Source organism: Rhodococcus baikonurensis (genome assembly GCF_040489275.1).
Classification (GTDB): Bacteria; Actinomycetota; Actinomycetes; order Mycobacteriales; family Mycobacteriaceae; genus Rhodococcus_F; species Rhodococcus_F baikonurensis.
In genome coordinates this window covers 57672-115129 of the sequence record NZ_JBEUOQ010000011.1, presented here as the reverse complement: position 1 = coordinate 115129, position 57458 = coordinate 57672, and the positions used below count along the sequence as shown (strand labels likewise).

At 60.9% G+C, this 57458-nt stretch carries 55 protein-coding genes, 2 pseudogenes and 1 riboswitch (2 of these 58 cut by a window edge); of the genes and pseudogenes, 31 read left to right on the top strand and 26 right to left on the bottom strand.

The window, feature by feature from the left end:
* A protein-coding gene (locus ABWI03_RS23650; RefSeq protein ID WP_095971546.1) for a LysE family translocator crosses the window boundary here: on the bottom strand, positions 1-578 show its 5' portion. It extends 46 nt beyond the left edge of the window; only the first 578 of its 624 coding nucleotides appear in the window; the start codon lies at positions 576-578; its stop codon lies off the left edge, out of view.
* Between the two features lie 102 nt (positions 579-680).
* Between ABWI03_RS23650 and ABWI03_RS23645 the strand changes: the two genes are divergently transcribed.
* Genes ABWI03_RS23645 through ABWI03_RS23635 form a run of 3 tightly spaced genes read left to right on the top strand, consistent with a single transcriptional unit; the run spans position 681 to position 2875 of the window.
* A complete protein-coding gene (locus ABWI03_RS23645) occupies positions 681-1154 on the top strand; it encodes an Lrp/AsnC family transcriptional regulator (protein WP_003941284.1) in 474 nt (157 codons plus the stop codon).
* Between the two features lie 36 nt (positions 1155-1190).
* The gene (locus tag ABWI03_RS23640) at positions 1191-2429 is read left to right on the top strand and encodes a benzoate/H(+) symporter BenE family transporter (protein ID WP_298773071.1); all 1239 of its coding nucleotides are present in this window, start codon (positions 1191-1193) and stop codon (positions 2427-2429) included.
* Positions 2426-2875 carry an acyl-CoA thioesterase gene (locus tag ABWI03_RS23635; RefSeq protein ID WP_298773069.1) on the top strand — a complete coding sequence of 150 codons (450 nt, stop codon included), beginning with the start codon at positions 2426-2428 and terminating at the stop codon, positions 2873-2875. Before ABWI03_RS23640 ends, ABWI03_RS23635 begins: the two co-directional genes overlap by 4 nt.
* Here the strand turns inward: ABWI03_RS23635 and ABWI03_RS23630 are convergent.
* Entirely contained in the window at positions 2872-3900 is a 1029-nt protein-coding gene (locus ABWI03_RS23630; RefSeq protein WP_095971619.1) for a phosphotransferase family protein, read from the bottom strand. The two genes, ABWI03_RS23635 and ABWI03_RS23630, sit on opposite strands and share 4 nt — an antisense overlap.
* Before the next feature lie 221 nt (positions 3901-4121).
* Here ABWI03_RS23630 and pdhA point away from each other — a divergent pair, with 221 nt between their 5' ends.
* Genes pdhA through ABWI03_RS23605 form a run of 5 tightly spaced genes read left to right on the top strand, consistent with a single transcriptional unit; the run spans position 4122 to position 9279 of the window.
* Positions 4122-5210, top strand: coding sequence for a pyruvate dehydrogenase (acetyl-transferring) E1 component subunit alpha (gene pdhA, locus ABWI03_RS23625; RefSeq protein ID WP_298773066.1), 1089 nt, complete (start codon positions 4122-4124; stop codon positions 5208-5210).
* Positions 5207-6184, top strand: coding sequence for an alpha-ketoacid dehydrogenase subunit beta (locus ABWI03_RS23620; protein WP_235169788.1), 978 nt, complete (start codon positions 5207-5209; stop codon positions 6182-6184). The genes pdhA and ABWI03_RS23620 overlap by 4 nt, the downstream gene beginning before the upstream one ends.
* Positions 6181-7380, top strand: coding sequence for a dihydrolipoamide acetyltransferase family protein (locus ABWI03_RS23615; protein ID WP_298773063.1), 1200 nt, complete (start codon positions 6181-6183; stop codon positions 7378-7380). The genes ABWI03_RS23620 and ABWI03_RS23615 overlap by 4 nt, the downstream gene beginning before the upstream one ends.
* A gap of 10 nt (positions 7381-7390) precedes the next feature.
* Entirely contained in the window at positions 7391-8596 is a 1206-nt protein-coding gene (locus ABWI03_RS23610) for an MFS transporter (RefSeq protein WP_298773062.1), read from the top strand.
* A 29-nt stretch (positions 8597-8625) separates the two neighbouring features.
* Positions 8626-9279: a hypothetical protein gene (locus tag ABWI03_RS23605; protein WP_353798888.1), complete on the top strand. Its 654-nt coding sequence runs from the start codon at positions 8626-8628 to the stop codon at positions 9277-9279.
* A 372-nt stretch (positions 9280-9651) separates the two neighbouring features.
* Here ABWI03_RS23605 and ABWI03_RS23600 read toward each other — a convergent pair whose 3' ends face one another.
* The 3 genes from ABWI03_RS23600 to ABWI03_RS23590 are packed head-to-tail and all read right to left on the bottom strand — an operon-like array spanning position 9652 to position 12511.
* The gene (locus tag ABWI03_RS23600; protein WP_298773060.1) at positions 9652-11079 is read right to left on the bottom strand and encodes an NAD(P)(+) transhydrogenase (Re/Si-specific) subunit beta; all 1428 of its coding nucleotides are present in this window, start codon (positions 11077-11079) and stop codon (positions 9652-9654) included.
* Positions 11079-11402, bottom strand: a complete 324-nt coding sequence (locus ABWI03_RS23595) for an NAD(P) transhydrogenase subunit alpha part 2 (protein ID WP_003941319.1) — start codon at positions 11400-11402, stop codon at positions 11079-11081. Before ABWI03_RS23595 ends, ABWI03_RS23600 begins: the two co-directional genes overlap by 1 nt.
* Entirely contained in the window at positions 11402-12511 is a 1110-nt protein-coding gene (locus ABWI03_RS23590) for a Re/Si-specific NAD(P)(+) transhydrogenase subunit alpha (RefSeq protein WP_095971538.1), read from the bottom strand. The genes ABWI03_RS23595 and ABWI03_RS23590 overlap by 1 nt, the downstream gene beginning before the upstream one ends.
* 274 nt (positions 12512-12785) lie before the next feature.
* Here ABWI03_RS23590 and ABWI03_RS23585 point away from each other — a divergent pair, with 274 nt between their 5' ends.
* Positions 12786-12947 (top strand): DUF488 family protein, N3 subclade, encoded by a 162-nt coding sequence (locus ABWI03_RS23585; RefSeq protein ID WP_296555776.1) that lies wholly within the window; start codon positions 12786-12788, stop codon positions 12945-12947.
* A gap of 91 nt (positions 12948-13038) precedes the next feature.
* Here the strand turns inward: ABWI03_RS23585 and ABWI03_RS23580 are convergent, their stop codons facing one another.
* Positions 13039-14577 (bottom strand): AMP-binding protein, encoded by a 1539-nt coding sequence (locus ABWI03_RS23580; protein WP_124569506.1) that lies wholly within the window; start codon positions 14575-14577, stop codon positions 13039-13041.
* Positions 14578-14768: 191 nt separating this feature from the next.
* Here ABWI03_RS23580 and ABWI03_RS23575 point away from each other — a divergent pair, with 191 nt between their 5' ends.
* Complete coding sequence (locus ABWI03_RS23575) at positions 14769-15587, top strand: maleylpyruvate isomerase family mycothiol-dependent enzyme (protein ID WP_298773057.1); 819 nt, start codon at positions 14769-14771, stop codon at positions 15585-15587.
* A 52-nt stretch (positions 15588-15639) separates the two neighbouring features.
* On the top strand, positions 15640-16263 hold the full coding sequence (locus ABWI03_RS23570; RefSeq protein WP_235169795.1) for a Type 1 glutamine amidotransferase-like domain-containing protein: 624 nt from the start codon (positions 15640-15642) through the stop codon (positions 16261-16263).
* Between the two features lie 40 nt (positions 16264-16303).
* Here the strand turns inward: ABWI03_RS23570 and ABWI03_RS23565 are convergent, their stop codons facing one another.
* Positions 16304-16630 carry a hypothetical protein gene (locus ABWI03_RS23565; protein WP_003941297.1) on the bottom strand — a complete coding sequence of 109 codons (327 nt, stop codon included), beginning with the start codon at positions 16628-16630 and terminating at the stop codon, positions 16304-16306.
* A 575-nt stretch (positions 16631-17205) separates the two neighbouring features.
* Here ABWI03_RS23565 and ABWI03_RS23560 point away from each other — a divergent pair.
* Positions 17206-17475: a GNAT family N-acetyltransferase gene (locus ABWI03_RS23560; RefSeq protein ID WP_007726096.1), complete on the top strand. Its 270-nt coding sequence runs from the start codon at positions 17206-17208 to the stop codon at positions 17473-17475.
* Positions 17476-17660: 185 nt separating this feature from the next.
* Positions 17661-18863 (top strand): MFS transporter, encoded by a 1203-nt coding sequence (locus tag ABWI03_RS23555; RefSeq protein ID WP_296555793.1) that lies wholly within the window; start codon positions 17661-17663, stop codon positions 18861-18863.
* On the opposite strand, the gene ABWI03_RS23550 is transcribed toward ABWI03_RS23555, so the two are convergent.
* Positions 18856-20424: a carboxylesterase/lipase family protein gene (locus ABWI03_RS23550; RefSeq protein WP_095971533.1), complete on the bottom strand. Its 1569-nt coding sequence runs from the start codon at positions 20422-20424 to the stop codon at positions 18856-18858. The two genes, ABWI03_RS23555 and ABWI03_RS23550, sit on opposite strands and share 8 nt — an antisense overlap.
* Before the next feature lie 104 nt (positions 20425-20528).
* A riboswitch (TPP riboswitch) is annotated at positions 20529-20624 on the top strand.
* Here ABWI03_RS23550 and ABWI03_RS23545 point away from each other — a divergent pair.
* From ABWI03_RS23545 to ABWI03_RS23515, 7 genes are all read left to right on the top strand, one after another.
* Positions 20612-21355 carry a TenA family protein gene (locus ABWI03_RS23545; protein WP_298773054.1) on the top strand — a complete coding sequence of 248 codons (744 nt, stop codon included), beginning with the start codon at positions 20612-20614 and terminating at the stop codon, positions 21353-21355. (Overlaps the previous riboswitch by 13 nt.)
* Positions 21355-22383, top strand: a complete 1029-nt coding sequence (locus ABWI03_RS23540) for an ABC transporter substrate-binding protein (protein ID WP_095971618.1) — start codon at positions 21355-21357, stop codon at positions 22381-22383. The genes ABWI03_RS23545 and ABWI03_RS23540 overlap by 1 nt, the downstream gene beginning before the upstream one ends.
* Entirely contained in the window at positions 22361-23164 is an 804-nt protein-coding gene (locus ABWI03_RS23535) for an ABC transporter permease (RefSeq protein WP_298773052.1), read from the top strand. The genes ABWI03_RS23540 and ABWI03_RS23535 overlap by 23 nt, the downstream gene beginning before the upstream one ends.
* An 8-nt stretch (positions 23165-23172) precedes the next feature.
* Entirely contained in the window at positions 23173-23967 is a 795-nt protein-coding gene (locus ABWI03_RS23530; RefSeq protein ID WP_124569552.1) for an ABC transporter ATP-binding protein, read from the top strand.
* Positions 23968-24255: 288 nt separating this feature from the next.
* Complete coding sequence (locus tag ABWI03_RS23525; protein ID WP_298773050.1) at positions 24256-24813, top strand: LysM peptidoglycan-binding domain-containing protein; 558 nt, start codon at positions 24256-24258, stop codon at positions 24811-24813.
* 165 nt (positions 24814-24978) lie between these two features.
* A complete protein-coding gene (locus tag ABWI03_RS23520) occupies positions 24979-25461 on the top strand; it encodes a hypothetical protein (protein WP_298773048.1) in 483 nt (160 codons plus the stop codon).
* Positions 25462-25673: 212 nt separating this feature from the next.
* Positions 25674-27020 carry a T3SS (YopN, CesT) and YbjN peptide-binding chaperone 1 gene (locus ABWI03_RS23515; protein WP_042923120.1) on the top strand — a complete coding sequence of 449 codons (1347 nt, stop codon included), beginning with the start codon at positions 25674-25676 and terminating at the stop codon, positions 27018-27020.
* A 21-nt stretch (positions 27021-27041) separates the two neighbouring features.
* On the opposite strand, the gene ABWI03_RS23510 is transcribed toward ABWI03_RS23515, so the two are convergent.
* From ABWI03_RS23510 to ABWI03_RS23500, 3 genes are all read right to left on the bottom strand, one after another.
* Complete coding sequence (locus ABWI03_RS23510) at positions 27042-28409, bottom strand: acetamidase/formamidase family protein (RefSeq protein WP_298773043.1); 1368 nt, start codon at positions 28407-28409, stop codon at positions 27042-27044.
* Positions 28410-28522: 113 nt separating this feature from the next.
* Positions 28523-29641 carry a methyltransferase gene (locus tag ABWI03_RS23505; RefSeq protein WP_353798887.1) on the bottom strand — a complete coding sequence of 373 codons (1119 nt, stop codon included), beginning with the start codon at positions 29639-29641 and terminating at the stop codon, positions 28523-28525.
* Between the two features lie 129 nt (positions 29642-29770).
* Positions 29771-30886 (bottom strand): Glu/Leu/Phe/Val family dehydrogenase, encoded by a 1116-nt coding sequence (locus ABWI03_RS23500; protein WP_060938982.1) that lies wholly within the window; start codon positions 30884-30886, stop codon positions 29771-29773.
* 219 nt (positions 30887-31105) lie between these two features.
* Between ABWI03_RS23500 and ABWI03_RS23495 the strand changes: the two genes are divergently transcribed.
* Together ABWI03_RS23495 and ABWI03_RS23490 are read left to right on the top strand one after the other, a co-directional pair.
* The gene (locus ABWI03_RS23495; protein WP_003941343.1) at positions 31106-31618 is read left to right on the top strand and encodes an Lrp/AsnC family transcriptional regulator; all 513 of its coding nucleotides are present in this window, start codon (positions 31106-31108) and stop codon (positions 31616-31618) included.
* A 46-nt stretch (positions 31619-31664) separates the two neighbouring features.
* Positions 31665-32126: a 6,7-dimethyl-8-ribityllumazine synthase gene (locus tag ABWI03_RS23490; RefSeq protein ID WP_070797143.1), complete on the top strand. Its 462-nt coding sequence runs from the start codon at positions 31665-31667 to the stop codon at positions 32124-32126.
* A gap of 56 nt (positions 32127-32182) precedes the next feature.
* Here the strand turns inward: ABWI03_RS23490 and ABWI03_RS23485 are convergent, their stop codons facing one another.
* Entirely contained in the window at positions 32183-32542 is a 360-nt protein-coding gene (locus tag ABWI03_RS23485; RefSeq protein ID WP_298773033.1) for a hypothetical protein, read from the bottom strand.
* Positions 32543-32573: 31 nt separating this feature from the next.
* Positions 32574-33101: a DUF3558 domain-containing protein gene (locus ABWI03_RS23480; RefSeq protein WP_353798885.1), complete on the bottom strand. Its 528-nt coding sequence runs from the start codon at positions 33099-33101 to the stop codon at positions 32574-32576.
* Positions 33102-33282: 181 nt separating this feature from the next.
* Here ABWI03_RS23480 and ABWI03_RS23475 point away from each other — a divergent pair, with 181 nt between their 5' ends.
* The 3 genes from ABWI03_RS23475 (at position 33283) to ABWI03_RS23465 (ending at position 36829) form a co-directional block, all read left to right on the top strand.
* A complete protein-coding gene (locus ABWI03_RS23475) occupies positions 33283-34959 on the top strand; it encodes an NAD(P)/FAD-dependent oxidoreductase (RefSeq protein ID WP_298773032.1) in 1677 nt (558 codons plus the stop codon).
* Between the two features lie 9 nt (positions 34960-34968).
* Complete coding sequence (locus ABWI03_RS23470; RefSeq protein WP_124569519.1) at positions 34969-36405, top strand: ATP-binding protein; 1437 nt, start codon at positions 34969-34971, stop codon at positions 36403-36405.
* A 70-nt stretch (positions 36406-36475) separates the two neighbouring features.
* A complete protein-coding gene (locus ABWI03_RS23465; RefSeq protein ID WP_298773028.1) occupies positions 36476-36829 on the top strand; it encodes a UBP-type zinc finger domain-containing protein in 354 nt (117 codons plus the stop codon).
* Between the two features lies 1 nt (position 36830).
* Here ABWI03_RS23465 and ABWI03_RS23460 read toward each other — a convergent pair whose 3' ends face one another.
* Both ABWI03_RS23460 and ABWI03_RS23455 read right to left on the bottom strand, forming a co-directional pair.
* Positions 36831-37160, bottom strand: coding sequence for a hypothetical protein (locus ABWI03_RS23460; RefSeq protein WP_353802424.1), 330 nt, complete (start codon positions 37158-37160; stop codon positions 36831-36833).
* A 38-nt stretch (positions 37161-37198) separates the two neighbouring features.
* Positions 37199-37693: a DUF3558 family protein gene (locus tag ABWI03_RS23455; RefSeq protein WP_298773020.1), complete on the bottom strand. Its 495-nt coding sequence runs from the start codon at positions 37691-37693 to the stop codon at positions 37199-37201.
* A gap of 176 nt (positions 37694-37869) precedes the next feature.
* Here ABWI03_RS23455 and ABWI03_RS23450 point away from each other — a divergent pair, with 176 nt between their 5' ends.
* Positions 37870-38925 (top strand): 2,3-butanediol dehydrogenase, encoded by a 1056-nt coding sequence (locus tag ABWI03_RS23450; RefSeq protein ID WP_003941279.1) that lies wholly within the window; start codon positions 37870-37872, stop codon positions 38923-38925.
* Here ABWI03_RS23450 and ABWI03_RS23445 read toward each other — a convergent pair.
* The 3 genes from ABWI03_RS23445 to ABWI03_RS23435 form a co-directional block, all read right to left on the bottom strand.
* Complete coding sequence (locus tag ABWI03_RS23445; RefSeq protein WP_298773018.1) at positions 38915-39238, bottom strand: 4Fe-4S dicluster domain-containing protein; 324 nt, start codon at positions 39236-39238, stop codon at positions 38915-38917. The two genes, ABWI03_RS23450 and ABWI03_RS23445, sit on opposite strands and share 11 nt — an antisense overlap.
* The gene (locus ABWI03_RS23440) at positions 39235-40824 is read right to left on the bottom strand and encodes an FAD-dependent oxidoreductase (RefSeq protein WP_298773016.1); all 1590 of its coding nucleotides are present in this window, start codon (positions 40822-40824) and stop codon (positions 39235-39237) included. Before ABWI03_RS23440 ends, ABWI03_RS23445 begins: the two co-directional genes overlap by 4 nt.
* A 124-nt stretch (positions 40825-40948) precedes the next feature.
* A complete protein-coding gene (locus ABWI03_RS23435; protein WP_298773015.1) occupies positions 40949-41194 on the bottom strand; it encodes a hypothetical protein in 246 nt (81 codons plus the stop codon).
* 223 nt (positions 41195-41417) lie between these two features.
* Here ABWI03_RS23435 and ABWI03_RS23430 point away from each other — a divergent pair, with 223 nt between their 5' ends.
* Entirely contained in the window at positions 41418-41798 is a 381-nt protein-coding gene (locus tag ABWI03_RS23430) for a helix-turn-helix domain-containing protein (protein WP_298773012.1), read from the top strand.
* Here the strand turns inward: ABWI03_RS23430 and ABWI03_RS23425 are convergent.
* The 5 genes from ABWI03_RS23425 to ABWI03_RS23405 form a co-directional block, all read right to left on the bottom strand.
* Complete coding sequence (locus ABWI03_RS23425) at positions 41795-43588, bottom strand: AMP-dependent synthetase/ligase (protein WP_298773009.1); 1794 nt, start codon at positions 43586-43588, stop codon at positions 41795-41797. The genes ABWI03_RS23430 and ABWI03_RS23425 overlap by 4 nt on opposite strands.
* Complete coding sequence (locus ABWI03_RS23420; protein ID WP_298773007.1) at positions 43585-44028, bottom strand: MarR family winged helix-turn-helix transcriptional regulator; 444 nt, start codon at positions 44026-44028, stop codon at positions 43585-43587. The genes ABWI03_RS23425 and ABWI03_RS23420 overlap by 4 nt, the downstream gene beginning before the upstream one ends.
* Before the next feature lie 103 nt (positions 44029-44131).
* Entirely contained in the window at positions 44132-44263 is a 132-nt protein-coding gene (locus tag ABWI03_RS23415) for a putative transporter small subunit (protein WP_003941363.1), read from the bottom strand.
* Positions 44264-44290: 27 nt separating this feature from the next.
* Entirely contained in the window at positions 44291-45943 is a 1653-nt protein-coding gene (locus ABWI03_RS23410) for a sodium:solute symporter family protein (RefSeq protein ID WP_298773164.1), read from the bottom strand.
* Between the two features lie 388 nt (positions 45944-46331).
* Entirely contained in the window at positions 46332-47630 is a 1299-nt protein-coding gene (locus tag ABWI03_RS23405) for a plasmid pRiA4b ORF-3 family protein (RefSeq protein WP_298773162.1), read from the bottom strand.
* A gap of 339 nt (positions 47631-47969) precedes the next feature.
* Between ABWI03_RS23405 and ABWI03_RS23400 the strand changes: the two genes are divergently transcribed.
* Together ABWI03_RS23400 and ABWI03_RS23395 are read left to right on the top strand one after the other, a co-directional pair.
* A complete protein-coding gene (locus ABWI03_RS23400; RefSeq protein ID WP_298773004.1) occupies positions 47970-48566 on the top strand; it encodes a T3SS (YopN, CesT) and YbjN peptide-binding chaperone 1 in 597 nt (198 codons plus the stop codon).
* A gap of 126 nt (positions 48567-48692) precedes the next feature.
* A pseudogene (locus ABWI03_RS23395) lies at positions 48693-49592 on the top strand (3'-5' exonuclease); the annotation flags it as partial.
* 692 nt (positions 49593-50284) lie between these two features.
* Here ABWI03_RS23395 and ABWI03_RS23390 read toward each other — a convergent pair.
* Positions 50285-51217 carry a hypothetical protein gene (locus tag ABWI03_RS23390; protein WP_298773002.1) on the bottom strand — a complete coding sequence of 311 codons (933 nt, stop codon included), beginning with the start codon at positions 51215-51217 and terminating at the stop codon, positions 50285-50287.
* Positions 51218-51302: 85 nt separating this feature from the next.
* The gene (locus ABWI03_RS23385; RefSeq protein WP_298773000.1) at positions 51303-52238 is read right to left on the bottom strand and encodes an HNH endonuclease; all 936 of its coding nucleotides are present in this window, start codon (positions 52236-52238) and stop codon (positions 51303-51305) included.
* Between the two features lie 636 nt (positions 52239-52874).
* Here ABWI03_RS23385 and ABWI03_RS23380 point away from each other — a divergent pair.
* Together ABWI03_RS23380 and ABWI03_RS23375 are read left to right on the top strand one after the other, a co-directional pair.
* A complete protein-coding gene (locus ABWI03_RS23380; protein ID WP_298772998.1) occupies positions 52875-55646 on the top strand; it encodes a DEAD/DEAH box helicase in 2772 nt (923 codons plus the stop codon).
* A 48-nt stretch (positions 55647-55694) separates the two neighbouring features.
* Positions 55695-56459, top strand: a pseudogene (locus ABWI03_RS23375) (3'-5' exonuclease); the annotation flags it as partial.
* A 1-nt stretch (position 56460) separates the two neighbouring features.
* On the opposite strand, the gene ABWI03_RS23370 reads toward ABWI03_RS23375, so the two are convergent.
* Positions 56461-57458: the 3' portion of a TerD family protein gene (locus ABWI03_RS23370; RefSeq protein ID WP_298772996.1), read on the bottom strand. The gene runs 937 nt beyond the window's last position; 998 of the gene's 1935 nt are visible here — the last part of the coding sequence; the start codon falls outside the window, past its right edge; the stop codon is at positions 56461-56463.

Below are 57458 nucleotides of genomic sequence, written 5' to 3'. Positions count from 1 at the left end.
GTCACGACATCGATGCGCTTGCCGACGCCAGGACGACGCAGCTTCTTGCCGGCTCCGGCCGCCATCACCACCACGATCGCCCACCACAACGCCGCGGCGACCACCGTCGCTCCTGCCAACATCAGTGTGCGCAGCCCTGCTCCTTCACCGGGCTCGATGAATTGTGGGAGTAGCCCGAGAAAGAACAACAACGCCTTCGGGTTCAGCAAGTTCGAGAGGAAGCCGTAACGAAACGCCGTGGTGACCGCGATCGGTTCTTTCGCTGCCGGAAGTCCCTCGTCCGAGGCTCGCGCCTTGAATGCACTTCGGATCGCGGAGATGCCGAGCCAGGTCAGATATGCCGCCCCGGCGTAAGTGAGCGCGGAGAGCAACTGCGGACGCGTCGCGACGAGTGCGGAAAGGCCCAGTGACGCGGCCGCCGTGTGAACGAAGAGCCCCGAAATCACGCCGGCCGCCACCACCGCACCGGTCCGTCGATCTGCCAGAGAATGACGCAGGATCAGGACAAAATCCGGTCCCGGCGTGAACAGGACGATGGATAGCAGGGAGCCGAAAGCAAGCCATTGACCGACACTCATCCGAAATACCTCACACCCGAGCTGATTCGAGACACATGTTCATGCCAGGAGTGTGCAACTGGATCCGGGAACTTCAAAACGACTCCGGATATAGTTCGGCAGATGACGAAGAATGAGCCTCTGGATCCGGTGGACTGGAAGATTTTGGCCGAATTGCAGAACGACGCGTCGATCACCAACAAGGTTCTAGCCGATCGTGTCGGCCTGGCGACGTCCTCGTGCCACGAGCGCGTACGACGCCTGCGTGCCAACGGAACGATCAGCGGTATCCATGCGGTTGTCGACCCGGCCGCGGTGGGCCGCTCGATGCAGGCGATCATCGCCGTGCAATTGCGACCGCACCGACGCGACCTCGTCGACCGCTTCACAGCCGACGCGCTCGCGTTGCCGGAAACCCTTGCGCTCTTCAACGTCTCGGGGCCCGAGGACTTCTTCCTCCACGTCGCGGTCCGCGACAGTGCGCATCTACAGCGAGTATTGATCGACCACCTCGCCGCGCATCCCGAAGTCTGGCACGCCCAAACGCACCTCATCTACGGCAAAGCGGTCACCTCACCCATCCGGCCGGACAGGTAAATCGTGCCCCGAGCGGGTCGGGCAGAATCACTGACCATGTCGGACTCCACAGAAACCACCGAACCGGAAGCCGTTCGTAGCAACTCGCAACCGATGAGCGCAGGCATCGTCACGGCCCTCGTCGGCTTCACCAGTTCGTTCGCGGTGGTCCTCACCGGCCTCGCCGCTGTCGGCGCGGACGCGACCGAGGCGGCGTCCGGACTGCTGGTTCTGTGTGTGACCCAAGCGTTGGGAATGCTCTGGCTCTCACGCCGGTACCGGATGCCGATCACCCTGGCCTGGTCGACGCCCGGTGCCGCTCTGCTCGCCGGCGCCGGAGCCGTCGAGGGTGGGTGGCCGGCCGCGGTCGGAGCATTCATCGTCGTCGGAATCGCGATCGTGCTGACCGGACTGTGGCCGACGCTCGGAAGGGTCATCTCGGCAATCCCGACGCCCCTCGCGCAGGCGATGCTCGCCGGAGTTCTGATGCCGTTGTGCCTGGCGCCGATCATCGCCGTCCGGGACGCACCGGCAGCAGTCGCGCCGGTCATCCTGGTTTGGCTTGCGGCGCAGCGCTTCTCCAAGCGATGGGCGGTTCCGCTCGCGTTTCTCACCGCAGCGGTCGTGATCGGGATCAGCCTCGTCACGTCGGATCGAGTGCTCGACGCCGGCGCCATGATTCCCCGCATCGATCTCACCGCGCCGTCGTGGACCTGGCAGGCGATGATCGGCATTGCGATTCCGCTCTACATCGTCACGATGGCTTCGCAGAACATTCCCGGTGTGGCCGTGATGAATTCGTTCGGCTACACCGTTCCCTGGCGGCCGTCGATGATCGTGACGGGTATCGGCACCATCGTCGGCGCTCCGGCCGGTGGCCATGCGATCAACCTCGCGGCGATCAGCGCAGCCCTGGCCGCCGCCCCCACCGCACATCCGGATCCCAAACGTCGATGGATCGCTGCCTTCACCGCAGGCTGGGCCTATCTCGTTCTCGCTGCCGGCGCGGCCGCCGTGGCCGCTCTGGTAGCCGCCGCTCCAGCCGGAGTCGTGGAAACTGTTGCCGGACTGGCGCTCCTGGCAACTCTTGCCGGCGCCCTCACATCGGCGCTGAGCGAGGCGAGTGAACGTGAAGGTGCCGTGGTCACGTTTCTGATCGCCGCATCTGGGGTCGGTATCCTGGGAATCGGTTCGGCATTCTGGGCACTGTTGGTGGGACTGATCGTGCGTGCCGTCCTGCAGGGCACCACCCTGCCCTCACTCTCGCGAAAGTCGTCACTACAGTCGAAGCCGTGAGCACAGCGCAAACGCCCCCGTCGATCAGCGAGTTTCCCATTCTCTGGCCCGTCCCGACGCGGTGGGACGACAACGATCACTACGGCCACGTCAACAACGTGACCTACTACTCGTACTTCGACACCGCGGTCAACGCCTGGCTGATGTCTTCCACCGGAACCGACATCCGCAATCTGCCTGCCATCGGCGTCGTCGCCGAGACGTCGTGCCGGTACCTGAGCGAACTGTCGTTCCCCGAGCAGTTGCAGGTGGGTATCTCCGTCGAGAAACTCGGCACCAAGAGCATCGTCTACGCCCTGGCGATATTCCACGAGGTCGACGATGGCAATTGGGAACCCGCCGCCACCGGACGCTTCGTCCACGTCTACGTCGACGCCGACACCCGTAAGCCGGTGGAGATCCCGGCCGCCATCAGATCGGCAGCCGGGACCTTGACCGAAAACTAGCTCAGACCGAGCTGATCTGCCGTCAGGACGGCGCGTGCAACGATTCCGTCGATCAGCGCGACCGTCGGGCCGCCGTGCTCGGCCTTGTTGCGCGGATCGTCGAGGATGCGTCGCAGCACGCCCTCGGCGATGATCGAGAGCTTCCACAGCGCGAGTACGTGCCAGTATCCGACGGCTGACACGTCGCGGCCCGTCGCCTCGACGTAGGCCGCGACCAGCTCCTCGCGGTTCGGAAAGCCCTCCAGCGTGGACGCCATGAACGGACCGGCAACTTTGTCACCGGCTTCCGGCCAGTACGCGAGCAGTGCACCGAGATCCGCGAGCGGCTCCCCCAACGTGCACAGCTCCCAGTCGACGACGGCAACGATGCGCCCCTCGACCGGATCGGTGATGACGTTGTTGAGGTGGAAGTCGCCGTGAACCAAGGTCACTTCGTTCTGTTCCGGAATGTTTCGGTGCAGAATCTCGGCCAACCGGTCGACGTCCGGAACATCGCGGGTCTTCGACTTCTCCCACTGCGCCGACCACCGTTTGAGCTGACGCTCGGCAAAGGGCTTTCGGCTGGCCAGATCCTCGAGGCCGGTCTCTTCGAGGTCGACCCCGTGGATGCTCGCGAGGGTTTTCGGCATCGCCAGTCCGACCGCACGACGCTCGTCCTCGGTCAACTTCTGAGCCACCGGGACACCGTCGATCACAATGCCGTCGATGTAGCTCATCAGGACCAGCGGAGCGTCCGTTATCTCCGGGTCTTCCGTGATACCGAGGATTTTGGGAACCGGAACCTTGGTTCCCTGGAGCGAGGACAGAATGCGGTGCTCACGAACGACGTCGTGCGCCGACGCCAACAACGTGCCCAGCGGAGGTCTGCGCAGTACCCACCGTCCTCCGCCCGCATCCGTCACGGAGTAGGTCAGATTCGATTGCCCGTTACCGATCCTCTCGAAAGTCAGTGGTGTCGTGGCGCCGACCCCCAGTTCGGCGATCCACGCGGAAACAGCTTCTTCGTTCAAACCGACTGCAGTCACCGCACCGATGCTAGCGGTTGACACCGGATCGGTTGGGCGTACCGACACGTTTGTTACTCGCCAGTTCTCAGTCCAGGTCTTGATACGGCAGTGAAAATACTTGCGGATTTCCCAATCAGGGGGATCCTGATGGTAGAGCGACAACTGCATACAACACATCGGGATTGTGCGGCGTACTCACGAGGCGCGCCGGGCATGAGCAGAAACCGAGGTGAGCGAAGATGATCGACAACCTCGATTATCCGGTCCAACTCATCCAACCGAACGGCGCACGAGTGTGCCGGCCCGAATTCGACCGTCTGATAACAGACATCGGGCCTGAAGAACTGCTGTCGTTGTATCGCGATCTCGTCGTCAGTCGCCGAATCGACACCGAAGCTGTTGCCCTGCAGCGTCAAGGCGAAATAGGTTTGTGGGCTCCGATGCTCGGCCAGGAGGCCGCGCAGGTCGGTTCCGCGAGAGCGCTTGCCTCCGACGACTTCGCCTTCACCAGCTATCGCGAACATGCCGTCGCGTACTGCCGGGGAGTTCCCCCCGAATTGCTGACCACGATGTGGCGCGGAATCTCCCATTCCGGTTGGGATCCAGAACAATTCAACGTCACCAATCCGGCGATCGTCGTCGGCTCTCAAGGGCTGCACGCCACCGGATACGCATTGGGCGCACATCTGGACGGCGCCGAGATCGCGACGATCGCCTACTTCGGTGACGGCGCCTCGAGTCAGGGCGACATCGCCGAGGCGATGGGATTTGCTGCCAGTTTCCGTGCCGGCGTTGTCTTCTTCTGCCAGAACAATCAGTGGGCCATCAGTGAACCGGTATCCCTGCAGTCCCGCACACCCATCTCACATCGGGCGATCGGTTACGGCATCCCGGCGATCCGCGTCGACGGTAACGACGCCCTCGCCGTTCTCGCAGTCACGCGCTGGGCGCTCAATCGCGCACGGGAAGGCAGCGGCCCGACGTTCATCGAAGCGATCACCTGCAGAATGGGCCCACACACGACGTCCGACGATCCGAGCAGGTACCGCGCCGATACGGATATGTCGGAGTGGAGAAACCGCGATCCGCTCGAGCGCGTGCGTCTGCTCCTGGAACAACGCGGCCTTCTCGGCGAGAAAGAACTCACTACCATCTCGGCGGCCGCCGACGACGTCGCAGCTGGACTACGACGCGCAACCATCGCGCTCGCCGATCCGCCCCCGTCAGCGCTCTTCGATCACGTCTACGTCGAGGCACACCCACTGATCGACGCCGAACGTGCAGAGCATCGCGCGTATCTCGGCAGCATGGAAGGGGCACTGTCATGACCGTCATGAATCTGGTGACCGCACTCAACACCGGCCTGCGACGCGCACTCGAAGACGATCGTCGCGTGGTGATCATGGGCGAGGACGTCGGCCGTCTCGGCGGTGTATTCCGGGTTACCGACGCCCTGCAGAAAGATTTCGGCGATACCCGGGTGATCGACATGCCGCTCGCCGAATCAGGGATTGTGGGAACGGCTTTCGGCTTGGCTCTGCGCGGGTACCGGCCGGTCTGCGAGATCCAGTTCGACGGTTTCGTCTACCCGGCTTTCGACCAGATCGTCTCGCAGGTGGCAAAGATCCACTACCGCACCCAGGGCGCCGTGACAGCGCCACTGACGATTCGGATTCCCAGTGGCGGCGGAATCGGTGCCGTGGAACATCATTCGGAGTCGCCGGAAGCCTACTTCGCTCACACCGCAGGACTGCGGGTGGTGTACCCGAGCAATCCGGTCGACGGTTTTCACATGATCCGACAATCGATTGCCGCCGACGACCCGGTGATCTTCCTCGAACCCAAACGGCGTTACTGGGACACCGCCGAGGTGAATACCGATGCCGCGCCCGAGCTTCCGCTCCACCGCGCCCGCGTCGCCCGCTCGGGAAACGACGCGACAGTGGTCGCGTACGGATCCATGGTCGCCACCGCACTCGACGCCGCACGGATCGCCGAAGACGAAGGCCGCGATCTTGAGGTGGTGGATCTGCGTTCGCTCTCCCCCGTCGACTTCGACACGATCGAGGCGTCGGTGAACAAGACAGGCCGGCTGGTCGTCGTCCACGAGGCGCCGAAGTTTCTCGGCGTCGGCGCCGAAATCGCAGCACACGTCGCGGAACACTGCTTCTACCAGTTGGAGTCACCGATCCGTCGGGTCACCGGATTCGACATCCCCTATCCGCCTGCCAAGCTCGAGCAATTCCACCTTCCGGACGCCGATCGGATCCTCGCAGCGCTCGACCGAACGCTGGCAGCATGAGTACGACGCACGAATTCCGGTTGCCGGATCTCGGCGAGGGCCTGACGTCTGCCGACCTGGTCGAGTGGACGGTCAGGGTCGGTGACACCGTGGCACTCAATCAAGTTCTCGCCCAGGTCGAGACAGCCAAAGCTCTTGTCGAACTGCCGTCACCGTATGTCGGCGTTGTCAGTGAACTTCTCGTCGAACCTGGCACCACGGTTCCGGTCGGTACTCCGATCATCCGTATCGAGGGTTCTGAAGATCCACATGATCCACAGCCGCCGAGTGTGCTGGTCGGGTACGGACCCGCGGCCGAGAGACCGAGTCGGCGCCGGCGCAGGATCGCGCCGGACTCACTATCCGCGCCGAATATCGAGCGTCGGCCCGCAACACCCTCGGCGCGGCGCGCGGCCCGCGAAGCCGGCATCGATCTGAGCGAAATCACCGGCAGCGGATTCGACGGCGCCGTCACGGCCGCTGACGTAGCAGACGTGCTTGCTGTGAAGGCGCCTTCGGATGACGCGACACGCCTGGCCTCGTCCGGCATACGGAAACAGATGGCGTCGGCGATGGTTGCCAGCGTCCGCGCTCCGCAGGCCAGCGTCTTCCTCACCGTCGATGTCACGCCGTCGATGGAACTGCTCGGCAGGCTCCGTTCCTCGGACGCGTTCACCGGACTTTCGCTCACTCCGCTGACTCTCGCGGCCAAGTCAATGGTGACAGCAATCGCGGCGCACCCCACGGTGAACGCGCATTGGGACGAGACCCGCGGCGACGCCGTCGTCGACGATCACGTGAATCTCGGCATCGCCGTCGCCTCCGAACGTGGTCTGTCCGTGCCCAACATCAAGAGTGCCGAGACCTTGAGCCTGGTCCAACTCGCACGCGCGGTCACCGAACTGACCGTCGCTGCCCGCGCGGGAGTGACTGATGTCCATCACTTGACCGGTGGCACCATCACGATCACCAACGTCGGAATCTTCGGCGTCGACGGGGGCGTTCCGCTCCTCAACCCGGGAGAAGCCGTCATCCTCTGTCTGGGCGCAGTGAGCGAGCGTCCGTGGGTAATCGAGCGAAAGATCGAAGTGCGGAGCGTCGTGACACTGACGTTGACGTTCGACCACCGGGTGCTCAGTGGTGAGCAGGCCGCGAGATTCCTCTCATTTGTCGCAGAGATGCTCGCCGACCCGGACCTGTTGCTGTCTCACCTGTAAAAAGGAACGAGTGAGCGTCAACCCCACCGACCGCGCAGTCCCCACCTCCGCCCTGGTGCGCGTCCGCGCCGGCATCTTCGGCATCTTCGGTATCAACGGATTTCTCCTCGCGATGTGGGTCGTCCACATCCCGTCCATCGAACACCGAGTCGGAATCAGTCACTCGACGCTCGGCTCACTTCTTCTCCTTCTTGCAGTCGGAGCCATTGCCGGCATGCAATTGAGCGGCCCGCTCGCCGATCGATACGGCAGCAGACGCATGGTCATCCTGGCGGGTAGCGGGCTGGCATTCGCCACTCTCGGCCCGGGGTTTGCCACGAACACCTGGCAACTGGGCGCTGCACTCGTCGTGTTCGGCTTCGCGAACGGTGCATTGGACGTCTCGATGAACTCACAAGCCGTCGAGGCCGAACAGCTGTACCGACGCCCGATCATGGCTGCCTTTCACGGCATGTTCTCCGTCGGGGGTGTGTTGGGTTCCGTCATCGGATTCGGCACTCTCGCACTGGATCTTCCGCCGTACGTCACACTCGGCATCGCGTCGGCAATCGGATTGCTGGCCGTCTGGCTGTGCTCACGGCCCCTGCTCCCCCACCTCGGCGTGCACACCGAAACCGAGTCGACTTCCGGAAAGACACACGGCAGATTCTCGGCTCGCGTGCTTGCTCTCGGAACCCTCGCCTTTGTTCTGATGCTCGCCGAGGGAGTGGCGAACGACTGGAGTGCGCTGCAGGTCAAGGAAGATCTGGGTGTCTCGAATGCCGTTGCTGCACTGTCGTTCGGTGCATTCTCGGCCATGATGACCGTCGGCCGGTTCACCGCGGATCGGATCAGCGCGGCGGTCGGCCCGGTGGCCGTGGTTCGCTACGGCGCGTTGCTGTCGTCCGTCGGCATGCTGACCGTCGTGGTATCCGGCTGGCTACCGCTGACATTGCTCGGCTGGGCACTGTTCGGCGCCGGCCTGTCGGGATGCATTCCGCAGATCTTCACCACCGCGGGAAATCTCGGCTCGGGTTCGGCTGGTACCAACATGTCTCGCGTCGTCGGCATGGGATACATCGGATTCCTCGCCGGTCCGGCGACCATCGGGTGGGTCACCACGCTTGTGCCTCTCACCACAGCAATGTTGATCCCGTTTGCATGCGTCCTGGTCGCAGCGGGTTGTGCGGGTGTCGTTCGGCGCGATTCTCCGACCGCCTACAGACCTCACAGCTGATCCTCACGATCGGCACAGACTCACCAGGGATGCTGGTACTCGTGACCGTCTCGACCTCCACCCAGCACCCCACTCCCTCCACAACCACTCGCTTCCTCGTCCTTGCTGCGATCGCCGTCGTAGCGCTGGGCGCCTTGTATATTTTGCGACCCACCTCGCCTGGCGTGAACGTCCCGGAACAGGTGCGCGCACTTGCCGAGTGGACGGTAGGCCGATTCGACGTCACCGCTGTACTCGCAGCCACTACCGCTCTGGCCGTCGTCTCGATGGTCCGCGGACTGCCGTACGGCATCGGCGCGATCCTGCTCCTCGGAATGGGCGCTAATCTCACCAACGCGGCATTCGGTTCCTGGCTCCCCGATGTGCCCCAGGACCTGTTGCCCAGCGGTCACGTGGCAGCGGCGACCGCGCTGTACTGCTCGGCGATCTTGATCTCCGCCCCGCAGTGGCGTTCGGTGGTCGCCGGTCTCGGATTCGTCGGAGTTGCTGCGATCGGTGCCAGCGCACTAGCCGCCGAGCTGAGCGGCCTTTTCGGAGTGATAGCCGGCGTTCTGATCGCTCTGGTATGGGCCTGTGCCGCAGCTATTTTGATGGCACGATCGCCCATCGCCGCGAAACGTGAAGAGCTACGCCCGGATACGGCAGCCATCGCGTTCTCCAGGCACCGGAGCATCCGACTTTAGTCCTAAATCTTTGGTATCCAGAGATTTTCGCCGATAGCTCTCCCGCGACGGCGGGGCATGACGTATGTTCTGAAATGTCCGAATCAAGTAGTTCCACAGCGAAGGAGTCTTTACCGTGAGCCTCGAAGATCTGAACCCGCTCGAACTGATCCAGAAGTTGATCGAACTACTTTCCGGCTTCTCTTCCGACCCCGAAACCCCCGAGGTCCCGTAAAACGTCGCCAGAGGCGCCTGTTCCGAGTTTCGTCTCGGACCAGGCGCCTTTGTCGTTTCAGCACACGCCGTTGCAGCACAAGAAGTCGTTGCAGCGTGAGAACACGAAAAAGGCGCCCACTCGCGGTTGCGAGTGGACGCCCCTTCCGAGTTCCAGCGCTACAGCGCCTTGAGTTCCTCGGTAACCTCGGAGACCGACTTCTTGGCGTCACCGAAGAGCATCGAGGTGCCCTCGGCGAAGAAGAGCGGGTTCTCGATACCGGCGAAACCGGAGTTCATCGAACGCTTGAGCACGATGACGGACTTCGACTGGTCGACGTTGAGGATCGGCATTCCGTGAATCGGTGAGCTCGGATCGTTGCGCGCCGCCGGGTTGGTGACGTCGTTCGCGCCGATCACCAAGGTGACATCGGTTCGAGAGAACTCGTCGTTGATGTCGTCCATTTCCTTCATCGCGTCGTACGAGACATCCGCTTCTGCGAGAAGAACGTTCATGTGACCGGGCATGCGACCGGCGACCGGGTGGATGGCGTACTTGACCTCGACGCCCTTCGACTCGAGCAACTTCGCCATGTCCTTGACGGCGTGCTGAGCCTGCGCGACCGCAAGTCCGTATCCCGGTACGACGATGACCTGGTTGGCGTAGGCCATCTGGATAGCCGCGTCGGCGGCCGAGGTCGCCTTTGCCGTGCGCACGACGCCGTCGGAGGATGCAGCTTCGCCGCCGCCACCGAAGCCGCCGGCGACGATGGCCGGGATGGACCGGTTCATGGCCTTGGCCATGAGGTTGGTCAAGATGGTGCCCGAAGCACCCACGATCATGCCGGCGACAATCATCGCCTGGTTGTTGAGCGCCAAACCTGCAGCAGCAGCTGACAAACCGGTCAGAGCGTTGAGCAGCGAGATGACGACGGGCATATCCGCGCCGCCGATGGGCAGCACGACCATCAGTCCGAGGATGCCCGAAAGCACGAGGACGCCGACGATCCACAGTGAGCTGGTCGGGCCTTCCGGCGAGATCGCCTTGATGCCGATGATCACCGAGAACGCGACTGCGGCAATGAGCAGCAGCGCATTGAGCGGCTGCTGGAGCTTACCGATTCCGATCGGACGACCAGGCAGAGTTTCCTGCAGCTTCAGGAACGCGATCACGCTGCCCCAGAAGGAAATCGATCCGATCACGGCAGCAAAGAGCGAAGCGATGACGATGTGCACCGTCGGCGACTCGCCGTGCTGGAATGCGGTGAATCCGTCCGAGTCCAAGAATTCCGCGTACGCGATCAACGCGACGGTGCCACCACCCACGCCGTTGAAGAGCGCGACCAGCTGCGGCATGGCCGTCATCTTGGTGCGGAGCGCCGGCGGGACACCGAGCACGACACCGATGACCAGGCCGGCAGCGATGAGGATCCAGTTACCCATCTCCGCATCACGAATGGAGATCAGAGTTGCAACGACGGCGATGAGCATGCCGACCGCGGCGATCTGGTTGCCGCGGACTGCTGTCTTCGGGCCGGTAAGACCCATGAGGCCGTAGATGAACATCGAGAACGCGACAATGTAGAGCGCATTGACCAGGTATTCCATTACTGGTCACCATCCTTCGACACAGACTTGGCGGCCGGCTTGGCCTTGAACATCGCCAACATGCGGTCCGTGACCACAAACCCACCGACAACGTTCACGGTTCCGAAGACGAGCGCGACGAACAAGATGATCTGCAACCCGATCGACGGATCGTGCACCTTGCCCAGGACGACCAACGCACCCAGGACGACGATGCCGTGGATGGCGTTCGTGCCTGACATCAGCGGGGTGTGCAGGGTGTTCGGAACTTTGGAGATCACAGCGAAACCGACGAACCCGGACAACACCAGGATCGCGATGTTCGCCAGAAGTGATGTGTACATCAGGCGCCCTTCTCTTCACGGGTGACGCACGCACCGGCCAGAACCTCGTCGGAGAAGTCAGGCGCCAATGCACCTTCCACCAACATCAGTTCGATCAGCGCGGAAATGTTCTTCGAGTACAACTCGGACGCATGCTCAGGCATGGACGCCGGCAAATTCAGCGGAGAGCAAATGGTCACGCCGTGCTTGACGACGGTTTGGCCCGGCTCGGTCAGCTCGCAGTTACCACCGGTTTCACCCGCGAGGTCGACCACGACACTGCCCGGCTTCATGCCTTCGACCGCGGCGGCGGTGACCAGGCGCGGCGCGGGACGACCCGGAACCAGAGCCGTGGTGATCACGACGTCGAAGCCCTTGATCGCATCCTCGAGTGCCTGCTGCTGCTTCGCGCGCTCCTCGTCGGTCAGCTCGCGGGCGTATCCACCCTCGCCCGCCGCGTCGATTCCGAGGTCGAGCCACTGTGCACCCACCGAGCGCACCTGGTCTGCGACCTCAGGGCGCACGTCGTACCCGGTAGCGCGGCCACCGAGACGCTTGGCTGTCGCCAGCGCCTGCAGACCTGCAACACCCACTCCGAGCACCAGAACCGTCGCAGGCTTCACCGTGCCTGCAGCGGTGGTGAGCATCGGGAAGAACCGCGTGGACTCCGATGCCGCCAACAGAACAGCCTTGTATCCGGACACGTTCGCCTGCGAGGACAACGCGTCCATCACCTGCGCACGGGAGATACGGGGAATCGCCTCCACGGCATATCCCTCGATGCCGGCGGCCTTCAACTCTGCAATGCGATTGTCTGCGTTACGCGGGTTCAAGAAACCGATGAGCTTCGCGCCGGTGCTGATGCGGGCGATTTCCTCTGTCGACGGAGGCGCTACCTTGACCACCACGTCAGCAGTCCACGGATCGCCGATCTTCGCGCCCGCAGCGGTGTACAGCTCGTCGGGAATCAACGCCCCCAGACCGGCCCCGGACTCGACGACAACGTCGACACCCTTGCCGATCAAAGCGGACACAATTTTCGGCACCAACGCGACCCGACGCTCACCGTCACTCGATTCTCGAGGGACGCCGACCGACGGACGCACTTGTGCGCTCTTCGATGTTTCCATTTTCCATTACCTTCTGCGGTTGGTGGTTCGCCTGCTGCGACGAGCGGCAACCAGCATGTGATGAGCGGAAGATGACCCGCTTTTGGGTGAATGGTGACTGATAGTAGCCAGAGTTACCGCGGCGTAGGGAAACCGACGACGCACTTTCTCCATCTGAATCGAGTCCGAACAGTATGTTTGGACTTAGTTGGAGAAGCCTACTGTGAGGCCGATCACACTCGAATGGCGGGCTATTCCACTATTTGAAACGTCCGAAAGACGTAAAGGCATCAAAATGACGCGCCGAATCATCAGGGTCGAGCGAGTTTACGAACCTACTTCCGAATGTAACGCCGTCCGACTCCTCGTCGACCGACTCTGGCCACGCGGCGTCAAACGCGAAAACCTGCAGTACGCATCGCACCGGCATCGGATGCTCGACCCGTTGTTCTACTGACAGCAAGCAAGGACCTGCCATACAGCCACGCGCAGGTCCTTGCCGACTATCCCGCAGAATTACTCTGATGTCCTAGCATTTCCTCTGAAGGTCAATTGCTCACATATTGAGACCGCAACTTGTGCTTCACGAGTTTTCCTGTGGCGGTCCTAGGCAATTCGTCGGCAAAGTCGATGCTTCGCGGAGCTTTGAAATGTGCAACCTGGCTGCGGACATATTCCAGCAATTCCTCGGCGACATGAGCACTCGGCTCGATCCCGTCCGCTAGTTGGACAACCGCCTTGACCTGCTCGCCCATTTCCTCGTCGGGAACACCGATGACCGCCACGTCGAACACCTTTGGATGCAAGGTAAGGATGTTCTCGGACTCCTGCGGATAGATATTGACGCCACCAGAGATAATAGTGAATGCCGCGCGGTCGGTCAGATAAAGAAAGCGCTCCGAATCGATATAGCCGATATCACCACTCGTCGTCCACGTCGGATGATCCGGATGTTGCGCGGCGGCCGTTTTCTCGGGATCGTTGTGGTAGCGGAACGGCAGAGTCTCCCGTTCCCAGAACACGGTACCGATCTCGCCGACCGGAAGATCGCGCCCGTCGTCGGCACAGATGTGCACGATCCCCATCACACCGTCACGACCGACGGAACCCGGATGAGACAAAGCCTGCTCGCTGTTGATGAAAGTGGCGCCCGAGCCCTCGGTCGAGGCGTAGTACTCGTGGATCACCGGACCCCACCAGTCGATCATTGCCGTCTTCACTTCGGGCGGGCAGGGAGCAGCCGCGTGGATGGCGACTTTGACCGTCGAGACGTCGTAACGATCGCGGGTCTCCTTCGGCAGTTTCAACATTCGAACGAACATCGTCGGTACCCACTGACTGTGCGTCACAGCGTATTTACCGATCAACTCCAGCGCGGTCTCGGCTTCGAATGCATCCATCAAGATCACGGTTCCGCCGACCGAATTGATCACGCCGCAAAAGCGCAGGGGCGCCGCATGATAGACCGGAGCCGGGCACAAATAGACTGTGTCGGAATCGAACCCGTACATCGGCGCGAACACCGCGGTGTACGGATCCATGGTGGTGTCCACCTCACCCTCCGGAAGATCTCCCTTGATTCCCTTGGGCCTGCCGGTGGTTCCGGACGAGTACAGCATGTCAGCCCCGCGTGGCTGCGAGTCGAGTGGATCGGCGGACTGAGCATCGACCGCATCCTCGTAGTCGTCGAAACCCTCGAGAGCGCCCCCGTACACCAGCCGATGGCGAACACGTGGAATCAGCTTCTCGTCCAACGGAACTGCTGCCGACGCCTGCCCCGACGCCACCAGAATTGTCGCCTCGCAGTCGTCGACGATGTAGGCGGCCTCCGCAGCCGTGAGATGCCAGTTCACCGCAGTGATGTAGAGACCGGATCTCAACGCTGCCCAGTACACCTCGAACGCGCGGAGATCGTTGTTCGAGATGAGAGCGACGTGGTCTCCAGGCTTGGCACCGACACTTCGGAAGTATCGCGCCAACTGCGTCGACCGTTCGTCGAGTTCCCGATAGGTGATGGACTCACCCGTCGCGGGGCGAATGACGGCGGGCTTGTCCGGCGTGGACTGGACGAAATTTCCTGGAAACACGAAGACTCCTCTGTCGGTGACGACAACGCCGGGTGAGCCTGCTTCGGCGTCGACAATCCTGGTCTACCACAGGAACTCTGCTTCCCTCGGAGGTTTGGCGACACCGACTCGAGGCCTGGGAATGCCCGCTCACTTATCCGGCGCGACATACAGTGAGGAGAACCGAACCGTCCGAAACAGGAGATGTCCGCATGAGTGGTTGGCCCCAGGACGCAGTAGTCGACGCGTTGACGGAGGAATGGCGAGTCATCGACGCGCTGCTTGCCGAACTCGACGGTGACCAGTGGTTGGCACCGTCGAACCTTCCGGGGTGGACGGTTCACGACATCGTGTCGCATCTGATCGGTACGGAATCGCTGCTCTCCGGTATCGAACCACCGTCGATCGACCTCGACGTCCACGCATTGCCCCACGTCCGCAACGAGATTGCGGCGTTCAACGAGCGCTGGGTCGAAGGCCTGAGGCGGACACCGCACGCGGACCTGTTGGCGAACTACCGCGATATCACCGCCAGCCGAACCGAGGCACTTCGCTCGATGACGGGCGCCGACTGGGACGCCGAGACACAGACACCGGTCGGTCTTGCGCCTTATGGCCGGTTCATGCGTATTCGGACCTTCGACTGTTGGATGCACGAACTCGACATCAGAGATGCTGTCGGCATTCCGGGCGAGGAAGGCGGATTGCGCGCGGAGACTGCCTTCGGCGAAATCACCAGCGCGCTCGGTTTCGTCGTCGGAAAACGAGGAAAGGCGCCCGAGGGAGCACGGATCACTTTCGAACTCGAAGGGCCACTTGCCCGTTCACTTCACGTCTCGGTTGATGCGCGTGCAACGCTCGTCCCGGAGCTGGACGGGCCGGCGACCACGACAATCTCGATGAGCTCACCACTCTTCACCCGAATTGCCGGTGGACGCGTCCACGCGTCCGATCACCGAACCGACATCTCGCTTTGCGGTGACACCACGGTGGGCACACGCGTCGTCGACAATCTGGCGTTCACGATTTGAGGGTTGGGTGGATAGGGCACAAAGGGTTCGAGGGTCGCGAAGGTACTGAGAAGTGAAACTGTTTCTCTCGTCCTACCGATTCGGCGACCACCGCGGGGCTTTTGTCGATCTTGTAGGCCGCGGCGCTCGCATCGCAGTGATCGCTGCGGCTGCCGATTCGTGGCCGCTCAATGCCCGCAGTTCGGCAGTGACAAGCGAATTGACCCCACTACGGGCAGCGGGTTTCACGGCAGAGGAAGTGGACGTCCGCGACTTCGCGGGTGCACCGGAAGCACTCGAAGCCCGGCTTCGCGAATTCGACTGCCTGTGGGTCCGCGGCGGAAATACGTTCGTTCTGCGTGCACAGTTAGCCCGAAGCGGCGCAGATCGGGTCATCGAGATGTTGGTTCGTTCAGGCGTCGTGGCCTATGCGGGATACAGCGCGGGAGCGTGCGTGGCGACTCCGACTCTGATCGGGCTCGACGCGTCGGACGACCCCGCTGAAGTCATGCCCACGTGCGGTATCGACCCGATCTGGTCCGGGCTCGCGCTGATCGACTTCGCGATAGTGCCGCACGGCGGCGATTCGCTACTCGAAGATCCACAGGTGACCGCGCGGACGGTTGCGGCGCTGACCACTGCGGGCGCGCAATTCACCGTGCTTACCGATCAAGAGGCGATAGTCGTCGAACGCTGATCGTGACGCAGACTGAGCAGTCCACGTCGGCCGGACTGGATCAGCCGTGCTCTGCCACTGCGGTTCCGGCTGCCGGCGACTGACGCTCGAGCCTCGTCCACGCAATCTCCCAGCGCTTGACCGAGACCTCGTCGGCGTCCTCGAGAAGGGCGTCGAGGAGCAGGCGTGGGTTTTCGCGCCATGCCAGCTCAGCGGCATGGACCTCCGCAGCCGAGAACAACCCGGACGCCTCGAGGTCGCGAATCCACTCGCAGATCTCGCCCCGGTGGATCCGTGCGATGGTCTCGTATCCCAGACCTTCGTCAAGGAAGTCGTACGAAAAAATTGCGGCAAAGTAACTGTTCGACTCACGCTGCCCGAAAATCATGTGCGTTCCTTCCTCGAAGTTGTCCGACGAAGACTCGAAATCGAACCGTTGCGAAGCCGCGCCAAAGTTTTTTTGGCGAAGTTGTAACGCTTCTTCTATCCCCGACGATTCAAACGCTAACCCCCCAAGCGGGTCTTTGGGATCACGTCCGAGAAACGATCTGATGACCAAGGCAATACCCCTGGGGTTTCCGGGCGCTCGCACCCTACGCCGGCACGCAATCAGCGCCCCGCTGACCTGCAATTTGCCCGTTTCAGGCCCTCCACTTAATCCATCCGAACAGATGACAAAAAACTTTGTGACGAGTCCCACATATTGGGATGTTTACGATCGCGATGCATATGTATCACCCATTGTGGGCACAAAAGTTCGGGCAAATCGGCACGTACAGACCAGTTTTGTTCGTTACGCGCAGCGACGAAGGTCCCTTGAACGGTCGTCCAGTTGTAGTTGCGCTAAGTAACGGAAGTCACGGCGGCAACCGATATTGCGGACGGCCTGCCAGGTAGCGTGACTCCACAGAACGCAGACGCGGCGCGCCGCAGCCGGCCGCCCTTTCGAAACGGAGCCCGAAGATGACCGAGACAGTGGCGCACAATCCCGCGGAAACGCGCTTCGAGATCCGCGTCGACGGCGAGCTCGCCGGTTTTGCCGAGTACTCGGACCATTCCGGCGTCCGTGATTTCCACCACACGGTGACCTATCCGCAGTTTCGTGGGCGCGGGCTTGCAGCCATCGTGGTGCGTGAGGCGCTCGATCAGACCCGGAACGAGGGATTGAAGATCCTTCCGACGTGCTCGTACGTCGAGAAGTTTGTTGCCGAGAACCCCGTTTACCAGGCATAACCGAACGAGGACGCTCCGCGAAAAATCACTCGCGGACCTGCAGACCCCGCTGCTAGCGTCGATGGTGCCGTCGTCGAAATCCCAGGCGGCACCGTCTCGGGGAAGGAAAGAACGTGGTCGCCTCAGCAGATCGGCGTCCACCTGCGTCCACGGACGTAGCTACCCCCAGCTATCTCCCTCTCGTCCTGGTCAATCTCGCGACGCTGTTTTCGGCGATCGGCAACGGTATCGCCATCGTCGTGCTCCCCTGGCTTGTTCTCGAACGAACCGGCAGGGCAACCGACGCGGCAATAGTTGCCGGCGCAGCAGCCGTTCCACTACTCGTGTCGAGCCTGTTCTCAGGGACCTTCGTCGACAAATTCGGACGTCGTCGAACGTCGATGATTTCCGACGCTCTCTCTGCGATGTCCGTTGCAGCGATTCCGATCATCGCGGCCACCGCGGGCTTGACGATCCCGGTGATCGCGGCGTTGGCCGCACTCGGCGCCGTGTTCGACCCCGCCGGAATGGCGGCGAGGGAGTCGATGCTGCCCGCAGCAACGCGGACCGCCAAGTGGAAGCTCGATCGAACCAACAGCGTGTACGAGGCCAATTTCAACGTCGCATATCTGATCGGCCCTGGCATCGGCGGTGTCCTGATCGCAACGATCGGAGCGGTGAACACGCTCTGGGTGACTGCGGCAGGTTTTGTGTTCTCGATCGTCGTGGTCGCCTTCATCCGGCTTCCCGGCGCCGGAGTGCCCGAACACGAGCATCGGCCGAAATCGATCTGGCACGGCACACTCGACGGTCTTCGGTTCGTCTGGAACAACAGACTGCTGCGCACTCTGGCGCTGATCGACATGGCCGTCGTCGCGCTCTACATGCCGGTGGAGAGCGTCGTGTTCCCGGTGTACTTCACGGAGTTGGACCAACCGGCCCAACTCGGATCGGTATTGATGGCATTGGCGATCGGCGGCATCATCGGCTCTCTCGCCTACGCCCCGCTGGCACCGATCATGTCCCGGCGCCTGATCATGATTTTTGCTGTCGCCGTCCTCGGCATAGCGATGCTGGCCATGGCGCTTCTACCTCCGCTGTGGGTGATCCTCGTACTCGCCGGACTACAGGGTCTCGTCTACGGACCAGTCGGCCCGATCGCCAACTACGCCATGCAGACGCACAGCCCGGAGCACATGCGCGGACGCGTCGTCGGTGTCATGACGTCGACGGCCTACGCCGCCGGTCCGCTCGGCTACCTCGCGGTCGGCCCTCTGCTCGATCAACTCGGAATCGCGTCGACCTTTGTGGCACTGTCGATTCCGATCATCCTGATCGCCGCGGTCTGTGCCTCCCTGCCGGTGCTTCGCGAACTGGATCGTCCGCGGCACTCGACCGACGTCAGTTGAACCCCATCACGTCGTTGCCCCAGGCGACGCGCAGTCCGTGATCAGGGTCGCTGACGAGGGTGTCTGCCGAGTCGATCAACAGCGTCGACCGCTTCTCCTCCTCGTACGGCGCCCAATGTTTCGAGCCGTCGAGAGCTGCCGGCACGGCATGCCTGGCGAAGGCCAGCCATCGCCGTTGGATACGGCCGGCCACCTCCATCGCAGCCTTCCGCCCACCCAGCCAGAATGTGGGGTCGACGTTCAGGGTCCCGAAATTGCCGAAGACATAAGGTAATTCCGTCGCGTGACCCGCGCCGATCCGTGCGGCTTTGAGCATCGGCGTCGCGTGATCGAAGCGGTACACCCACGTGGGGGAATGCCTGCAGTGAGCGTCGGCGATCCACAGAGTCGGCATGCGAAACGCCGCGTCCCGTGAGAGCGCCAGCGCGCCACTCGGTTTCGCGTGATCTGGGTAGGCCGACATGATCTCGGCAAGTTTGGTCGCGGAGATGTCGGGGTGATCGTCCGCCAGTAATTGGAGCATTGCCTCGACGGACTGCGCGCTCACCGGCATCAGCGGCGACTTCATGAACTTGAAGATCGACGCCTCGTCCTTGTTGGAACCGATGATCAGTGGGATTCGGTGCGCGTATCCCTTCTGGAAAGCCGCAACCGGGTAGTGCGGCACCAGATCTCGATCGACGACGGGTGCCATTGCCAAAGTTCCCGGAATCCGTGTCGGAATCTCGTTGACCAGGTCATCGCTTGCCTTCACGAGAAGTTCGAGATCCGTGGTCAGCAGATCGCCTGCGTCTTCAGGGTCGATCGAGAGCAGTTCGAGAAACCGCTCTGCCACGGTCTTGGCGCGCTCGGCCCCGTAGACGGAGGTCGCGGGAGGACTCTGGGCAATCGCACGATGGAACAGACCTTCGGCGCTCGGACAGGTCATGAGCGTCGTGATGGATCCTGCGCCTGAGGACTCACCGAACACGGTCACCGCACTCGGGTCACCACCGAAGGCGTCGATGTTGTCTCGAACCCATTCGAGCGCCGCAATCTGGTCTCGCAGACCACAGTTCGATTCGAAAACGGTATCCCCGGTGGAAAACGCGGACAGGTCCAAGAATCCCAGTGCGCCGACGCGATAGTTGAAGGAGACGAGAACGACGTCACCGGTTTCAGCCAGATGACGGCCGTCGTAGATCGTTTGGGCGGCAGACCCGAGGCAGTAGGCGCCGCCGTGAATCCACACCATCACCGGTCGAGGCGTGCCGTCGGGTCGCGGGGCCCAGACGTTGATCGACAAGCAGTCCTCGTCGATCTTGAAAGCCCGATCGATCGGAACCGCCGGACTCTGACCTTGCGGCGCGATCGGCCCGAATTCACGACAGTCGCGCACCCCGTCCCACGGCTCTGCGGGTTGCGGCGCGCGGAACCTCCGTGCACCCACCGGCGCTGCTGCGTAGGGCATGCCCTTCCACGCGAACACACCGCCATCCGGATACCCGCGGGCTTCACCGCCTCTGGCACGGATCACCAGTGTTCCGTCCTCGCCGAGATTTGGTCGAACGTCGGTCTCCATGTCTGAATCCCCTCCCGACCCGCGCGTGTGGCAATCAAGACCAAACCTACCAATCTCGGACGGGTGTGCGCCGAGTACACAATCCCTCGGTGTTAAGGTCGCCTAGTTCTGACACGGGGTGCTCCGCATGGGCGGGGCTGAGAACACACCCGGGAACCTGATCAGGTAATGCTGACGAAGGGATGTCATGGCTACTACGCAGCCTGCATACAATTCTGCCGAAAACTCGGTGGCCACAGCGCCGTCGACGGATCGGTTCACCGATCGACTCTGGGCCGAGACGAAGGTCCTCCGCGAGTCGATCGACTCGCTCGAGTTCCTCCGCCGCCTCGGCGACGGAACGTTGCCTCTCGACGCGTTCCGCACGTACATCGAGCAGGACAAGCTCTATCTCGAGGGATATTCGAAAGCGTTGTCCCTGGTCGCGGCCCACGCCCCGGATCCGCAGGCCGCGGGCTTCTGGTCGAATTCCGCGTCCACGGCAGCGACGGTGGAATCTGCGCTTCACGACGGTTTGCTGACTGGTGGAATTCTTCCACCCGGTTCGCAGCGGCTGGAGCATTCGCAGGCCTGCCTGGGATACGTCTCGTATCTGACGGCGACTGCGGCAACGGCGCCTTACCCGGTCTCCGCAGCGGCAGTACTCCCCTGCTTCTGGATCTACGCCGAGGTCGGCCGCGATCTTGCCGCTTCAGCGCGCGAGGTACTCGACGCCGATCCGTCGCATCCGTACGCACAGTGGGTCACGACCTACGACGCACCCGAATTCCACGAGTCGGTGGCGCAGGCTCGCGTACTGGTCGATGTTGCGGCTGAAGCTGCCACCGAGACAGAGCGAGAGGCGATGAGTGAAGCGTTCCGCATGGCCAGTCGCTACGAGCTGATGTTCTGGGATTCCGCACTCCACCAGCAGCCTTGGCCGGCGTCGTGATGTCGTTTGCGGCGCTACGCCGCACGCTTGCCACCTCTGCCGCGATCGCAGCCGCATTCACGGTTCTGACCGGATGCGCCTCTGACACCGGCTCTTCCGACGGGACCATTCGGTTCGCACTCGACTGGACACCGAACACGAACCACACCGGTTTGTACGTTGCCCTCCAAGAGGGCTACTTCGAGGACGCCGGTCTGGACGTCTCGATCCTGCCGTACAACAACACCTCGCCCGACACCCTCGTCGACGCCGGTAACGCGGAGTTCGGCATCAGCACACAGAGTCAGGCCACGTTCGCCCGTGCGGCCGGCGCCGCCACGACGTCCGTCATCGCGCCACTTCAGCACCGCGCCACCGGCATCGGCGTGAAGGCGGATCGTGCGGACATCACGCGTCCGCGTGATCTCGACGGAAAGACGTACGCCGGGTTCGGCGATCCGGGTGAAGTCGAGACGCTGCAGCAGATCATCCGCAACGACGGCGGAACCGGGAACTTCACGACGGTCACCCTCGGAACGTCCGCGTACGAAGCCGTGTACTCGGGCCAGGCAGACTTCACCGTCTCCTACTTTGCTTGGGAAGGCCTCGAAGCGGAGCGAAACGGAACTCCGATGCGGTACTTCCAGTACACCGATTACGGCTTCCCCGATGCGTATTCGATCGTGATCAACGGCAACCAGCAGTGGTTGAAGGACCATCCCGACGAGGCACGCAAGTTCGTCAAGGCCGTTCAACGCGGTTATCAGACTGCTGCCGACAACCCGGACCAGGCCGCCCAGGACCTCATCGACGCGAATCCCGGAGCATTCACCGACGAAGACCTCGTCCGTGAGAGCCAGCGGATGCTCGCCGCCGACTACATGAAAGACGCCAACGGCGTCGTGGGCGCCCAGAATCTCGAAACCTGGTCGGGCTACTCGGGATTCCTCTTCGACAACGGGTTGCTCGCCGGACCGGATGGGAAGCCGTTGACCCAGAAGCCGGACTGGTCGGAGTACTTCACCAATGAGTATCTCGACGCGTCCTGACGTGAGCGGGCGATTGGTCTCGACCACGCGGCGGGCGCTTCCCGCGCTCGCCGTGGTGGTGCTCCTCGTGGCGGCGTGGCAGATCTACGTCGAGATCAGTGGGATTCGGCCGCAAGTACTCCCGTCTCCGGGTCGCGTTGTTTCCCAGGGTTGGGACAACCGCGAGATCATCGCCGACCACGCCTGGTCGACATTGCAGGTCACGTTGGTCGGCTTCACCGTTTCATTGGTGTTGGCCTGGATTCTTGCTGTGGTCGTGGACTTTTCGCCGTGGTTGTCACGCGCGCTGGTACCACTTTTCGTCGTCTCGCAGACGCTGCCGATCATCGCCATCGCGCCACTGATGATCATCTGGTTCGGCTTCGGGTTGCTGCCGAAGGTGTTGGTGATCGCACTTGCGACGTTCTTCCCCATGACCATCGGACTCATCGAGGGATTTGCCGCGGCCGACCGGGAAGCGGGCGCTCTCCTGCGCAGTATGGGTAGCACTCGCTGGCAGGAGTTCCGCTACGTCCGCCTTCCTTCGGCGATTCCGCGATTCTTCACCGCCCTGCGCATCGGCATCACTTATGCGGTCGTGGGTGCGGTGTTCTCCGAATACGTCGGCGCAACTTCCGGTTTGGGCATTTACATGAGCACCCAGAAGAACTCCTTCCGCACCGATCTGGTGTTGGCGGCCGTACTGGTGACCGCGTTGATCAGCGTCACGCTGTACTTGCTGACGTTCGCCATCGAGCGCATCGTTGCACCATGGGCGATGAACGAAAGGTCGCGGACATGACTGACCCGATGGTCGAGGATGCAATGGTCGAAATCCAGGACCTGACCAAGAGGTTCGACACGGCCGGAGAATCACGTCTCGTACTCGATTCGGTGTCCTTCCGCGCCGACGCGGGCGAGTTCGTGTCGGTGATCGGGCCGAGCGGCTGCGGCAAGAGCACGATCTTCAACGTCCTGGCCGGGCTCGAATCCCCGACCTCGGGTTCGGTCCGTGTCGGCACGCGCGCAACGGAATCCGAAGCAGCCACCGAGGTGCACACCGCGTACATGCCGCAGAAGGACCTTCTGTTTCCTTGGCGCTCGGTATTGGACAACACGGCCCTCGGTTTGGAAGTCCAGGGAGTCTCAAAGAAGGACGCACGCGAGCGCGCTCGGGAGTTGTTCCCCGCGTTCGGCCTGACCGGATTCGAGGACGCCCGCCCGTCACAGCTGTCTGGTGGCATGCGCCAGCGAGCGGCAATGCTGCGCACCGTTGTTCAGGGCAAGCCGGTCCTGTTGCTCGACGAGCCGTTCGGCGCGCTGGACTCGTTGACCCGCACCGAGATGCAGGCTTGGCTACAAGACGTGTGGCAGCAGTACCGGTGGACCGTTCTGATGATCACCCACGATATTCGTGAAGCGATCTATCTGTCCGACCGCGTGGTTGTTCTGTCTGCGCGTCCGGCAACGGTCAGATGCGTCGTCGACGTTCCCTTGCCGAGGCCACGCGAATTGGACATGATCACCACGCCCGAGTTCGCCGAGGTCGAGCGTGAGCTGCTCGCCGTGCTCCACGACGAGACTCGCAAATCGATGCGGCCGTAACGGTTACTGACAATGCGCTGAGAACGCGCCGATTTCACCTGCCGTTCAAGAGAAAGTGCATCGCAACGGTGCAACTTCACGTAGGATGTCGCGGCACTTTCGCTCAAAACTCCTTAATATCAGCAAGATCCGAACGCTCGACACGCAGTCCGTGAACGCTGCACAATTCTCCGTACTCTTCGGTAACGTACACTCGGTCGCCTACGAGACCAACGGCCAGAAGGTAACTGGACGGTAAAGCGGGATCGTGGAGGCACAGTCATCGCAACAGATTTGGAAAGGGACAGCGTGAGCACACTGCAGTCAGGTCAGAGCCTCGGAGTCGGCCAGGAACTCAAGTCCGACAACGGCGCGTACACCCTCACCTTGCAGGACGACGGCAACCTGGTTCTGTCCGAGGGCGGACAGGCTGTTTGGGCCGCAGGCACCAACGGATCCGGCGCCAACCGCGCCGAGGTTCAGGCTGACGGAAACTTCGTCATCTACAAGGACTCCGACGCCGTGTGGGCATCGCAGACCGCAGGCAACGACGGTGCCTCCCTCTCGGTTCAGGACGATCGCAACGTCGTTCTGTCCGCCGGTGGAAATGCTCTGTGGTCTTCGGACACCGCAATCGAGGCCCCGGCCGCCGAGGCTGCCCCGGAGCCCGCTCCGGTACCCGAGCCCGAGCCTGCACCCGCAGCTCCGGCAGCGCAGAGCTACACCGTCGAAAGCGGCGACACCCTGTGGGCGATCGCAGAGCGTTTCTACGGTGACGGCAACCAGTACCAGCGCATCGCGGATGCAAACGGCATCCCGAACCCGGATCTCATCAACGCCGGTCAGGTGCTGACGATCCCCGCCTGATTCACTGCTTGACCTGGCCCTGGGTGCCGACGTCCGCGTCGGCACCCAGGGCCTTTTGTGTTCTACGCCACACAGATTCGCGTCCCGCCCAGCAGGCCCTGATACTCCATTGCGGCATCTTTTCGCCTACAGTACTTCCGTACTGCTCCCGAAGGACAGGTGTGCATGAAAGACAGAACAGTCATGATCGGCGCTGTCGCAGTGGCCGCTCTCTCTCTGACATCAGGCCTCGTGTTCGGCGGAGCAGCCGGCGCATTCGGTGCCGGCGGCCCTGTGGTGAAGCCTCCCACTCTGGTCTCGTCGGTTTCCGTGGAGTCCGTCGCCGGGATCGAACCGGCCGCGTTCTACAGCTCGGTTGCAGTCCCCACGGTTGTCATCCCGCCGACGCCGACCTGGCGAATCGCCGACGAGACGACTGCTCCTCGTAATCAGCCGCTTGTGGTGACCGCGACAAGCACGAGCTCCGCCACCTCGACTACGACGGCCACCAGTACGACAACACCCGTCTCATCCACGACAACTGCGTCGGCTACCGCGACCTCGTCACCGACCGCGACGGCCACAACCACCAAGACCAGCGCCACCCCCGTTGTCACGACCGGATCCACGCCGCCCGTCGTCGAGGTCTCGCCCGTTCTCGCCGGATAACCCTCGCTCTTTCGCCCGCACACCACCTGGCGTGACGGCGGTTACAGGCACACTTCAGTCGCCGCTCTCGAATAACCGATCTACCTGCGACTACCTTCCTCGTCGTCACGGTTCGTGGTCCGCTGCAATCCGGTCGACCGGAAAAGGACAGCAGCATTGTCGGAGCCTCGGGATACCGTATAGGTCTGAGCTTTTGCGGAAGGAGGTGACTGATGAGCGCAATGGGCTTCGATCTCGATGTCAGTGTCGACCGGGCATGGGCAGAATTTCAACGTCGCCTCGGCGATCACATTTCCATCATGGTCGACGGCGACGTGCTTGCCGTGGAATCGTCCACCGGCGACTTCGATCCAGCTGACGGCGCAGCGCCATGTGTTCAGTTCCTCGTGTGGGACGAGAACACAGTCCGCTGCGAGGTTCCTTCCAACGACTTCCTTCATCCGCGCTATCGACTCGAAGATGCCGACGAACAAAAGTTGATTGCACTCGGCTGGAATCCGCCTTCCGAGAATCTGGAGGATCCGAACAACTCCCCCGCCTTCTGCGTCGACAAGGCGCAGAACTGGGCCGATCAGCTCGCAGCGATGACTGTCGCTGCATTCCGTGATGTGTTCGGTGTGCAGCACCCGGCTTTTCTATCCAGCGATCTCACCGGCAACGAGCAGACTCCGGATTTCGATCCGTCGGTCGTCGAGTCGACAGAACTTCCGACATTGGACCCCACTGCGGCCTACATGCCCAACGATGTCGACCACCTCAAGGAGTTGGTCACTCTCGCATTGCTTCCCATGCTCGGCACTCTTCCCGAGCGGGACAGCGACGGCGACATACCCATTCGTGTCGGTTCGACTGTCATGTTCGTCGGTCCCCTGTCCGAGTCCATGGACGTGCAGTTGTTCTCCCCGCTCGTTCAGGACATCAGCAACCGCACTCGTGCAGCCGAGGTGATCGCCGATCTCAACCGCAAGTGGTCACGCATCAAGTTCGTCTTGATCGACGACCGTCTGTCGGTGTTCCTCGAGGTGGCGGGTTCGCCATTCGTTCCCAAGCAACTCACGGATACGTGCGCGGCCCTGACGTCGTTCCTGCGTACCGTGGACGACGAGTTCGCCGCCCGCGTCGGAGGAGACCTCTTCTTCGCGAACAAGAGCGGTGATTCCTCCTCGCTGCAGCCCGATCTGACGGCCGAGGACCTGCCTCCCGAACTCGAGACCCTGCTGCACCTCGATCTGGATGTGGCCGAGGATCTCGATGCGGTAGCCGATGTCTGCGGTCGCGATCGCGATCTGATTCTTCAGCTCCTCCACATCAGTAACGAATGGCAGATTCAGCTGCGTAGTCAGGCCGTCGACGCCCACAGCCGCGGAGATGCCGAAGAAGCCGCGGGCTACGAAGATCAGGTCGGTGGGTGGGAACTCATGGTCGACCGTTTGCGTGGGGCTTTGCGACTGGTGGTCCTGCCCAATTCTCGAACCGAGACGCCGGCCAAGCCGCAACCTGAGCAAATGGGCTTGTTTGCCGACCCCTTGCAACAGAGTCTCTTCGACGATCCGTCCTGACACGACAGATCGCGTTTCCCACTATTCGAAGTGGGATTTGAAGATCTGGCCGTGGACGCCCACGGTTCGATCGACTACCTGTGAGACCGTGAAATCCGCTGCGGCAGAAAGATAGGCGTAGGCCGTCGCTCGATCCATTCCGCGATCATGCTCGAGGAAGTCGAGTGCGTTGACCACCGCACGTCGCATGGCTCCGTTGAGGTCACTGTTCTGGCCATCGACCGAACCGTTGGGGTCGGACAAGCCGATCGGAATCCAGGCCTCCTCGGTTTCGGCGAACGGGTATCCAAATGCCACAGATGGGGCGTCGCCGGAATCCCTCTTGCACACACTGAGTCGGAACGTGCCGCGCAGCGAACCTTCCATCGCGGTCAACGCGGCCTCGCCGTCACCCATGGCCATGTGTGGGTCACCGACGTAGAACAGGGCACCTTCGGCAAAGACCGGCAGATAGAAAGTTGATCCGACACCGAGATGCCTGATGTCGATGTTTCCGCCGCCCAGCGTCGGAGGAATGGAGTTCGACGACGGGGATGTCGGATCGGCATCCGTGGAATAGGCAACTCCCATCATTCCCATGAAGGGCCGCAAGGGAAACCGCACCTTGGACTCGCCGAAGGGCATCACACCCTTGCCGTCTTCGATCGCGGTGAAAGTGGAGACCCCTCCGTACTTCAACGGATCCTTCGTCGCCCGCCCGTCCGTGGCGACCGGCGGCATGACTTCGTCCAGAGTGATTCCCGCGGGAGCGGTTCCGTCTGCCGTGACAGCAAGAGCGCCCTTGCCGTGCCTGCTCGACACAACCCCGTACGGCACTCGGGGAATCGCTTCGAGTGTCTCGATCTTGAGTACGTCTCCAGGCTGTGCGCCTTCGACGAAGACCGGGCCGGTGACGACATGTGGGCCGTCCTTGTCGAAGTTCCGTTCGGTTCGGTTGTATTCGGCCGCAACGGCAATCGCATCCTCGAGCACGTCCTTCTCGGAAACGCCCTTGCTGCCGAAGTATTCGAGGGGATTGCGCCCTTGATCCTCGAGGATTCCCTCGTGCGAGAGGGCGTCGATGGTGACGGTCTGGCCCGACTTCATCCGCATCACTTCGCGGGTGTGGACGTTGGGCACGTAGCCCCACATGACGTCCGACGGATCCGAACTCAGATAGTGGTCGCCGCTGACGTTTCCACTGCCCGGTTGCAGAATCGGCACACCATCGGCGAACGGCAGTGCAGAGGAGGATGATCCAGCTGGCGACGCGTTGGAGTGCGCGCACCCCGAAGCCACACCGGCAACGCCTACTCCCGCACCGAGAGCCGCGACTGCCCTCATGAATCCGCGTCGGCCAAGACCTTTCGTCAGGTCTTCGGCTGCGTTGCGGGCAAGCGTGTTTTCCATCGAGTTTCCTCCGGAGTGCGTGACGATGTGCGACTGCGAAGAAAACTAGACCCGATTTGTTACTCGTTCATTACCATTTCATAGCAAGGAAATGCCGTTGACTGAGAATGAGTTCAACGACGGCGAAGCCGCCAGAGCGACGTCGTTTCGCGTGCCCGGGCAGCGTGAAGCGCATCGGTTCGGTCACTGACCTTTGCGTGCGTCGGTTTGACGTCCATGCGGTCGACAACAGTGAGCCCACCGGCCGCGATCAGATCGTGCAGTTCGGATCGCGTTCGGAGACCGAGGTGTTCGGCAATGTCCGAGAGGATCAGCCACGCTTCTCCCCCGTCGTCCAGATGCGCTGCGACACCAGTCAGGAAGCCCTTCAGCATCGCTCCAGCGGGGTCGTAGACGGCGTATTCGATGGGCGAGGTGGCCTTGGCCGGAATCCAGGGAGGATTGCAGACCACCAACGGAGCGGTGCCTTCGGGAAAGAGGTCTGCTTCCACCACGTTCACCTGATCGCCGTAGCCAAGCCGCGACAGGTTGGTGCGCGCGCATTGCAATGCCCGGGCGTCCTGGTCGGTGGCCGTCACTGTCTTGACCCCGCGCCGCGCCAGGACGGCAGCAAGAACGCCGGTACCGGTGCCGATGTCGAATGCGGAATCCGTCGACGGCAGCGGCGCAGACGCGACAAGGTCGACATACTCGCCGCGGACGGGCGAGAACACACCGAAAGCGGGATGAATTCGTGCGTCGAGCGCCTCGATGAAAACACCTTTGCGATGCCACTCGTGAGCGCCGATTGCGCCGAGGATGTCTCGCAACGAGCGAACCGACGGCTCACCGGTGATCCCGAACGCCTCGGTCAACGCTATTTGCGCGTCCGGGGCACGCCGGAGTGGAATCGACAGATCGGCGTCCAAGGGAATGAGCAGCATGCCGAGAATCTGCGCGCGACGTCCTTGGGTCTGCCGGTGGAGGTGGAAAGCTTTGGCGGGATCGTCGGACGCTCGGCGCGGCTTGCGGTCGATGCGCGACGCAACGGCCTTCGTCAGTTGGCGAGCGTTCTGAAAGTCTCCGCGCCACAGCAACGCCGTGCCTTCGCACGCCAGGCGATAGGCGTCGTCGGCCTTCATCGTGTCGTCGGCGACGACGATGCGCTTGGGCGCCGGGGCATTGCTCGTCGAACCCCAACGGGCCGATTGCTCGGCATCGTTCTCGGTCCACACAGCGAATTGTTCAGTCATGTAAGCCCTTCCGGCGTCCGACGCATAGCGGCCGGTCTACCGGCTGATGTGGTCCAGATCTGCAAAATCTGCTTGTCTGGTGTCCACACTAGTCGGGACCGGCCGCGCTACATGACTGCGAGAGGGATGTCAGCCCTTGGCGACGCGAGCTGCCTCGGCGATCCGAGCCTCGGCGACCGCGTCAGCAGCCTCGCCGGCGAGGATTCCGTCGTTCTTCGACTTCGCGAAGATCTCGGTGACCGTGTCGAAGATCTTCTCGACCTTGAGCTTGACCTCTTCGGCCGAGTTGCCCTTCAGCTCGCCGGCAACCTGGATGAGGCCGCCGCCGTTGGCGACGTAATCGGGGGTCCAGGTGATGCCGCGGTCGCGGAGGATGTTCTCGACCTCGGGCACGGTGAGCTGGTTGTTGGCAGCGCCGCAGACAACCTCGGCCTTGATCGAGCGTGCGGTCGTGTCGGTGAGTGTTGCGCCCATCGCACACGGTGCGTAAACGTCGAGATCAGCGTCGATGATGCTGTCGACGATGCTCACCTGCGGGAAGTCCGCCTTGACGCGATCGAGCGCTCCGGCGTTGACGTCAGTCGCCAACACGGTTGCGCCGTCTGCGAGGAGAAGCTTGATCAGCTCGTAGCCGACCTTGCCTGTGCCCTCGACACCAACGGTCTTACCTGCGAGCGACGGAGTGCCCCAATGCGACTGTGCCGCGGCGCGCATCGACTGGAATACGCCGAGGGCCGTCATCGGAGCGCTGTCGCCGGAACCGCCGACCGTAGCGTTGCGGCCGACGACGAAGTCGGTGTTGCGACCGATGATGTCGAGATCGTTGGAGTTGGTTCCGACGTCACCAGCGGTGATGTAGCGGCCACCGAGGGTCTGGACGAATTTTGCGTAGGCGCCGAGCAATTCGTCGGTCTTGGCCGTTGCGGGGTCGCCGATGATGACAGCCTTGCCGCCGCCGAGGTCGACGCCGGCAACCGCAGCCTTGTAGGTCATGCCGCGCGAGAGGCGCAAAACGTCTGTGACTGCGGCAGATTCGTCGGAGTACGGGTAGAAGCGCGTTCCGCCGAGCGCGGGACCGAGCGTCGTGGAGTGGATGGCGACGATGGCCTTGAGGCCGCTCGCGGGATCCTGGAAGAAGCTCACCTGCTCGTGGGGGTAATCGCGCAGGTAGTCGGCGCGATCGAACACGCCCGCAGTGTCGTCATGGGAAACAACGGAGTTCACGGGCTCGGCGGTGAGAGTCATTGTGGGATAGACCTTTCCGAAGAATAAACGGGGCGCAGTCGAAATATTGGGGCGAAATGACCATTGGGTACTATTGGGGACAAATAACCCAAAGAGAATCCCGCTGAGCAATTCGTGGAACCAATGCTCTGCCTGAGTTACGATTTGGTCAATGCAAATCTCTTGAACTAGTCAATTCGATCATCCAGTGACTCAAATCACTGAGGAGAGGTTCACAAAGTGCTCAGCATCGACAAGCTCGACGTCCAGTTGCTCGGACTGCTCAGCAAGGACTCGAGGATGAGTGTGGCCGAGTTGGCCAACTCGTTGGGCGTCGCCCGCAACACCGTCCAGTCACGAATGAAGCGCATGGAATCCAACGGACTTCTCACCGGGTTTCGGCCGAATCTCAATCTCCCCGAGGTCGGTATCCCGATTCAGGCATTTGTCGGACTGGAGCTCGAACAGGGCAAGATCAGCGCAGTCGCTCGCAGTCTGACCGAGTTGCCCGAGGTGATCGAAATTCACGCCACGACCGGTCGCGAGGATTTGCTCGTCCGCGTGGCCACGTCGACGCACGCGGCCCTGCAGAAGTTGGCCGAGCAGATCGTGTCGCTTCCAGGCGTCACGCATTCGACCACGACCATCGCTCTGACCAATCCCCTTCCGTATCGGATTCAGCCTCTCCTCGAGCACCTCACCAATGACGCCGGATGGGGTCGTTCGACCGCCTTCCCCCGTCAGCAGGACTAGGACGGGTGGTCGCGTCGATGCTTCCCGGTGCGCTAGTTTCATGGTTATGAGTGAGATCCAGGGACAGCGCATCGCGTTCATTCAGGCGACGTGGCATCGCAACATCGTCGACCGTGCACGCGACGGATTCACCGACGCGATCGTCGAGCTCGGCTACCCCAAGGACACGGTCGATTTCTTCGAGGTACCGGGAGCTTTCGAGATCCCGCTGCACGCCCGGCGGTTGGCCAAGACCGGCCGCTACCAGGCGATCGTTGCCGCAGGTCTGGTCGTCGACGGCGGAATCTATCGGCATGACTTCGTGGCGACGGCTGTCATCGACGGTCTGATGCGCGTGCAGCTCGACACCGACGTTCCGGTCTTCTCGGTAGTCTTGACGCCGCATCACTTCCACGAGCACGCCGAGCACGTCGAGTACTTCAGCACGCATTTCGTGAAGAAGGGCGCCGAGGCTGCGCGCGCGGTCGACGCCACCGTCAAGTCGTTGAAGGCCCTGCCCACCAGCTAGTCGTTACCCAAGTCTCGCTGAGCCGAATGCCATCGGCTCAGCGAGATTTTTTGTGTCTATCGAGGGATCTGGGTACTTGCGAGTGCCGAGGCGTTCGAGTCGTCGACTTCGCCGTAGCGATCGACGCATTGCTGGAAGAAGTCCCGCATCTCGGTGATTACAAGCGCATGACTGAGAAGCGACTTTTCGAGTGAATCGGCACCACCGGTGGCCTTTTGGGAAAACTTGCCAGCCATGACTCTTCCCGACTGAAGCGTCCCAAAGCAGTCCAATGCAGTCAGTCTGTTCAAGTTGCCTGCCATATCCTGCAACTCGGCAAGAAACCTCTCACACGCGACGGCAAGCTGTGCTGCAATATTTGGGTCGAGGTCGATGCTGTGGGCACTTGAAGTTCGCCGAGTATGGATATCAGACATTCAATCCTCAATTCAGCCGAAGAACACGGGTTTATCTCGGGAGATGTCGATCGAGCAGATTCGCGTATCGTTCCGTGAGCTCGCACGTCGACTCCTTGGGTTCAAGAGCAAGTTTGGTATCGACGCTGAGCCAAATCGCCCCATGCGCAGCAGGCAAGGCGACGAAGCATCTGGCGAGGTCGGCATCCACCTGAAGATGGAATTCGACGCCTTCTCGCTGGCCAATCGTCAGGGGCTTGAATCCCACGTAGTTCGAATTCTGTTTGGTGGTGGCTACGGAACTTTCGGTCGAATAGATCGAAAAGTAGTACCAGGGCTCCGTCCATGAACAGATCTTCCAACCCGGCTGCTCAACGCCCGCAATATCAACTTCCTCGGTAGCCGGATCAAGCCCGACTTCTTCCAACACCGAATCCGGAATGTCCTTGCACGGATCGAACAAGCCCTCTTGGCCGGATGCAGGCTCAGCCGCCCCCTCCACGACTGAGCTGCATCCTGCCGCAGCCCACACCAACATCCCAGCCATGAGCAGTCGCCCAACCCCCACCGACCCCCGCATGTCACCCCCTTGTTGATGTGGACCCACACTATTGGATGCATCGGAGGCCCGATCGGTTCCCGCAATCTTCAAATTCCCAGTTCACGGTCCCCGGTTCACTCAGAGCGCATCGCCAGCGATTGACGCTCAGCTCAGCAGTCGCATACTGGAGAGGTTGACTACAACTTCGGGAAGGCACCGAGTGAGCGCACCGAAAGCCCCGGCCAAACCAGCGATCCTCAGCGTCGACGACGATCCTGGTGTTTCGCGTGCCGTCGTTCGAGACCTCCGGAAACGGTACGGCGAGAAGTACCGAATCATTCGCGCGGAGTCCGGCGACCAGGCCCTTGAGACCTTGCGTGAAATGAAACTTCGCGGCGATGCAGTCGCTGTGATCGTCGCCGACTACCGCATGCCCGGTTTGAGTGGAATCGAGTTCCTCGAACAGGCAATGGACCTGTATCCCGTAGCTCGGCGCGTTCTGCTGACCGCCTACGCCGATACCGATGCTGCGATCGACGCCATCAACGTAGTCGACCTCGACCACTACCTCCTCAAGCCCTGGGATCCGCCGGAAGAGAAGCTGTACCCCGTCATCGACGCGCTGCTCGATGCCTGGGCAAGCTCGAGTCATCACCCTGCCGAGGAAACAAAGGTGATCGGCCATCGTTGGTCCGAGCGATCATCCGACGTTCGAGAGTTCTTGGCACGCAACCAACTTGCCTATCGCTGGTACATGTCGGACGAGCCGGAAGGCCAACGACTGCTCTCGGCTGCCGGTACCGACGAACTGCGCCTTCCCGTCGTCATCGCACCCAATGGGGATGTCCTCGTCGAGCCCACTGACGCCGAACTCGCCGACAAACTCGGGTTGAGTACCACCCTCTCCGAAGACTTTTACGATCTCGTTGTCATCGGCGGCGGCCCTGCGGGTCTGGGCGCTGCTCTGTACGGCGCTTCGGAGGGGCTTCGGACGGTTCTCATCGAACGGCGGGCGACAGGCGGTCAGGCCGGCCAGAGCTCGCGAATCGAGAACTACCTCGGCTTCCCCGACGGAGTCTCCGGCGCACAGTTGGCCGATCGGGCGAGGCGCCAGGCAACCAAGTTCGGCGCCGAAGTCATCACCGCTCGCGACGTCACCGGTTTGGAAATCAACGGCTCGGCCCGCACAGTGCGTTTCGACGACGGTTCGTCGGTCGACGCTCATTCGGTCATCTTGGCGACAGGTGTTTCCTATCGCCAACTTTCGGCGCCGGGGCTCGATACATACACCGGCCGAGGGGTCTACTACGGGTCAGCCGTCACCGAAGCTGCACGGTGCAGCGAGCAGGATGTGTACATAGTCGGCGGCGCCAATTCGGCAGGCCAAGCTGCGGTCTATCTCTCCCGCGGAGCTAGGTCCGTCACCATTCTCATTCGCGGCAACTCGCTCGAAGCCTCGATGTCCTACTACCTGATTCAGCAGATCGAAAAGAATCCTAAGATCACCGTGCGCACGTGCACGGAGGTGATCGGAGCCGAGGGTGACGACCACCTCGAACGAATCACACTGCGTAACAGAGCCACCGGAGAAGAAGACACTGTCGATGCTCAGTGGTTGTTCATCTTCATCGGTGCCGCTCCACTGACCGACTGGCTCGGAGACGTGGTGGTCCGCGACGGAAATGGCTTCGTTCTTGCCGGCCCGGACCTTCCGTCCGAAGGCGTCAGACCGGACGGGTGGCCGCTCGACCGCGCACCACATCATCTCGAAACCAGTGTCCCCGGAGTATTTGTCGCCGGGGACGTACACGCCGAATCGGCCAAGCGCGTCGCGTCGGCCGTCGGAGAGGGCGCGATGGCCGTGATGTTCGTCCACCGCTATCTCGCTCAACAATAGGGAGATTCGATGTCCATTCCTGAATGCAGCCCCGACCTGCTTCGCACCCTGTTCCTGTTCGAGAAGCTCACCGACGATCAGCTCGAATCACTGTGCCAGGCAGGCCATATCACCGAGATCGATCGAGGTCAGGTCTACCTCGAAGGTGAGCCTGCCACCTGCTTCTACGTCCTGATCGAGGGCGAGGTGGTGCTGTCCAAGCTGTCGGGTGGCGAAGACATCGAAATCAACAGGACCACCCAGCGTGGCGTCTACTCGGGAGGATGGACGGCGTACCTCGGCGATCGTGTACCGCAGGTGTACGCGGGGTCGATGCGAGTGACGACTCCTTCGACGTTTTTCGTCCTGGACGCCGACAAGTTCGGCAACGCGATGCGCGAGTGGTTCCCGATGGCCGTCCATCTACTCGAGGGTGTCTTCTTCGGCAAGAAGAACACCCAGCAGATCATCGACCAACGAGAACGACTGCTGGCGCTTGGATCACTGTCGGCGGGATTGACTCACGAGCTCAATAATCCTGCAGCCGCGGCAGTTCGAGCGACGGCGTCGTTGCGCGAACGTGTTGCAGGCATGCGTCACAAGCTGGGAATGGTCGCGTCAGGCACCTACGACCGAGATGCCCTCGTCACGCTCATGCGACTTCAGGACGAAGTTGCAGAAGTTGTCGCCAAGGCGCCGACACTCACTCCCCTCGAAGCCTCCGATCGGGAGGATTCGTTGGGCGAATGGTTCGAGGATCATTCGATTCGCGAGGGTTGGGATCTGGCTCCGACCTTCGTGCAGGCTGGTCTCGACACCGCTTGGCTCGACAATGTTGCTGCAGCCGTAGACGACTCGGTGCTAGAAGGCGCAATTCGCTGGCTGAATTACACCATCGAATCCGAACTCCTGATGAACGAGATCGCAGACTCCACAACGAGAATCTCGACGCTCGTCGGTGCGGCGAAACAGTATTCACAGATGGACCGCGCTCCCTTCCAGACCATCGACGTCCACGAACTGCTCGACAGCACGTTGATCATGTTGGGGCAAAAGATCGGAAGCGGAATCGAAGTCGTCAAGGAATACGACCTCGCGCTGCCACCGATCGACGCGTACGCCGCCGAACTCAATCAGGTGTGGACCAACCTCATCGACAATGCGGTGTCTGCCATGGACGGGTCGGGAACACTCACCGTTCGGACAAGCCGCGATGGCGACCGCGTGTGCATCGAGATCTGCGACACCGGTGCCGGGATTCCCGATGACGTCATCGACAGGATCTTCGAACCGTTCTTCACGACTAAGCCTGTTGGCGAGGGAACCGGTCTCGGTCTTGATATTTCGTGGCGAATTGTGGTTGGCAAGCACCGTGGCGAACTGCGGGTGACGTCGGAGCCCGGTAACACCCGGTTCAGAGTTTTGTTGCCTATCGCGGGCCCACCGCGGGATACGCGCGACGACTAGTCGCCCTTGCACGGCCAGAACGCAAAGCGCACGATGAAATGACCGACTTCAGCCAGTGAGAGGGTGGACCATGACCGAGGGACTTCCAGCCGGGATCGATCCGAGCGTCCCGCCCAGTGGCGCGGGATGCGTCGAATGCGATGCGAGCGGTGGTTGGTGGGTGCACCTGCGTCGATGCGCGCAGTGCGGTCATGTCGGTTGTTGCGACTCCTCGCCGTCACAGCACGCGAGCAAGCATGCGGCCTCGACGAAGCATCCGTTCATGCAGAGCTACGAACCTGGCGAGGATTGGTTCTGGAGCTTCGAAACCAACGAGGCGTACGACGGACCGGAATTGGCTGCACCCACTTCACATCCCGTAGATCAGCCGACCCCAGGGCCTAAGGGTCGTGTCCCAGCCGATTGGCAGCGACACATCCACTGACTCAGTTCGGTTGGTCGATCGACCTCAAAGTCGAGACGTTCGACGACTCTTGATCGAATGCGTTGTCGATGCAGGCTTGAAACTGAGCCTGCATCGCCTCCACGACCGCGACATGACTCGCCAGCACATCGACCAGCGCATCGGGGCCGCCGACCGCTTTCTCCTCGAACTTAACCTGCAGTGCCCGGGCCGATCCGAGAGTGCCGAAGCCTCCCACTTGACCGAGAAAATTCGCATCGTCCGACAGTGACCTGAACAGCGAAATTAGATCATCACACGCCTTCGCCAAATCCTCTGCAACCCTCTTCTCCAGATACAAATCGGACATCACATACTCCAATTCACTACGAGTCGAATCTCTTCCGAGCGTTATTCGGGAAGCAGCGGTAACACGGTCAGGCCGACCCGCTCAACTAGTTCACACGGCGTTTCGGGGCGCTGGTCACCGACTTTCGCACCCACTCGAATCATTGCCGTGGACTGAGCAGTCGCGAAGGCGATATTGCACGCGGTGTCCGCCTTGTCGTTGTGTTCCTGGAACATCAGAACCTCTCGGCCGCCAATTTGAATTCGATGTAGATCGCGCATCACCGGATTTGCTTCGACGTCCGCCAGCGAGTGTGTTGTGGAAGTCAGACGGAGGAAGAACCAAGATCCTTCCCACTTGCATATATTGAACCCATCGATATGGGTGTCGACGATGTCAATCTCCATAGTTGCCGGGTCAACTCCGACTCTCTCCAATTCCTCATTGCTGAGAACCTCACAGGGATCGAACATCCCAATCACGTCGACAGGAAAAGCTTCGCCCTCGACCGTCGAGGAACAACCCCCAACCAACAGCGTGGCCGCGACCAAGACCACTGCACCCCTCACTCCCACAGCACTCCCCCTCGTTCGCGGCCCGCTCACAGGATTAGACGCTCCCCAGCACCGATCGGTTCCACCCCATTGCATTCCGTTGCAACCCTTCACCCGCGCCGATAATCGGCCTAACGTCGATCTACCAGGGGATTCACAACGAAGTGAGGTGCGGATCAATGAAGGCAGCACGGTTCCACGGGCAGAAAGACATCCGGATCGAAGAGATCCCTGAGCCCGAATTGCGGCCAGGAACAGTCAAGCTGAAGGTCGCATGGTGCGGAATCTGCGGCACCGATCTCCACGAGTACCTCGAGGGACCGATCTTCATCTCCGCACCGGGCCACCCGCATCCACTCTCACACGAGAATGCGCCGGTCACGATGGGCCACGAGTTCTCCGGCACCGTCGAAGAGGTCGGCGAAGGTGTCACGGACGTCGAGGTCGGCGAAAATGTTGTCGTCGAGCCGTACTTCGTCTGCAACGAGTGCGCCCCGTGCAAGGCGGGCAACTACCACCTGTGTACGAAGATGGGGTTCATCGGCTTGGCCGGCGGTGGTGGCGGGCTCAGTGAGAAGGTCGTCGTCGACCGTCGCTGGATCCACAAGATCGGCAACATCCCGCTCGATGAGGCAGCTCTCATCGAACCGTTGAGCGTCGCCCATCACGCAGTCGTACGCAGTGGTGCCGAAAGCGGCAACGTCGCCATCGTGGGCGGAGCCGGACCAATCGGACTCCTCGTTGCGGCAGTCCTCAAGGGTCTGGGTGTCACGACGATCGTCACTGAACTCAGCGAGGCCCGCAAGGCCAAGGCCCTCTCCAGTGGCGTGGCCGACTACGTCATCGATCCCACCACCGAAGACGTCAAAGCGCGCGTCCTCGAACTCAGCGGAGGCATCGGCGCAGACATCGGCTTCGAATGCGCAGGCGTCAACGCGGTCCTCGACACCATGCTCGACACGGTCAGGCCTGCTGGAGTTGTTGTCAACGTGTCGATTTGGGGCAAACCCGCGACCATCGACATGCAGAAGCTGGTCCTCAAGGAGATCGACCTACGCGGAACCATCGCGTACGTACGCGACCATGAAGCGGTCATCAAGATGGTCCAGGACGGTGTCGTCGATCTGGCGCCATTCATCACCGGTCGTATTCAGCTCGAAGAATTGATCTCCGAAGGGTTCACCACTCTGATCGAGCACAACGACACTGCAGTCAAGATTCTCGTCAGGTCGTGACCGGACGGGGCACCTCCGGGCCCACCGCAGTCAGCGACCCAGGTACCCGCCCCTTGCCCCATCCGATCTTCTCTCGGTAGCGGCCGATGTGATCGTCCTCGATCACATCGGCCGTTTCCAATGGTGTGGATTGCGGATGCACATACAGCGCATCCGTCGGGCAATATGCCTCACACATGAAGCAGGTCTGGCAATCCGATTGGCGCGCAATCACCGGGACGCCCGACGGCGTCCGATCGAAAACATCTGTGGGACAAACATCTACGCACTTGTCGCAGCCGATGCAGTCAGGCGCAGACACCAGCTCGATCATGAAGCCACCAGTGCAGACCCGGCAGATTCAGAAGTTCGGGTCCACACCGAATCCAAACCGCCGGTAAGAACGTGATGGTGCTGCGTCACATCGAGTTCGGGATAATCGTCCCGCTTGCTCATTCCCCGAGTCTCGGTCCGCGCCAACGTCGAGTGATACATCCAGCGACCGACGGCCGTGATCGCGGCAGCCTGCCGCGCCGCCATCCGACCTGCTGGATCCGCGCCCAGATCCGCACTCACTGCACCCCACAGCGATTCGAGCTCACCGAGCGCTGCGGATACTCGATCACCGCTGCGGAGGTAGTTCTTGTCGAAGGGAATCAGCTGCGCCTGAGCAGCTTTCATCACATCGTCGGCAGCAAACCCGGTTCGTACCGGATTACGCAATGCGACGGTTCCGGCTCCGCGTAGACCACTGGTAGCCCCGCGTCCGACCGACAGCGCATACCGCGCAGCGCCGGTTCCTGCCCATGAACCAGAGGACATCGCCCACGCGGCGTTGTGACTTCCCCCGCCGGTAAAACCTCCGCAGATTCGCTCTCGGGTCGCAGCGTCCCCGGCGGCAAAGAGTCCTGGAACGGATGACGCGCAATCGTCGTCAACGACGTTGATTCCCCCCGTGCCGCGCACCGTGCCTTCAGCGAGCATGCCGACCTCGAATTTGTCGGTGAAGGGATCGATTCCGCGGCGATCGAATTGCAGGAAGAAGTTGGGTTGCCCCAGCCTCATTCGACGCTGCACCTCAGCGTCGGCCCGATCGATCTGCGCGAAGACCGGCTCATTCCGCAACGTTCTGGCGATGACGGACCTCCCCTTCGCCGAACCGGCACCTTCGAGCACGCTTCCGTCGGCGTGGAAGAACGTCGCGTACGCGTAGTAAGCCGTCTTGGTGATCGTCGATCCGGCCGCTGCGATTCCGTACGCGTTGGAGAACTCCATGCCGGAGAACTCCGCTCCGACTTCGGCTGCCATCAATGCACCGTCACCGGTATCGACGTTGGTCCCCAACGCACCGGACAGAAACGCACAACCTCCGCTGGCGACCACTACGGCGCCTGCCGAGATTCGGTAGTCCTGGTGCTCGTGGCGTTGGTAGCCCGCAGCTCCGCGAACTCGCCCGGCGTCGTCCACCAACAACTCCAGCGCCGGCGAATGGTCGAGGATGCGCACCCCGGCTCGACGAATCCAGGTGCGCATCCGCCGCATGTACTCAGGCCCCTGCAAGCCGGTGCGTATCTGCTTGCCCGTGCTGGAGTCGACGGGGAACGGATATCTGCCCTCCACCGCGAGGAGATCCATGTTGGAGTAGGTCTGCTCGAGGACGCGGTCCATCCAATGGTGGTCGGCAAGATATCCGCCGAGCGCCTCACGACCGGCCTTTGCCCGCTCACGGGCAGTCGTATCCGGTTCGACGTACCAAACACCCGTTCCGGATGGGGCCGTTGCGCCGCTCGTTCCGCAGTAACCCTTGTCGACCAGGACGACGTCTGCACCGGCCTTGGCCGCACGCAACGCTGCCCATGCGCCGGCGGGGCCACCACCGATCACCAATACATCGGTGGAGAGTTCGAGGACGTCCGTCACTGGCCAGCTCCTGTCAGAGGTCTACGCAACACTTCTGTTGCTGCAATATTCCTCGAACGAACTACCCAGCGCCACAGCCAGAATCACTGTGAACTCAACCGGTCACCATCGCATCGACAGAGCGCTACGACGCTTCCCGCTCCTCGTCGGTGCACAACGCGGAGTACTTGGCGAAGGCTTCCTGCAAGGTCAGCGATTTGCGTCGCTCGGCGATGCCGCGGGGCTTTCCCTGTGCGACACATCGACGCGCATGCTCGATCACAGCTTCACGTATGACGCTGGAAATGTCCGCGCCCGTGAGCTCTTGGAGGGTCTCTAGGGCCCTCAGTTCCTCTACGTCGAATCTCACCGTTACCGATCGTCTAGCCACGCTCAGGATGTTACTTGCGGGTACACCAATTTTGGTGAGTTACGTATGCGTCACATCGAATATCTTTGGGCGCCAAAACCTTCGAATTCGGATCTACGTGGGTAAATCGTTTTCCACTCACGGCACTCATGTAATGCAACGCACACGGCGCTAGCCAGCGTGCCGACGGACACTGTCGCTGTCTATGCTTGCGAAACACTGCCTTCGATCGGAGATATACCGCGTGAGCATCGACCACATAGTTTCCGCAGTCGACGGCAACGCTGCCGAGCGGATCAAGACGGCTCTGGCCCAGAGAGCTGAAGCCTCGACGGACACGACCACGCTGGTGTTCGACGGCGTGAGCATCGAGATTCCGCCGTCGGTCGGCGACGCCGTCGTGCAGCTACTGACCTACCTCGCTGCCGGGGACAGCGTCGCCCTCGGGCCAGTTGCAGAACTCCTCACCACCTCGCAGGCAGCAGAGATCCTCGGCGTTTCGGACACGTATGTACGCAAACTCGCCGACGCCGGCAAACTCCCGATCGAACTACGCGGCACCCACCGCAGGTTCCGCCTCGATGACGTGATGGCCTACCGCGAGCAGTTCCCCAAACGCGCCTAGCTTTTCGCGTACATTCCTTCGATTTCCTTCGAGAACCGATCGACGACGACATTGCGCTTGATTTTGAGCGTCGCTGTCATCTCACCGTCTTCCTCGGTCAGATCGCGATCCAGAATGACGAACTTCTTGATCGACTCCGCATGCGAGACAGCGGCATTGGCGTCGTCGACGGCCTTCTGAAGCTCCGCGCGAAGGTCCTTGTCATCGCGCAGTTCTGCGACGGTAGCACCGGAAGGCTTGCCGTTCTCCGACTTCCACTTCTCGAACACCTCGGGGTCGACGGTCAGCAGCGCCGTGATGTAGGTCTTCCCGTCACCGACGACGACTGCCTGCGAGACGATGGAATGTGAACGGATACGGTCTTCCATCGGGCCGGGCGAGACGTTCTTGCCGCCTGCCGTCACCAGTAGATCCTTCTTGCGTCCCGTGATGGAAAGGTAACCGTCGCTGTCGAGTTCACCGAGATCCCCGGTGCGCATCCAGCCGTTGACAAACGACTCTTCGGTGGCCTTGTCGTTCTTCCAGTAGCCCTTGAAGACAACCCCGCCGTTGAGTTCGATCTCGCCGTCCTCGGCGATGCGAACCCCGTTGCCGCCCATCGGCTGTCCGACGGTTCCGATCTTCTGAGCACCCGGGACGTTGACGCAGTGCGCCGCAGTGGTTTCGGTGAGACCGTAACCCTCGTAGATCGGAACTCCGAGCCCACGGAAGAAGTGACCCAGCTCAGGAGTCAGGGCGCCGCCGCCGGAGATCGCGAACCAGCACTCGCCGCCGAGAGCCTCACGAAGCTTCGAATACACGAGCTTGTCTGCCACTGCGTGCTTCGCCTTCAAGATCAGCGAGGGACCGCCCTTGTCGAGGGCTTGGCTGTACTCCTTGGCGGTGGCTTCGGCGAAGGCGAAGATCGCGCTGGGGATCTTTCCACCGGATTCCGCCTTGCGTGCTGCGCCGTCACGAACTTTTTCGAAGACACGCGGAACACCGAGGATGGTGTTGGGCTTGTACCGCTCGAATTGAGTTGTGATGGTGGCAAAGTCGGACCAGTGCGCCTGCGACGCACCAGCTTCGAACGTCGCGAGGGACACCGCGCGGGCCAGTACGTGCGCGAGCGGCAGGAAGGTCAGGACTCGGTTTCCCGGAACCGCCACCTTGCCGATCGATGCCGTGAGAATCCCGCGCACCTCGGACAGGAAGTTGCGGTGCGTGAGGATGCATCCCTTGGGACGGCCTGTGGTGCCGGAGGTGTAGACGAGTGACGCCAGATCGTCGGCCTTGATGCCCGCGAGCCGCTTCTTCAGCTCGGTGTCGTCAACGTCGGCACCCTGTGCGGTCAGCTTTTCGACTGCTCCGTCGTCGATCTGCATGACGGCCTTGAGAGAGCTTGGCGCGTCCTGGAACAGCTGCTCGTGCGCGCCGGTTTCGACGATCGCGATGACGGCCTCGGAGTCTTCGAGGATCCAGCTGACCTGGCCCTGAGACGACGAATCGTAGATCGGGACGGTGGCGGCGCCGGCGGCCCAGATGGCGAAGTCGAAGAGCGTCCACTCATATCGGGTCGCAGAGAGGAGTGCGACGCGGTCGCCTGCCTGCACGCCAGCGGCGATGAGCCCGTTTGCGACGCCGGTGACCTGCTCGGCGAACTCTTTAGCCGTTACATCTACCCAACCCTCGCCCTTGGGGCGGGAGAACACCGTCAGATCTGGCGTGCGCTCGGCGTGAGTGAAGACGGTGTGCACCACAGACTCATTGTCGGAGATGGTGAACTGGGCTTTGGCGCTGTACTCACTCACAGGGTGTCATCTCCGTTGGTCTGCGATTCGATGCTGATTCTGAAGCGGTGGAGTGCGCGGGCGAAGTCTGCGACCTCGGACTCGGTCCAATCGTGCAGCCTGCCGGCGACTTGGTCGAGCCGACGCGCGTCGGCGGCGTCGAGGTATTTGCGGCCCGCCTCGGTGAGGTGCAGCGGATTGCCCTGTCGAACGGATCCCGGATCGACATACACCCAGCCTGCCTCGATGCAGCCGCGAACTTGGCGCGAGATGGTCGAGCGGTTGACGCCGAAGACTTCGGAGATCTCCGTGGCCTTGCAGCCGTCGTTGCGGCCGATGAAGGAGAGGAAGGAATGCTGCGCGATCGACGGGTGGTCATCGGAATGCCGATCCCCCGTCATCAGCTGCCGCGTCAGGTGCACCAGCTCGTCATGAACGGCTGGTGGACCGGTGAGCGCCATTGCTCCGTCGTGTTGCACTGCGCAACTATAACGCTGCCCCTAGTCCCGATTGCAATATGACCGCCGCCACCGACAAGAAGTCCGTCGGTGGCGGCGTGAAAGGTTAGACGAGATCCTCACCGTTGCGGCGAGCAGTTGCCCAGTCCTTGAAGAATCCCTTGCTGATAACTCCCAGCACGACCAAAACCAACGCCGGCCAGATCAGAACGTAAATGGTCAGTAGAGCAGTACTCATCCGTATTCCTTCCACTTGTCTCGACGGTTACTTTCCGGACGCTCCCACGGCAGGAAACTCGTCCTCGTCGAAGTCTCCCGTCCGCTGCTTGATCAGTTCGAAATCGAACGTCTCACGCTGATTGACGGACATCGCAAAGCACACGACGGTACTGACGGCATAGGCCACCAAAGATCCGCTGAGCGTTGGGTAATCGTGCAGGAAGCCGATTGCGAACGGCGCGGACAGCACGATCGCCAGGCCGCCGACGATCTGCGCAACCTTCAGACCGAAGAATCCAAATGTCATGAGCCCCAGCACCACTCCGATACCGACAACGGCAACGATGTCGGAGAGTATCCCGAACATCCCATCCATCGGCACCCAACTGAATCGGACGGGCAAGAAGGCAGCAAGGGCCACCAGCACCGACACAGTGAAGGCTTTGTTGGTGACCTTTCCCCAATAGAAGCTCGCGATAACCGGGAACACCAGCGCGCCCCACAGCGCGCCGACGAACACCAACAGATCCAGAATGCTCAATTGCAGACTTGCCAAGGAGATAGCCGCCGCCGTGGCAACAATCATCGTCACTCGGCCGATGAGCAGCATCCGTCGAGGGTTCGCATTAGCCTTGCCGGCGATAGCCTGGCCGTAGACGTCGGTCATCACGATGGACGAGAGCGCAGCAAGGTCCGAGTCTGCCGTCGATGACAGCGCGCCGATGATCATGACAAAGAAGACAGCCAGCAAAATTCCGGGCAGGTACGACGCGGCCATCTGCGGAATCAGGTTGTTGACGTCACCATCCATCGGCTCGATTCCGAGGTACAGCGCGAGAACACCCAGCATTCCGACGCCGATGACCGTGGCGCCATATCCCACGGTTGCGGTGATGAAGGTGGGCTTGATCAGGTCTTCGCGGACCGCGAACAGACGTTGGGCAATGGTCTGGTTGCCGATTGCGTAGGCAAGAACTGCCGCGATGTACGGCGCACCCTGCTCGAAGAAGGCAACGCTCGAGAAGAAGTTGCCCTGCTCAGCAGTAAGGTTTCCTGCCCCGGATTCGAGGGCTGCCGGGAACCCCGCCGCAAAGAAGATGAACGGCACCAAAACCGCTACCGCACCGAGCATTCCGATCAGCTGAACGAAGTCGGTCAACACCGAAGCACGGAAACCCGACCACAACGTGTACAGCAAAACGCCCAGCGCAACGATGAACACACCCTGAATGAAGTTGAACGGCGACACCAACGCGATCAGCAGACCACCAGCGAGGAAGTTCGACATCAAACTGATGAGACTGCCGACTATATTGGAACCCGCGAGCATCAGCTGACTCGAGCGTCCGTGCCGCGCGTACATGACCTCAGCCAGCGTGTGGGCTTTCGGCGCTACTTTACGAATTCGCTGGCCGAACGGATAAATGAAGAGAATCATCAACGCGCCCCACAAACCGTAGTGAATGGGGCCGGAGATTCCGTAGGTGTAGCCAGAAGTGGCAGATGCGTACATCGACGACGCCCAAATCCAGGTGGCCGTCATACTCGCGGCCGAAACACCAAATCCTAATTTGTTTCCGGCGGTCATAAATCCGTCGGCATTTTCCTGCTTCTTACCAATACGAAGAGAAATCAGAAAAGTTCCACCATAAAAAGCAACAAGCAGTGAAACAATCACCAAGGTACTGAACTGGACCATGTCGGACCCCGTCACATGCCACATCCTTCGCACATAATCGGCAGAATAAAGCACAAAACCCCTGTTCAGGGTCTTTGCGGTTCGTTTCTGCACGCCCTAGGAGCGACCGCCATACCAACACCGGTCACATATTCAATTGACTAGCAACACGCACTTCGTCTTTTCGGAAACCCAACCTCCACAAAATAAATCTTCTGCGCAAGCTTTTGGCTCGACCACGCAATTCAACAACTGAGAATCGACCATAGCATGATGGCAATTTTGAACAAAAATTCCGATATTTTCCCACCCGAAAATATTTATGATTCCGCCGCAGAAAAATCGTGCGCTTCCAGCACATATAACAACTCCGCATCGATTGAAATCGATGCTCGATTCGATCGCTTAGCTACACCGACAGGACCATCCTGGCAAACCGTCGGCCCCACTCGGGATCGGCGGAAACATGCTGGTCCAGCGGATTGGAGACGATCGCCCCGATCATTCGCAGGTACACGAGAGTGTCTCGCGCCATCCACGTCCAATCGTCGTCGCCGAGGCGGGTTCCGTCTGTTGTCGACCAACCCAATGCCGTGAGTCCTTCGATCATCACTTCACTACGTTCGGACTCCGACAAGCCGGCAGCCAACGTAAGGAACAGAATTTGGCCGGCTTCCTGCGCCAACTCACCCTTTCCCAACGGCATGGCCGTCACGATATGACGCCACAGCTCGCCTTCATATGCAAGCACTGACGCGCCGAGTCGAGTCAGAATCAATGTGCCTCGGAGTTTTCGGACAAATCCCAGTGTCTTTGCGGCTTCAACGAGTACTGCTAATTGCGCGTCACTCCCTGCCGTGACATCGATCCAGTCACTGCCCCAATCGAATTCGTCTCGGGCGGCCGCAACATGGTCCAAAGGAAGTGCCCCGGACGCCGTCAACGCAATCCCACCGACTCGCGCGGAGTTCAGCAGCCACAGCAGTTGGCGGGTTGCTCCCTCACGCATCACCTCGAAATAGTTGTCATATCCGCCACGAAGCTCCGATTTAGCGACTGAGGCAAACAGTTTCGGCGCGGAATGAACCGACAGGCGGCGCAAGAAATTCTCGAACAGCGAGCTTTCCACGGGCGGTGATTTATGCAGTGCCACTGCAATGGTGACGGCCGCGTTCGACTCTGTGAGAACAAATCGTTCGGGATCGAATAGCCCGGTACTCACCTGCGCGTTCAGGAACTCGAGATACCCGACCGGACCGCCAGAATCCTCCGGCGGGCACGCTCTCGCGCCGTCAAGACACGATGGCTCAGAAATCGGCTGGTCTTCGACAATCTGCTCGAGAACCAACGTGTGACCCCACCTTGCGCGGGCGTTGTACTCATAACGGACGTACTCCCCTACCGCGGTAACTGCCTCGTCGATCCGGACTTCGTCCTCACCAAACTCGTCTTCCTGGTATCCGTCGCGCTCGATCACTTCTCGCGCGATATACCGATCTGGGCCATTGTCCGTTGAGTGATGGACACTCACCCACTGATGAGCGTGTTGATCTCCCCATCCCATCACCGCCTGCACAATCGAATGAAGTTGGTCCAGTTCGATATTCGACGAAACCGAAAACCGTCTCCAAATAGGCGGCGTGATGCAGTCGAGTTCGATCCGCAGTACAAAGTTCGCCACTTCCGGCCGTCGACGCTGATTCCGCATCTGCCTCGGCGTAAGGACCTTCATCTGGCTTTGCGCCGCTTGATATGCAGGTACCAAACGCAGATGTGAAGCTCGCCGAACTCGCTGACCCGTCATGTATGGAGGCTAGATCTACCTACCGACAGCCGAGATACTCACTGCCACAAGGTTGCCCGATTTGTCGGGGCTCGCATGACGTCGCTGGTCGGCTGTTAAGTCCTGACCAGTGCGGACCTAGCCAGGCATCTTCAATCATCCACTGCGCGGACAATAGTGTGCGCCGATTACCGTAGACCTGACACCTACCGCACGAAAACCGTGCCCAGCGCCTGCTCGGACTGGCACAGAACATGAGGATCCATGAGCGACCACGACACGACCGCCGACCAGCCCCTCCACATCAACGGCGCAATTGCCTTGGTGACGGACGAGCGCGACGAGTTGGTTCGCCTGTGCGTCCAGACCCTCGCCGAACTACTGGGTAGTGAGCCTGCCACCGATGACGATGGCGACATTGTCGTGCCTGTTCACGGGTTTGTCGTCTACGTGACAGTTGCGGATGACGGCCCTCAGATCAACGTCTGGTCCTCGGTCCTGACGGGCCTCGGCAATCCCTCGCATGCCGCAACCCGGTTGATCGAACTCGCGCAGGAATGGCCGCGCCTGCGCTTCGCTTTCAGCGGCGACCACCTGCTGGTCTCCACGATGCTCGACGCGGACCCCTTCGCCCCGCAGCATCTGCTGAACTTGATCGACGAGGTTCACGACTTCACTCACGAACTCGACGACGATTTCGCTGAGTCCTTCGGCGGCACCCTCGACTGCGACGAAGACGACGACAGCTACGCCGGCGAATGCAACACCGGTGGCTGCGGCGACGATTGTGACTGCGATTGCGGCGATGAAGCAGACGGCGAGCTCAGCATCAGGGCCGTCACCTCGACGCCCAGCAAGTAGTGACTGTCCGTCCTGATCTTGAGTCGGAATCGACAAAGTCGACCCCGCAGGCGCATGCACCTCCGCAAGGTGCATGCGCCACGAAGTACTTGATTATCGAGCACGCAAATCCACGATCATCCACCGGCAGTGTGGAAGTTGGTAGAGGCATACCGCCGTTACAGCCGGATGGATGGCAGCCTCGGTTTCCCCGAAATCCTGGCGCTTGCCGCCGAGCATCTCCGATCGCGAGGTGAACAAGGTAAGGGATATCTGGCAGACCATGCCATCGTCGACGAAGCCCAGGATCTCCATGCAACTCACTGGGCATAGTTGCGCGCGCTTGTCGAAGAAGGTCCCAACGACCTGTTCATCGCCGAAGACTCACATCAGAGGATCTACGGGCAACCAGTCGTGTTGTCTCGCTTCGGAATTAAGATCATCGGCCGATCGCGCAGACTGACGTTGAACTACCGGACCACTGCACAGAACCTGCACTTCGCCGTGAGTATCCTGTCCGGAGCCGACTACAAAGACTTGGAACAGGGCAACGAATCCACCGAGGACTACCGATCCGCACGTCTCGGCCCCAACCCTGAACTACTCGAATGCGACTCTGTACCTGATGAACTCGACAAGGTTGCCGAGAAGGTGCGAAGCTGGCTCGACGACGATGTCGATCCATCCACGATCGCGATCCTCACCCGAGGCAAAACTGACAGGACTCAGTTTGTTCGCGCACTCGGCGAGCGTGGCATTGATGCCCGAGCTCTCGAAGACAATCCAGCCACTATCGGCCATGTTCAGGTTCTGACTATGCACCGGTCCAAGGGCATGGAATTCTCGCGTGTTCTGCTCGCCGGTATCGACGACACACATGTTCCTTCGGCAGCAACTCTCCGGACCGTGCCAGAGGAAGAACAAGCAGAAGCACTACTGCGTGAGCGGTCCCTTCTCTACGTCGCCGCCAGCCGAGCTCGAGATGAACTTGTCGTGACGTGGAGCGGCAAGCGTTCGGAACTTCTCGGCACCACTTCCGTGTCGTAGCCCATCTGTACAGTCGCAATCCGAACAGGCGGAAGGGACACGACGCCAGGTGGGGACAGCCCTCTCGACGAGCTGACGTCACGGCTAAACTGCCCCGGCTCGACCCCTGCGACAGGGAGCATCCCGAAGGGGATACGCAGGCAGCTATCGCTGTCCCGTGTGCAGAGAACCTATCGGGCTTTACCCCAATCGTCAGGTGCTCTGCTAAGGCTGGGTGAGATCGACGTCGACGGCACGACGCCCATTGAGGGTGACGCCCCGAATTTGTCAGACCTCACTCTGCGGCATGTCGATCCGAGCAAGCTACTTTTCGAGCATCTCGACCCGGTTGATCCCGAATGGCGACCATCCCGGTTCGGACTTGTTAACGACGGCGTTCTTGCTCTTGCCGGTTAGATCGGCGCCCCAATTCAGATACCGCCGGGGGCGACGATACTGAGTCGTCGGCGCGACAGATGACGAGCGACTGGAGTTTTCCACTCGGGCGATCCGCGAGTTGTATCCGTATCTCCGTGCAGAACTTCAGATCAGCAGCCGAATGTCGGGCTATTTCCGGGATCGATCTACAGCCCCAACCGCAAATCAATGTGGAATTCAACGACATGTAACCGAAGCTCTTGCGTCAATCCAGTCGACTCGTGACCTCTCGCAACCGCTCTACAAACGACACGAACATTCGTCGCTTCACCTCGCTAGGCAGTCTCAAATACCCCAGCCGATTTCTCGTAGGTGCATCCAACAGCGTTCTCCGCCAGCAGTTTCAACAAATCTTCGACTGGTCGATCAGGAAGCAGAACCGACACCTCAGGACGAAGGTCAAAGCCTCTCCGATAATCAAGTAACTGCCCCAACGCCATTCGTACCGCCTCGCGCGACGCTGACGCTTTCGCCTCGTACAAGTGATTATTCGAGACGTCGTGAATATCTACGAAGAGTGGACGGGTAGTGCCCTCTGGCAGAATTCGGTACCCTTGCACTTTGTGGTTCAGAGCAGTTAGGTAGTCCGCAAACCTGCTGACCAATTCCGACTCGACCTTCACCGCCGTCGTCGACGCAAAGCCTGTGAGGTCGTATGACCCAACCCTATGCCTTTCGAGTGCACATGGACCGGAATGTCGCCCACCCGCACGAGTGACACTTCCACCCAGCCAGGGATTTCCGTCGCGCAGGGCCAGCTTCCCAACATGGTCCTTCCACATCGAATCAAGCATCTGGTCCGATGGGCTGTAGACTTTCCGTCCCGAACTCTGAACCGGGAACTTGAAATCAGTAAGGGTGCTTTTCATCTGGTCGTACGGAAGTCGATCAGACGGATCGATCAACACCTCCCATTCCGCGGTGATGTAGGGTGCCATTTTTCCGGGTTCTGACCAATGCGGGTGGAATTCCACACCACTGGAAAGTATCTGGCCACTGGCGATTATCCCATTTCTATTACCGGTCTTGTGAAGGAAGATTTGATCACCAGGCTCCGGATCGCCGTGACCCTGACCGAAACTCCACCGTATCGGCGCCGTATATCCTTGGGCAGTAAGCCGAACGTGTTCGGCGAACTCGTCGGGGTCGTAGCCCCCATCGCTCCCGTCCCAGAGCACAACGAACGTCCTTGATGCGCGTGCTTCCATGGAACTGATCCTTCCGCGGACCCTAAACCGGTTTGACAAACTACAAATCGTCTCGCCAGGTCCTGCTGTTACACGAGGACCACTGTTAGCCAGCCGACTGAAACTTCTTGTAGCTCAACGCGAGCAGCTCCGGATCAGGCCGCTCAGCTCGTAGGGCTGGTATCACCATCAGTTTCTGACCGTGCCGTTCCTTGAGTCCATGTTCGAGCATCGGACCATCGATCTCTTCGAGAAGATCCTGCCTGATCTCAACTACAAGATCGGGACTGATTCCAAGAATGTGCACGTCGAAGGCCGCATGGTGAATCTTGCACATTGCCAATCCATTTCGAACCGAGGCAACGCCGGCCTCATCTGAGTCAGGGACGATATGCGCTGCATCGAGCAACGAACTGTGCCCCAAAGCGCAAACAGCACATCGAGTTTCGTAGGCTCGCATCACCGTCGCCCGAAATACCGGCTGGTGCAGACGTCTCTTCGTTTCGGAAATCAAGTAGCGTCGCAAGTGGGACTCGATCGGAGAATCCGTCACATGGAGATCACGAGCAAATTCGGTAGCGACAACAAACTGATGGAGACCTACCTCCTCATCAACGAGGTACACGGGAAATATCGGCTGAAACTGGCCCGGCCCGACACCGAAGAACCAGATCAACGGCACCTTCTGCTCCATCGCCGCGCGCAGCCCACGATTGTCCTGGTGATCCGGATCCACACCACTCCACTTGTAGCGGAGAAAGCCATCGGCTCCGACTGCATCCTCATACGGCCGATCGGCACCTTGGCGGCGATAAACTGTACTGATCGAAAGAGCTGACGAGAGCTGACGTGGCTTGCGGATACCTCGCTGAGGATCCATTAATCTGAACATCTCACCGTCGATGGTGAAGTCCAGCAGTTCCTGCTTGCTAATCGAGTCGAGTCCGTCGTTGGTTCGTACTGTGAGGAACTGCATTGCTTCTCGCCGAAGCCGCGTATCAAAATCCTCAGCACCGTGCGCAATACTCACAATGTCAGTCAACTAAGCGTCCTCTCCCCCACGTGTTGGCCACACGCAGTGATGTTGACGTTATCCGAGGCAACGGACTCGATCCCTGGCACCACGCCGGCGAACGGCAGTCCATATGTCGGCGAGGCGTGCCAGGATCTGCACATCGCGCACTGATAGCGCATTCGACGACCAGCTGTCGCGTCCAATCAAATTTGCGGCGGGTACGGTTGCCCCGGGGGTGTACTCGACCGACGCGTAGGTTGCACCCGCGGATACAGGACAAGATTTCGGGGGCTGGGGATGATTCGAGATGACTATAGGGCGATTGACGTCGTGCGATTCTGGAGAGCTGTCGAGTTATTCAGTCCTCAATCGGTACCCAAACCAGATCCCACCGAACCCAATTTTCCGGTAGAACTCATCCGAGACGACCGCCCCCTGCCGTGGGAATGCGGCCATCGACTGCACGCGCCCCCAACACGAAAAGGTTTCACTCGCCGACACACGATCTACCTCGGCATATATCGGATCGACGATGTTTGGAAGTCATTGGACGGGATCCTCGACCCTGGTGCCGAGAATTTCGATCCGCGACCGAGTGGCGAGTGTGCACTCGCCGCAATAGTCGTGGATGAACAAGGTTGCTATGTAACAGAATCCGGTGTGATGTCCAGTCTTGCATGGGCTGCCGGCCGCGCATTCAACCCGGGCCCGAAATGCCGCGGTTGGCTCGATGGATTCGACCAAATGGCAGAAAAGTTCAATCTCGCCGTCGCTGATGTTCTCAGCCACACGGAATTCGTCGACGATCAACTACCTTTCGACCACGACACCCTTGAAGTGCTGAGAGTGCGTTGTGCAGCGTTACTCGGAGCCGAAAGCCTCGGCATCAACGTCAACACAATCCGAATTGCATCACGTGAAGTTGCAACGCCCGCTGACGAAGGACAAGGCGACTTCCTGAACAGCTTCATCGCCAACGACCTCGCACATGTTGTCGAGCACATGAATACTGGCAACACTGGCCAAGGTCTCACGCAGTATCTCACCGAGGACGCTGCGATCAACCACACGCAACGAGTCGACCTTCGTACGAACGTCAGCGCAACGCTCAACGGTTGCAGACCCGCCGCAACCCCGCCGGGTCGGTGGCCTAGTCCGTTGGACCAACCACTCGCGCTGAGTCAGCAGTTTGCAGTGAATGCGATTATGGGCGAATTAAACAGCTCTGCGGGGATATTCGCGGTGAACGGCCCGCCTGGAACAGGCAAAACAACTCTCCTCAAGGATCTGGTCGCTGGAATCGTTGTTGAGCGCGCGCAACGAATCGCAGCCCTCATCCACCCCCGCGACGCCTTTGTCTCGAACTCGCCACATCGCTGGAACTCCGGCGACTACCCGCGAACTGTCCAACGATGGAACAGTGCATTTCACGGATTCGAGATCGTCGTCGCTTCCTCGAACAACGGTGCCGTCGAGAATATCAGCAACGAAATACCTTTGGTCGGAAAGCTCGCTGCATGCACTGACGATGCTGACTACTTCGCAGAGATCGCAACCGACTTACTGAACGTCGACAACGCGCCAGGTCCGCAAGCAGAACCCCAGACTGCGTGGGCGCTGTTGGCTGCGCGACTCGGAAAGAAGTCGAACCGTACTCGCTTCGTCGACACACTCTGGTTCGACAAAAAGATAAAATCCGCCGACGATCACACGCGACTCGGACTTCAGTCCATGTTGAAAGAGCTCGAGATTCGCGGACCCGAGCGGCCATGGCTTGATGCGACCAACGCGTTCAAGAAGGTTCACGACAATGTCACTAAAGCCATGCATGAACGTGACCGGGCCTACTCGACGTGGAATGACCTCATCACGTTGGAAAAACAGCTCCCAAATACTGTTCGCCGGCTCGACATCGAAAACACTCGTCTCGCTACGGCGGCTGCCGCCGAACAGGAATGCGCCGAAATTCTTCGCCGTGAACTCAACGGCCGTCAACACTTCGAGGAAGAGTTGCGCCGCCATGCCGAACGGCGCGGGCAGTGGTGGCAACGCCTCGGTAAGACCGCCCGTGCCCAGCACCGCCAGTGGCTGACTCAACTGAGCCAACTCACCGCGCATCTAGGTCGATACGAACATGCCTACACACAGGCCTGGACCGACCACCAAGCAGCCTCCGCGACATTGGTCGGCACCCAAAATGATAACTATATCGTTGCCGCGGAACTCCACTCACTCACCACGCACATCGCACATCTCAACCTCACTATGGCGGAGTACCGCACTCGATGGGGCGACGCAGTGCCGAACCCAGAACTTCTCGAGGACCCGCAGCGCCGCGAGAAATCAGCATTATGGGCCGATCAAGAAGTCAACGAACTTCGATCGCAGTTGTTCGTCGCCGCACTCGAGTTGCATCGCGAGTTCCTCGGCCACGTACCGAAGCAGATGAGGCAGAGCCTTCATGGCGCCATGGACGTCGTGGGAGGTTCCGCGCCCAAGGACCTCGCTCCAGATATTGTTGCCGACGCCTGGCGTGCCTTGTTCTTTCTGGTGCCGCTGGTCTCCACAACGTTCGCGTCGTTCGACCGGGTATTCCGCGGACTCGACGCGGCAAGTCTCGGTTGGCTACTCATCGACGAAGCCGGGCAGTCGACGCCGCAGAATCCCGTCGGCGCGATCTGGCGATCACAGCGGACCGTCATAGTTGGTGATCCTTTGCAACTCGAACCCGTGGTCACGATCCCGTTTCGCGCTCAGCAGGCCGTTCGTCAGGAGTTCGGCGCGAGTGAAACATGGTTACCTGCACATGCTTCGGCGCAATCGATCGCAGACCGCCTGAACCGATGGGGAACAACCCTCAACAGTTCTGACGGGCCGATCTGGGTGGGCGCACCACTGCGAGTACACAGGCGATGTAAGGATCCTATGTTCACTGTCGTGAACGAGATCGCCTATGCCGGAACGATGGTTCACGGTGGAAACCCCAAGCCTCAGGACCCTCTTCGGCCTTCTCAATGGCTCGACGTCACGGGTCCCGCAGTAGGGCATTTCGTGCAGGCGGAGTACATACTTCTACTGCGGTGCCTAGAGTCATTGGTCGCTGAAGGCCAACCGATGAGCGAAGTGATCGCTATCAGCCCCTTCCGTGATGTAGCACGCAGACTCACCAACCTCCCGGAGAAATACCCGGGCATCAAGGCCGGAACAGTCCACACCGCGCAAGGCAAAGAGGCCGATATAGTCTTTCTCGTCTTGGGTGGAGACCCGTCAAAGGCCGGCGCGAAACGATGGGCGTCGTCGAAGCCCAATCTGCTCAATGTGGCTGTCAGCCGGGCGAAGCTGCGACTGTATGTAATCGGGGACCGCGCGGCGTGGTCTCAGCACGCGCGATTCGACGTTCTTGCCCGGGAGTTGGACCGAACCGGGGCCGCATGATCTGATCATCAGTCACTGCGTTTATCCCGAGTGGCCGACAAGCCGTGACTGGCCGAGCACGTCATTGTCGACGAGGGCACAGGAATTGCACGCCACTCATTGGGCCCTGCTGCGCGCGTTGGTCAATGAAGGGCCAAATGATCTTTTCATTGCGGAGGATTCTCACCAGAGGATCTACGGACGTCCTGTGGCCCTATCGCGACTCGGCGTCAAGATCGTCGGTCGCGCACGCCGACTCACACTCGGTTACCGGACCACCGCACAAAACCTCAATTTTGCCGTCGGCATCCTGGCTGGAGCCGAGTACAAGGACCTCGAAACTGGCACCGAATCAACCGCGGAATATCGCTCGGCACGCAGCGGACCAATACCGAAGATGGTCGAATGCACTAATCAGAGCGACGAGCTCGACCAGGTGGCGCAGCACGTCTACGAATGGATCGAAGACGGAATCGTTCCCGAGACGATCGCAGTTCTCACTCGCAGCCATGATGACCGACTTCGATTCGTCGACGCGTTGGAAGAGCGAAGCGTGGAGACACGGGCCTTGGACAACAATCCCCAACTCCTGGATACGTGCAGGTCCTGACTATGCACCGCTCGAAGGGTATGGAGTTTTCCCGCGTCGTGCCCGCCAGTGTCGATGACGCCAACATCCCGTCTGCGGCATCGTCGAAGGCTGCAACACCCGAAGATCGTGAGGAAGCTCTTCTGCGGGAACGCTCACTGCTCTACGTCGCCGCAAGCCGCGCCCGCGACGAATTAATCGTCACGTGGAGCGGCCAGAGATCTGAACTGCTAGGCAAGATCTAGGTCAGTCCTCGTCCACCTCGACGCCGTAATCGACTGCCATGACGCCGAGGTCGTGGTTGTGTCCCTGGCCTACTGCCCGGAGACGCCAGACGTCGCCGCGGCGGTAGATCTCGGCGAGCACCATAGTTCGTTCGACAGTTCCAAGATCGAGCACAAATGTGGCAAATGTTCCGTCGGGACCATCAACGCTGACCGATACGGCACCCAAATCGCCGAAGGTCCGTTCACCGTCCACTGCAGCCGCGATTACAACACGCTTGCATTCGGCAGGCAGAGAGTCGAGATCTGCACGAATACTCTGCTCGCTGTCCCCGTCGACGGAAAGCTCCACTGCGCCGTCCTCATCCACGGTGTTGTTGTAGAAGACAAAATCCTGATCGGAATCAACCTTGTTCGCGCCGTCCAGGAGGAAGGCAACTACGTCAACGTCGAATTCGTCGCCGACATTCTCGGCCCGCCAAGCAACATTGATCGACCACGTCGGCTGAGCTACAGGGAGATCAACAACCTCGCCCCGCATCAAAATCGGTGCAGACAAGCGTGATTCGAGCTTCATGTGTGCCGGAACAGCGCCCGAAACCAGGGACTCGTTGACATCGGATTCCTTGATCTGCGGAAGCCCTCGTTCGATGACCCGTGCCATTCGTTTGTCAGACTCTGCGCCCTCCAACACCAAGACCTCGGTGACAGCGGTTGTCAGGTTGAGAGACGGCCTGGCACCCAATTGGAGAATGCGCGACCGCATGATCACACCGTCGAGGTGATTGCCACCAAGAATGAGCACGCGCCGACCCTGCCACGCCTTCGCCTTCCGATTCGCGAGAGGCGATGCGGCTGCAATCATCGAGGGACGTGCAACGGAGTTCGGCTCAGCGGGGCGCGATTGTGCCGGCACGACGATCTCCGGAACCAGAGCGACTGCACGCTCAGGCTCGACGATCTCCGGAACGAGAACGACTTCCGGTGCCGCAGGGAATACTGGCACTTCTACCGGATCGA

Coding starts and splice junctions, on each gene's coding strand:
- ABWI03_RS23645 (WP_003941284.1), top strand. CDS start 681: ATGACGAAGAATGAGCCTCTGGATCCGGTGGACTGGAAGATTTTGGCC.
- ABWI03_RS23640 (WP_298773071.1), top strand. CDS start 1,191: ATGTCGGACTCCACAGAAACCACCGAACCGGAAGCCGTTCGTAGCAAC.
- pdhA (WP_298773066.1), top strand. CDS start 4,122: ATGATCGACAACCTCGATTATCCGGTCCAACTCATCCAACCGAACGGC.
- ABWI03_RS23620 (WP_235169788.1), top strand. CDS start 5,207: ATGACCGTCATGAATCTGGTGACCGCACTCAACACCGGCCTGCGACGC.
- ABWI03_RS23615 (WP_298773063.1), top strand. CDS start 6,181: ATGAGTACGACGCACGAATTCCGGTTGCCGGATCTCGGCGAGGGCCTG.
- ABWI03_RS23605 (WP_353798888.1), top strand. CDS start 8,626: ATGCTGGTACTCGTGACCGTCTCGACCTCCACCCAGCACCCCACTCCC.
- ABWI03_RS23600 (WP_298773060.1), bottom strand. CDS start 11,079: ATGGAATACCTGGTCAATGCGCTCTACATTGTCGCGTTCTCGATGTTC.
- ABWI03_RS23595 (WP_003941319.1), bottom strand. CDS start 11,402: ATGTACACATCACTTCTGGCGAACATCGCGATCCTGGTGTTGTCCGGG.
- ABWI03_RS23590 (WP_095971538.1), bottom strand. CDS start 12,511: ATGGAAACATCGAAGAGCGCACAAGTGCGTCCGTCGGTCGGCGTCCCT.
- ABWI03_RS23585 (WP_296555776.1), top strand. CDS start 12,786: ATGACGCGCCGAATCATCAGGGTCGAGCGAGTTTACGAACCTACTTCC.
- ABWI03_RS23575 (WP_298773057.1), top strand. CDS start 14,769: ATGAGTGGTTGGCCCCAGGACGCAGTAGTCGACGCGTTGACGGAGGAA.
- ABWI03_RS23565 (WP_003941297.1), bottom strand. CDS start 16,630: ATGATTTTCGGGCAGCGTGAGTCGAACAGTTACTTTGCCGCAATTTTT.
- ABWI03_RS23560 (WP_007726096.1), top strand. CDS start 17,206: ATGACCGAGACAGTGGCGCACAATCCCGCGGAAACGCGCTTCGAGATC.
- ABWI03_RS23550 (WP_095971533.1), bottom strand. CDS start 20,424: ATGGAGACCGACGTTCGACCAAATCTCGGCGAGGACGGAACACTGGTG.
- ABWI03_RS23545 (WP_298773054.1), top strand. CDS start 20,612: ATGGCTACTACGCAGCCTGCATACAATTCTGCCGAAAACTCGGTGGCC.
- ABWI03_RS23540 (WP_095971618.1), top strand. CDS start 21,355: ATGTCGTTTGCGGCGCTACGCCGCACGCTTGCCACCTCTGCCGCGATC.
- ABWI03_RS23535 (WP_298773052.1), top strand. CDS start 22,361: ATGAGTATCTCGACGCGTCCTGACGTGAGCGGGCGATTGGTCTCGACC.
- ABWI03_RS23530 (WP_124569552.1), top strand. CDS start 23,173: ATGGTCGAGGATGCAATGGTCGAAATCCAGGACCTGACCAAGAGGTTC.
- ABWI03_RS23520 (WP_298773048.1), top strand. CDS start 24,979: ATGAAAGACAGAACAGTCATGATCGGCGCTGTCGCAGTGGCCGCTCTC.
- ABWI03_RS23515 (WP_042923120.1), top strand. CDS start 25,674: ATGAGCGCAATGGGCTTCGATCTCGATGTCAGTGTCGACCGGGCATGG.
- ABWI03_RS23510 (WP_298773043.1), bottom strand. CDS start 28,409: ATGGAAAACACGCTTGCCCGCAACGCAGCCGAAGACCTGACGAAAGGT.
- ABWI03_RS23505 (WP_353798887.1), bottom strand. CDS start 29,641: ATGACTGAACAATTCGCTGTGTGGACCGAGAACGATGCCGAGCAATCG.
- ABWI03_RS23500 (WP_060938982.1), bottom strand. CDS start 30,886: ATGACTCTCACCGCCGAGCCCGTGAACTCCGTTGTTTCCCATGACGAC.
- ABWI03_RS23490 (WP_070797143.1), top strand. CDS start 31,665: ATGAGTGAGATCCAGGGACAGCGCATCGCGTTCATTCAGGCGACGTGG.
- ABWI03_RS23485 (WP_298773033.1), bottom strand. CDS start 32,542: ATGTCTGATATCCATACTCGGCGAACTTCAAGTGCCCACAGCATCGAC.
- ABWI03_RS23480 (WP_353798885.1), bottom strand. CDS start 33,101: ATGCGGGGGTCGGTGGGGGTTGGGCGACTGCTCATGGCTGGGATGTTG.
- ABWI03_RS23470 (WP_124569519.1), top strand. CDS start 34,969: ATGTCCATTCCTGAATGCAGCCCCGACCTGCTTCGCACCCTGTTCCTG.
- ABWI03_RS23465 (WP_298773028.1), top strand. CDS start 36,476: ATGACCGAGGGACTTCCAGCCGGGATCGATCCGAGCGTCCCGCCCAGT.
- ABWI03_RS23450 (WP_003941279.1), top strand. CDS start 37,870: ATGAAGGCAGCACGGTTCCACGGGCAGAAAGACATCCGGATCGAAGAG.
- ABWI03_RS23445 (WP_298773018.1), bottom strand. CDS start 39,238: ATGATCGAGCTGGTGTCTGCGCCTGACTGCATCGGCTGCGACAAGTGC.
- ABWI03_RS23420 (WP_298773007.1), bottom strand. CDS start 44,028: ATGGCGCTCACCGGTCCACCAGCCGTTCATGACGAGCTGGTGCACCTG.
- ABWI03_RS23415 (WP_003941363.1), bottom strand. CDS start 44,263: ATGAGTACTGCTCTACTGACCATTTACGTTCTGATCTGGCCGGCGTTG.
- ABWI03_RS23410 (WP_298773164.1), bottom strand. CDS start 45,943: ATGGTCCAGTTCAGTACCTTGGTGATTGTTTCACTGCTTGTTGCTTTT.
- ABWI03_RS23405 (WP_298773162.1), bottom strand. CDS start 47,630: ATGCGGAATCAGCGTCGACGGCCGGAAGTGGCGAACTTTGTACTGCGG.
- ABWI03_RS23400 (WP_298773004.1), top strand. CDS start 47,970: ATGAGCGACCACGACACGACCGCCGACCAGCCCCTCCACATCAACGGC.
- ABWI03_RS23390 (WP_298773002.1), bottom strand. CDS start 51,217: ATGGAAGCACGCGCATCAAGGACGTTCGTTGTGCTCTGGGACGGGAGC.
- ABWI03_RS23380 (WP_298772998.1), top strand. CDS start 52,875: ATGTCCAGTCTTGCATGGGCTGCCGGCCGCGCATTCAACCCGGGCCCG.